Below are 56,753 nucleotides of genomic sequence, written 5' to 3' on the forward strand. Positions count from 1 at the left end.
GTGTCCGAGCCGCACACCGGCACCACGCTGACCGAGATCGTGTCGAGCGGGCTCGTGGACGAGCAGCAGGCTCGTGCCATCGTCGGCGAGGCGGCGTCGGCACTCGCCGTGGCCCACGCACGGGGTGTCCACCACACCGCCCTGCGCCCCGAGGCCGTACGGGTCGACGGTCACCGGGTCCGGGTCACGGGCCTGGGGATCGACGGCGGCCTCGCCTCGGGCGACACGCTGAACGGCCGGCCCGCGCAGCTCGACGCGCAGGGTCTGGTCGCGCTCCTCTACTACGCGATGACGGCACGCTGGCCCGGGCAGGACCTCGAGGCCGGCTGGATCGCGAAGGACACCCTGATCCCGCTGCCCGCGCAGCTCGACCCTTCCGGCGCCGTGGCGCCGCTGTCCACGCTGGTTCCCCACGTGGACGCCGACATCGACGCCCTCGTGAGCCGGACGTTCGACGCGTCCGGCGGCACCGGCGGGCCGATGAACCCCGACGACGTGACCGCGGCCCTGGCGCCGTGGGGAGAGGTTTCCGTAGTGGCATCGCTGCCTGGATTCGTTCAGCCTGAGCCGGAGGGTCCGCGACGCCAGTCCATCGCCGACGCTTTCAATGGCGAGGGTGCTCCGCCCGTGCGACGGCCGGTCTCCGGCCGGATCGCCCGCTCCGACGAGACCGCGGTCGCGGGTGCGGTGCCCGCCGGTTACACCGAGCCGCAGAGCGACTACACCTACGAGCCGCAGGCCTTCGGCCAGCAGCACGCCCCGGTGCCGCCGCCACCCCCGGAGGGCGCGACGCAGGCGTACGACCAGTACGGCCAGCCGGTCGCCCCCGTCCAGCCCGGGTACGAGCAGGCCCAGTACGCGGCAGGCGGGGCGCCGCAGCAGTACCCGCCGCAGTACGCGCCGGCCGGCTACGCCCCTGACGGCGGCGGCTACTACGAGCAGCAGGACGGCGGGTTCGCCACCCAGCCGGCGCCCAAGCGGCGTGGCGTGAACCCGACGCCGATCGTGCTGAGCCTGGTGGGCGTCGCCGTCGTCGCCGGACTGATCTGGGCGGTGAACGCAATGATGTCGCCGACGGGCGAGGCCATCGGCGAGGCGTCGCCGTCGGCGTCGGCCTCCGCCTCTGCCGGTGCCGGAGGTACCGACGAGGGCGAGAACAGCGCTGAGCCGTCCGCCCCGACCGAGACCGAGGCACGGCCCGTCATCGACTCGGCGGCCCTCCTGGGCACGCTGGAGTTCGAGGGTGCGACCATCGACCACCCCGAGGCGGTCGAGCGTGCCTACGACGCCGACCCGCAGTCGTTCTACTACACGACCACGTACCAGCGGGCGGAGTTCGGCGGGTTCAAGGACTCCCTGGGCATGGAGCTGAAGCTCCGGGAGCCGGCCTCGGTCTCCAAGATCGAGCTGCTCACCAACACGCCCGGTGGCAAGGTGCAGATCCTCAAGGGCGGCGCCGGCGGTGAGGTGCTCGCCGAGGGCGCGTTCGCGAACACCACCACGTTCGAGCTCACCGAGCCGGTGGTGAGCGACTCGTTCACGATCTGGATCACCGAGCTGCCGCAGGTGTCCGACGGGTTCCGGCTCGAGCTCAACGAGGTCGTCCTGAGCTGACCCCGGCGACTTCCGGCCGCGCCGAGAACGGCCCCGGGCAGTCCTTTCCCCGTCGGGAGAGACTGTCCGGGGCCGTTCTCCGTCCCCGAGTCCGTGACCGCGCCTTCTATCCATCGAAATCTGTCGATATTGTGTGGCGAGACTCACGTCCACGACCGAGCCGTGGACGACATCGGCTGGAACACTGGGACCCGCCCGCGTGTTGATGCGTGTGCCCATGGAACTCGAGGAGACCACCTTGACCGAACAGACCACCGCACCGGCTACCGAGACCACCGCGGCACCCGTGCTCGACGTCGTCATCGTGGGGTCCGGCCCCGCGGGGTACACCGCAGCGGTCTACGCGGCGCGTGCCGGCTTCGCACCTGTCGTCATCGCAGGTTCGGTCACCGCGGGTGGCGCCCTGATGAACACCACCGAGGTCGAGAACTTCCCCGGCTTCCCGGCCGGCATCCAGGGCCCGGACCTCATGGACGCCATGCGGGAGCAGGCGGAGAAGTTCGGCGCCCAGGTCATCTGGGACGACGCCGAGCAGGTCGAGCTCACCGGTGACGTCAAGACCATCGTGACCGGCGGCGGCGACACCTACCGCGCGCGTTCGGTCATCCTGGCGACCGGCTCCGCCTACCGCGAGCTGGGCCTGGCCGACGAGAAGCGGCTCTCCGGCCGAGGCGTCTCCTGGTGTGCGACCTGCGACGGGTTCTTCTTCCGCGACCAGGACATCGCGGTGGTGGGTGGCGGTGACTCCGCCATGGAGGAGGCCACGTTCCTGACCCGGTTCGCGTCCAAGGTGACCGTCGTGCACCGCCGCGACGACCTGCGCGCCTCGAAGATCATGGCCGAGCGTGCCGCCGCCGACCCGAAGATCGAGTTCGCCTGGAACAGCGAGGTCGCGGGGATCAACGGTGAGGACAAGGTCGCGGGGATCAGCCTGCGCGACACGGTCACGGGCGAGGTCCGGGACCTGAACGCCACCGGGCTGTTCGTCGCGATCGGCCACGAGCCGCGGACCGACCTGGTCAAGGGCCAGGTCGACCTGGACGAGAACGGTTACATCCTCGTCGAGGGCCGCAGCACGCGGACGAACCTCCCCGGCGTCTTCGCCTGCGGCGACGCCGTGGACCACACGTACCGCCAGGCGATCACGGCCGCCGGCTCGGGCTGCTCCGCGGCACTCGACGCCCAGGCGTTCCTCGACTCGCTGAACGACTGACAAAGGAGATTACGGATGAGCACCATCAAGGTCACCGACGACACCTTCAAGGCGGAGGTCCTCGACTCCGACATCCCCGTCTTCGTCGACTTCTGGGCCACCTGGTGTGGTCCGTGCCGCATGGTGGCACCGATCCTCGAGGAGCTCTCCGACGAGTACGAGGGCAAGATCAAGATCGTCAAGATCGACACCGACGAGAACCGTCAGACCGCCATGGACTACGGCATCGTCTCGATCCCGACGCTCAACGTCTACAAGGGCGGCGAGGTCGTGAAGTCGATCATCGGGGCTCGCCCGAAGCGCGCGCTGACGCAGGAGATCGACGAGGTCCTCGCGGGCTGACAGCTGTCACCACACCAGGAGCGCGCACCCGCCCGGGTGCGCGCTCCTGGCGTCTCCGGGCACCCTCGAGCCTGTCCGTCCGCGCGGAGTCTCACCGTTTCACCACGAACAGGCACTGGGAGGAGCACGCCACGCGTGCCAGACTGGCTTGCGTGAACGAGCTTCCCGAGACTGCCGGTAACCGCCTCGACCCGTGGTTCGGTTCGTACGCGGCGCGAGCGCACGGCATGCGCGCCTCGGAGATCCGGGCACTGTTCTCGGTCGCGAACCGCCCCGAGGTCGTGTCGCTCGCCGGTGGCATGCCGTATCTCGAGGGACTGCCGCTCGACGTCATCGCCGACACCATGCAGCGCCTCATCGTCACCAAGGGCACCACAGCGCTCCAGTACGGCTCCGGTCAGGGCGAGGAGTCGCTCCGGGAGCACATCACCCAGGTCGTCGCCCTGGAGGGCGTCTCCGCCCACCCTGACGACGTGGTCGTCACCACCGGCTCGCAGTCGGCCCTGGACCTGGTGACCCGCATCTTCGTGGACCCGGGCGACGTGATCATCGCCGAGGCGCCGTCGTACGTCGGGGCCCTGGGCGTCTTCCGCTCCTACCAGGCCGACGTGGTCCAGGTACCGCTCGACGCCGACGGCCTGGTCCCTGCCGAGCTCGACGCCGTGCTCACCCGCCTCGCGGCCGAGGGCCGGCGCGTGAAGTTCCTGTACACCGTCCCGACGTTCCAGAACCCCGCGGGCGTCTCCCTGTCCGCCGGACGGCGCCCCCAGATCCTGGAGATCTGCCGCCGCCACGGCGTCCTGGTCGTCGAGGACAACCCCTACGGCCTGCTCGGCTTCGACGACGAGCCGCTCCCGGCGCTGCGCTCGTACGACACCGACGGCGTGCTGTACCTGGGGTCGTTCTCCAAGACGTTCGCCCCCGGCTACCGCGTCGGCTTCGTGATCGCGCCGCACGCCGTGCGCGACAAGCTCGTGCTCGCGAGCGAGTCGGCGGTGCTGTCGCCGTCGAACGCGTCGCAGCTCGCGGTGGCGACGTACCTCGAGACGTGTGACTGGAAGGCCCAGATCAAGGACTACCGGGAGATGTACCGGGACCGGCGCGACGCCCTCGTGGGCGCACTGGGCGAGTACCTCCCGAGCGCGTCGTGGAACGTGCCGCGCGGTGGGTTCTTCGTCTGGGTCCGGCTGCCGGACGGGCTCGACTCCCGCGCCATGCTCCCCCGCGCCGTGACGGCGCGCGTCGCGTACGTGCCGGGCACCGCCTTCTACTACGACGGCAGCGGCTCGGACCACATGCGCCTGTCGTTCTGCTTCCCGACGCCGGAACGCATCCGCGAGGGCGTGCGCCGCCTCGCCGGTGTCGTGAACGGTGAGTCCGAGCTGGTGCAGATCTTCGGCACCTCCGCGCAGCCCGACCCCGACGTGGACGACGTCGAGGGCCCCGCACCCGACCTGGCCTGACTCCCCTGTGTCAGACGCACAGGTCACGTAGGTGACCTGTGCGTCTGACACGATGGCAGCCATCCCGTACACCCCGATCGAGTGAGCCGTCGATGACCAGTCCCGCCCCCGCCCAGAACGCGCCGGCACCCGGTACCGCGTCCACCTCGCCCGCACCCGACGACGCGGGACGCAGCCCGCTGGTGGTCGTCCTCGCCGGCGGTCTCTCGCACGAGCGCGACGTGTCGCTCCGGTCCGGTCGCCGGGTCGCCGAGTCCTTGCGCTCGACCGGCCTCGACGTGATCGTGCACGACGTCGACGCCGACCTCCTGGCATTCCTCCGCAGCACCCGCCCCGACGTCGTCTGGCCGCTGCTGCACGGCGCTTCGGGCGAGGACGGATCGGTGCGGGACGTGCTCGACATGGCAGGCCTGCCCTACGTGGGCTCCGACCCGCGCGCCAGCCGCGTGGTCTGGAACAAGCCCATCGCCAAGGCGGCCCTGCTCGAAGCGGGGCTCACCACCCCCGACTACGTGACGCTCCCCCAGAGCCTCTTCCGGGACCTCGGCGCGCAGCCCGTGCTCGACACGATCGTGGGACATCTTGGCCTCCCCCTCGTCGTCAAGCCCACCGAGGGCGGTTCCGCCCTCGGGGTCACGGTCGTCACGCGTGCGGAGGACCTGCCGCGCGCCATGGTCGAGTGCTTCGCGTACGGCGAGACCGCGCTGATCGAGCACGCGGTCGACGGCATCGAGCTGGCGGTGAGCGTGATCGACGGTCCCGACGGGCCCCAGGCACTGCCCGCCGTGGAGATCGTCGCGGAGAACGGCTACGACTACGCCGCGCGCTACGTCGCCGGCGAGACCGAGTTCTTCGCGCCGGCTCGACTCAGTGCGGAGCAGGCGACATACGTCGCGGACGTCGCCGTGCAGGCCCATGAGGCGCTCCACCTGCGACACCTGTCCCGCACCGATCTGATCCTCGACCGGTCCGGCGTGGCCCACATCCTGGAGGTCAACGTCGCACCCGGGATGACGGAGATGTCGCTTCTGCCGCAGGCTGCCGCCGCGGGTGGACACTCGCTCCCGGACCTGTACCGACGCATCGTCGACCTGGCTCTGCTGCCGGTGCGTCGGCCCTGACCGACCAAGGCATCAGGGCCGGCATCCCCGCGGGGATGCCGGCCCTGATGTTCTCCCGGAACGGCGTACGTCGCACCGACTCCGCGTACGGGGTGGTCAGTCCCCGGACGGTGGCTTCAGGAGACCTCGCTCGTCCGGGGCCATGACCTGCAGGATGCGGTTGAGGTCCTCGACCGACGCGAACTCCACGGTCATGCGGCCCTTGGTCTTGCCGAGCGCTACCTTGACCCGCGTCTCGAACCTGTCCGAGAGCCGCGTGGCCAGCTCGTCCACCGCCTCGCTCCGCGTGCCGGCCCGCGGAGCCTTGCGGGTCTTCCCCGAGCCACCCTCGGACTCCGTGAGCATCACGATCTCCTCGGTCGCCCGGACCGACAGACCTTCGGAGACGATGCGCTGCGCGAGCCGCTCGATCTCGGCGCCGTCGCTCAGGCCCAGCAATGCACGAGCGTGACCGGCCGACAGCACGCCGGCGGCGACGCGGCGCTGGACCAGTGGTGGCAGCCGCAGCAGGCGGAGGGTGTTCGAGATCTGCGGGCGGCTGCGGGCGATGCGAGTGGCAAGCTCCTCGTGCGTGCACCCGAAGTCGTCGAGGAGCTGGCGATACGCAGCGGCTTCTTCGAGCGGGTTCAGGTCCGATCGGTGCAGGTTCTCCAGCAGCGCGTCCCGGAGCATGTCGCCGTCCTCGGTATCGCGAACGATCGCCGGGATGGTCTCGAGCTCGGCCGCCTGCGTGGCGCGCCAGCGCCGCTCGCCCATGATGAGTTCGTACTCGCCGGGGTGCTCCTTGTCGGGGCGCACCACGATGGGCTGGAGCACGCCGATCTCCTTGATCGACTCCACCAGCTCATCCAGGTCGCCCTCGTCGAAGACCGTACGAGGCTGCCAGGTGTTCGGGCGGATCGCGCTGACCGGGAGCTCCGCGAACCGTGCACCAGGGACCGGCAGCAGGTCGGCCGTTTCACGTGAAACGACGTCCGCCTCACCCTGCTCACGGCTGAAGAACGTGTTGTCGAGCGCGGAGGCACTCCCGCCCTCCCCCGCCTCGTTCGCGACCGACAGCCGGCCGCTCGCGATCGCCGAGTCCCACTTGACGGTGCTCGGGCGCGGACCGGAGCTCTTCGCCGGCTTCTTCTCGACCGTGGGTGTGTCGTTCGGCGAGGGTGCCACATCGGTGTCCGCAGCCTCGTCGAGCGCCGACGGGCGTTCCTGCACCACGGTCGCGACCGTGCCGCCGATGCCGATTCCGTCGGACTCACCGGATCCCACGCCGGGTGCCTGTTCGTCCAGCTCAGGACCCGTCGGGATCAGGGCGCCCAGGCCCCGCCCGAGCCCGCGTCGCTTCGCACTCATCGTGTCTCCTCGTCCGTTCCGGTCCTGCGCCGGGCGCGGACTGGGGTCGTCTCCATCGTCATCGTCACGACGCGCAGCACGCGCCGATCATCACTGCAGACCATCAGTCCTGAGCTCCGACCGCTTCTGCCTTCATCGCGCGCCGGGGGCTCGACCCTCCCTGGCCGCGCTCGGCCAGCTCGCGAGACGCCTGCAGGTAAGCGAGCGCTCCCGTCGACGTCGCATCGTAGGTCATCACGGTCTGCCCGTAGCTCGGGGCCTCCGAGATCCGGACCGAGCGCGGGATCGTCGTCTTGAAGGTCTCCGCCGGGAAGTGAGACCGGACCTCGCCCGCCACCTGCTGCGCCAGGTTGGTTCGGCCGTCGTACATCGTGAGCAGGATCGAGGACACGCGCAGCTCGGGGTTGAGGTGCGAGCGGATCAGATCGATCGTCTTCAGGAGCTGGCTCAGACCCTCGAGCGCGTAGTACTCGCACTGGATGGGGATGAAGACCTCACGGCCCGCCACGAAGGCGTTCACGGTCAGAAGACCGAGACTCGGCGGGCAGTCGATGAGCACGTAGTCGATGCGCTCTTCACCTGCCGCGATGCGATCGTCGAGGTACTTCGCGATCGCCTTCCGGAGCCTTGTTTCACGTGAAACGAGAGAGACCAGCTCGATCTCGGATCCAGACAGGTCGATGGTGGCCGGAACGCCCCAGAGGTTGGGGATGTCGGGGCACTGCTGCACGGTGCTCGCGAGAGACTCGCCCTCGATGAGAATCTCGTACACGGACGGAGTGCCCGCTCGATGCTCGATGCCGAGTGCCGTCGAGGCGTTGCCCTGCGGGTCGTTGTCGATGACCAGCACGTTCAGGCCGGACTGCGCCAGGCCGGCCGCGATGTTCACCGTGGTGGTCGTCTTGCCGACCCCGCCCTTCTGGTTGGCCACCGTGATGATGCGCGTCTTGGGCGGACGAGGGAATCGCCGCCCCTGAAGTTCGATACGTCGGCGAGCGTCCATGGCGAGCTCGGCGGCGACCGGAGTCGTGTCGTCAACGGCAGGGACGGTTGCGATGAGGGCTGACCGACGCTCGTCATCGCCACCGTGCGGGCCGCCTGTGGGCTGCTGCGTGCCGTGGGCCGTCTGCGCGGGCCCGGCCGTTTCACGTGAAACGCCGGGAGCGGAGAGGCTCTGCACAGGAATCGGATCCGTCACGCGGACACTGTAATCGCTGGCCACGTCATCTGGCTTGGCCTCCAGCCCTGTTTCGTCGGCGGAATGTGTGAATTCGGCATCCACGACAGCGACTTCCTCCTCATCGTCGACATCCGCCGGGTGCCCGATCACAGCAGGAGCCGCGTTCACCGCCGCATCGAGGGCTTCACTGGCACGCTTGATCGCATCGGCCGGAATCGGTCGGGTCGAGGGGAGTTCGTCCATCTGGTCCGGATCGTGAGGGGGCTCGGCCTGCGTCTCTGCTTCCCGCTTCGTCGACGGACCGTCAGAATGCTCCGCCGGAGAGGTTCCATCCTGCTCCGGGCTCAGCTCATCGTCAGCCACCTGGAGGGCACTCTGCTCTTCCGGCTGCGATCCCTCGAGCCCTGGGGACGCTTCGTCCCTGGCGTCAGCCCGGAGGTCGCTCTCGTGCCTGGTGCCGATTGTTCCCGCGGAGTCCCCCGAGAGTTCCGACTCGGACCCCGAGCGAGGGCCAAGTGCCCCGTCAGTCGCGGTCGCGAGCGTTGCGGTGGCCACGACGTCGTTCACCCCTTCGCCCCCACGGGCTTCAGCTTCCTTGAGTTCATCCGCGCCGGCGCCGGGATCTGCCGTATCTTCCCCAGCCGCACCCTCCCCGGCCGGATGGGCCACGGATGGCTGCTCTCCGGCTGGGCTCTCGGGCACACCTCCGGCACCGACGACCGCGTCAAGTGCGCGATTGTCGTCCGGCGCACGCTGCTCCACAGGCTCCGCACCGCCGACATCGCCCGCCGAGCCTGCAGCGGGACGCTCGTCGCGGAGCAACCCGACCGCCGTGCTCAGCTCGTCCTCGGACGACACCGCATCACTTGGCGCCGGCATCGTCACCGACTCGATCAACTGGCTCAGCACCGCAGCACTCTTCTCGTCCGCACCGTCCTGGCCCCAGACCTCGTCCCGGGGTGCGCCCGGCACGACAGCCTGCCGAGGAGGCGCCATGTCCACCGAGGACGGCACCACGGCGGAGTCATCGGCGAGTGGCGTCTCGCGTCCCACCGGGGCATCGGCCGCGAGGTCGCTGGCGTCCGCGGTCTCAGCTGGCTTCTCCGCGATCAGGACAGCCGTGCTCTGCTCCACCGGAGCCAGGGCCAGCCCGGCCGCCGAACCGTCAACGATCGCAGCGGATGCCGCGTTGATCCTCTCGTCACGGCTAGGAGGCTCCCCCGCGTCGGCCGGCGGCTCCGATGCGGACGAGTCGGGCACTGCCGCCGTGGCAGCCTGCGCCGCTGCGGCCGCAGCCGCTGCCTTTCGCTTGGACTTTCGTCTGAAGAAGCACACGCGTGCAACGCTACGGTCGCCGACCTGCTCAGGCGTGCCGAAACGCCGCTCTCGGAGCGATCAGTTCACCAGCGATCCGGTCTTCCAGCTCACCCATGGCCCCGCGGTCGTTGTGCACATCGGATTGGGCTCGGCCGGTCCTCTCCTGGACTCTCGTTTCACGTGAAACGACCGAGCACGACGACGTGCCCGCAGCGCATCTGGGTTAGGCAGCGCATCTGGATCAGACCGCGTTCCGCCCTCTCGGCGCCCGCCCGGGTTTCACGTGAAACAGCACACCCACCATCCGTCGACGCCATGGCACGTCCGGTATGCCCGGCGACCGTCCCTGTCCTCGTGCGTGCCGGCGCACGTCCGAATCGGTGCTGGGCGCTCCTGGCTCAGATCAACGGCTCTCGTCACAACCGTCGCCGCCGCACTGGTCGCTGCCCTCGCGACCCTGGTCCGTGCGGCCGCGCTCCTGAGCCTTGACCACTCCCCGGGGCGTGGTCCACGAGCGAGCTCAGTGCAGCAGAGGCCGCAGCGAGCCGGGACCCGGCCAGTTCCGCGTCGTTCGAACAGGCCGGTCCGATCGTCATCGGCGACATGCCGACCTTGCACTCGGAGAGAGCGGCCCCGCCATCACCGGCAGTACCAAGATCGCCTACTCCAGTGGAACGTACAACCACCGTACTGGCTACCAGCTCGGCATCCGCCGGACCACCTGCATCACGACAGCTACCTCACCAGCGCCTTCGCCTGCGTCGGGTACAGGCCGGGCTGGGGCTACCCCTGCAAGTGCCCAGCGCCGGCATCGCCGACACCGAGGAGGACGACCACTGGCAACATCCTCTGCGGCACCTGCCGACGCATGCGCCGCGTCCCTGGGCACGACCCAGGAGCCGACGACGGGAGCGGTCACCGTGAGGACCGCTCCCGTTCCACGTGAAACAACCTCTGTCGAATGGTCCTACTTCCCCCGACGGATGCGCACGATAGTCGTCGACTCGACACCGGCGACTGTCGATCCCTCAAGGATCTCAGGGTCCCCCGCCCCGTACTTCCGCAGCACCTTCCGTGCAGGATCGACCTCCTGTGCCACGTTACGTCCCTTGAGAATCACCATTTCGCCGCCCACGCGAACCAGCGGAAGGCTCATCCGTGCCAGCTTGGACAGCGGAGCGACCGCCCGGGAGGTCACTGCGTCCACCTCGAACGCGTCGTGGTACTCCTCGGCCCGCCCGCGCTTCACCTGGACGTTGGTCAGGCCGAGCTCCATGGCAACCTCGACCAACCAGGTGGTCCGTCGCTCCATCGGCTCGACCAGGAGCACATCGAGCCCCGGTCGCATCGCCGCCACGATGATGCCCGGGAGCCCCGCACCCGATCCGATGTCCGCGATAGCGCCCGCCGTCGGCAGGTACTGCACGACCGCAGCCGAGTTCAGGACGTGCCGCTCCCAGATCCGCGGGACCTCGCGCGGCCCGATCAGCCCGCGCAGCTCGCCCTGCTCCCGGAGCAGGTCCGCGTATCGCGCCACCTGGTCGTAAGCCGTACCGAAGTACTGCTTGACCGGCTCACTCACGCCGAGGGTGTCGCCGTCGAACACCTCCGCAACGATGCCGGGCTCACCCTGTCCCGTCCCGTCCGTACCGCTCACGTCACGCCCTCCACTCGCTGTCGAAAGAAGCCAAGCACACAAAGGGCCGGTGCACGTCCTCGGACGTGCACCGGCCCTCGGCCGAAGCCGGTCACTCAGTCCGCGGTGACCGCCGGCGCGGGCTGCACCACGACATAGCGCTCAGGCTCGACACCGCGCGAGTCGCTCACCAGTCCTGCAGCCGCCACGGCGTCGTGCACCACCTTGCGCTCGAACGCATTCAGGGGGTCCAGCTCGACCTCCTCGCCGGAGGCGCGCACCTCCTCGACCGCCTTCTGTGCGATCCGCGTCAGCTCGACCCGACGGGCGGCCCGGAAGCCGCCGATGTCGAGCATCAGGCGGCTCCGCTCGCCCGTCCGAGTCTGCACGGCCAGCCGAGTGAGCTCCTGCATCGCGTCGAGCACCTCGCCCTCGCGACCGATCAGGTCCGCAAGCAGCTTCGGATCATCTGCCACCACCTCGACCGCCGCTCGGTCGTGCTTGATGTCGAGGTCGATGTCGCCATCCAGGTCAGCGATGTCGAGGAACTCCTCGAGGTAGTCCGCAGCGATCTCGCCCTCTTCCTCGAGGCGCTTGATCCGGTCCTCCGGATCGACCGCGGGAGCCGCGGAGTCCGATGCCGCCGTACCTGTGCTCGCGTTCATCGCGTCCACCTCCTACTTCTTCTGCTTGCTCTTGCCCGACGACGTCGAGGTGGTCCCCGGCGTCGCACCCGACGACTTCGGCTTCGGCTTCGACCCGGGCTGCTTGCCCGACGTCGTGCCGGAGGGCTTGGGCTTGGACCCGGTCTGCTTCCCGGACGTCGAGCTCGACGCATCCGGAGCCGCATCTACGGGCTGGTCCTGCGGCGCATCCTGCGGAGCGGACTGCGCGACCGCCGGCCGACCGGCGGTGGGCGTCGCACCCTTCTGGCGGTTCTTCCGCTTGGGCTGCACCCGCTGGCCGGTCTTGGGCTGCTCGACCACCGGCGTCTCGTCCTCGATGACCTCGCCCCGCTTCGCGGCACGCTTCGCAGCCTTGGCGGCCTGACGCTCCTTGAGCTGCTTCTCGGCGACAGATCCCGGGGTCGGCATCCGCTTGATCGTGTAGTACTGCTGCCCCATCGACCACAGGTTCGTGACCGTCCAGTAGATCAGCACACCCACCGGGAAGTTCACGCCGGAGATCGCGAACACGATCGGCAGCATGTAGAGCATCAGCTTCTGCGTCTGAGCCATCGGGCCCTCGAGCGCCGACGGCGGCATGTTCTTCATCGTCAGCTGGCGCTGCGTGGTGAAGGTCGTGACGCTCATCGCGACGATCAGCGCGATCACGACGATGCGCGAGGTCAGCGAGTCGGTCTGCAGGAAGACGTCGCTGAGCTGGGCGCCGAACAGCGTCGACGACTCGATGTCGCCCGCCACGTCACGGGTGATCGGGCCGATCGGGTCAGCAGTTCCCTCGGAGATCTGCTTGAGGCTGTTCAGCACGCGGAACAGCGCGAAGAAGATCGGCGACTGCAGCAGGATCGGCATGCAGGAGGCGAACGGGTTGGTCCCGTGCTTCCGGTACAGCTCCATGGTCTCGCGCGTCATGTTCTCGCGAGACGCGGGGTCCGTCTTGCCCTTGTACTTCTTCTGGATCGCCTGGAGCTCCGGCTGGATCATCTGCATCCCGCGCGAGGCCTTGATCTGCTTGAAGAAGAGCGGGATCAGCGCGACACGGATCACGATCACCAGTGCGACGATCGAGAGGACCCAGGCCGTACCCGGGCCGGCGGACATGCCCAGTGTCGTGAACAGCCAGTGCGATCCGTAGATGATCCAGGCGACCACCCATTCGATCGGCCAGAGGAATGCGAAGAAGTCCATCGGTCAAGAAGCTCCAGAGTCGGGACGCGAAGTCTGCGGGGTGCGGTGTCGTGCCGGCGGCGCACGCCAGGGGCAGGTCAGCCCTCGGCGTGGGTGTGCGCACTGCGCACGGGCGGCACGTCGTCGACGCCGCCGAGACTCCACGGGTTGCACCGCAGCAGGCGCCACAGCGCGAGACCCAGCCCACGCAGCGCGCCGTGGCGCCGGAGCGCGATCAAGGCGTACTGCGAGCAGGACGGGTAGTACTTACAGCTCGGAGGGCTCATCGGGCTGATGAACGCCTGGTAGAAACGGATCATCCCTACCAGAACGGTCACCGGGAGTCGCCCGATCACCGAAGGTTCGCGCGTCGGTGCCTCACCCTCAGGGGCGGGGATGGCAGTCATCTCGCCCCGTCTCCGGTCGCGCGGGCGACCGCGCGCCGCAGGCACGAGTCGAGATCGCGGTCGAGATCCGCGTAGGTGGCACCGGCCGACGGCGGGAGAGCGCGCACGACAGCGCGAGCGGTGGCCGGCAGCGTCGAGAGATGTCTCGCTGCTGACGCTCGGAGCCGCCGCTTCACGAGGTTGCGCTGCACGGAGTTACCCACAGCCTTGGAAACGACAAAACCGACCTGTGGAGTTCCCGATCCTGCGTCCGGGACGTTCTCGTCCGGAACCAGGAGGTGGACCACCACGGTCGATCGACCTGCACGCGTGCCGCGGCGCACCGTCCGCTCGAAGTCGACGGAACGGCGCAGACGGTGCGCCGCGGGCAACATGGCTCAGGCTGAGAGCTCGGCGCGACCCTTACGACGGCGGGCCGCGAGGATGGCGCGGCCGGCGCGGGTGCGCATGCGCAGCCGGAAGCCGTGGGTCTTGGCACGACGCCGGTTGTTCGGCTGGAAGGTCCGCTTGCTCACGAGGTACTCCAAGAACGTCGGGGTAGGCACACCGTCTGTCCTCGACGATGCAGTGAAAGATGGCCGCTCAGTACGACGATCGGCCTCGCCGACCCGGGGCCTGGCCCACTGGTCGCGGCCTACGTCGAAGAACGCGGCTCGCATCCCTGTGTGGGCGCGCAGAAGTACCTGGAACGGCTGTCTGACGTTACGCCGCCGGAGCCCCCCGGGTCAAACCAGAACCGCGGGATCCTGCGTGTCGGGCGCGCCACACCGGACGCGCCGAGAGGGTCCCGACGGGCGCCGGCCAGGGGCCCGTGTACCACTGATTCCGGGGTGATCCGCGCAATCCACAACCTGTGGACAACTGTGTGGACGGTGCCTCATCATGGCAGACTCCAAGACACCCCCAGCGCGCGCACCACCCCACGCACGAGACGAAGGAAAGCCAGTGGCCAACCCGGACGAGAACATCGGCGACGTCTGGGCACAGACCCTGACGGCGCTCGAGGCCCGGCCCGACATGAGCCCGCGCCAGCTCGCCTTCATCCGACTGGCCAAGCCGATGGCAGTGCTTGACGACATGGTGTTCATCGCTGTCCCGCACGAGCAGACCCGTACCTACCTGGAGACCGCCGTCCGTGACGACCTCGTCTCCGCGATGTCCTCGGTGCTCGGCCGCGACGTGCGTTTCGGCATCACGGTAGACCCCGAGCTCAGCAGCAGCACGCTGGCTGGGCCGTCGCAGATCTCGGGCCCGGCCACGCTGTCCCTGGAGCAGGAGCCGCCGGAGCCCGAGCAGGCGCAGATGCCCATCGCCCCTCAGCCGGCGCCCAAGCCGTCCGCGGAGCCGACCCGGCTGAACCCGAAGTACATCTTCGAGACGTTCGTCATCGGGTCGTCCAACAGGTTCGCGCACGCGGCCGCGGTCGCGGTCGCCGAAGCGCCGGCGAAGGCCTACAACCCGCTGTTCATCTACGGGGACTCGGGACTGGGCAAGACCCACCTGCTGCACGCCATCGGGCACTATGTCCACAACCTTTATCCACACATCCGGGTGCGGTACGTGAACTCGGAGGAGTTCACGAACGACTTCATCAACAGCATCGGTGAGGGCAAGGCCGGTGCGTTCCAGCGCCGGTACCGCGACGTCGACGTGCTCCTCATCGACGACATCCAGTTCCTGCAGGGCAAGGAACAGACGATGGAGGAGTTCTTCCACACCTTCAACGCACTCCACAACGCCAACAAGCAGGTCGTGATCACCTCCGACGTGCCGCCCAAGCAGCTCAACGGTTTCGAGGACCGGCTGCGCTCCCGCTTCGAGTGGGGCCTGATCACCGACGTCCAGCCGCCCGACCTCGAGACCCGCATCGCGATCATGCGCAAGAAGGCCGCGAGCGAGCACCTCGACGTACCGGCCGAGGTGCTCTCCTACATCGGATCGCGGATCTCCACGAACATCCGTGAGCTCGAGGGCGCGCTGATCCGCGTCACCGCGTTCGCGAACCTCAACCGCCAGCAGGTCGACCTGGCCCTCGCCGAGATAGTCCTCAAGGACCTCATCACCGACGACGACGACACGGCCGAGATCACGCCGGCGGTCGTCATCGCGCAGACCGCCGCGTACTTCGGGCTGACCATCGACGACCTGTGTGGCTCGTCACGCTCGCGTGTGCTCGTCACGGCCCGGCAGATCGCCATGTACCTGTGCCGGGAGCTCACCGACCTGTCGTTGCCCAAGATCGGGCAGCAGTTCGGCGGCCGGGACCACACGACGGTCATGCATGCCAACAAGAAGATCGCGGGACAGATGGCCGAACGGCGCTCGACCTACAACCAGGTCACCGAGCTCACGAGCCGGATCAAGCAGCAGCAGCGCGGCTGACAGCGGGTTGGCCGGCCGCCCCTGAAACGGGGCGATACGCCCGCTCCCCCACGAATCCACACCCCTGTGCACAGCTGGACCGGTGCGCAGGGGTGTTGCACATCTGCACCTCCACAGGCCTGTCCACACAGAGATCCCCCTGTTCACGTAGATCTCCCGGCCTTGTCCCCAGCACTGTGGACGCGGACTGTGCAGAACTTGGTGTGCGGAGCCGGACCACCGTTCCACGCCTGGGGACGGAGCTGTGGACGGGTGTGGACGACGCCCCAATATCTGTGGGTGAACACACCCCGATCGGTGGACGGCCTGTGTGTACAGAACCGGCTTCCACAGGAGCCCCTAGTTCTTGCACAGTCGGACCCACAACTCCTCCACAGCGAAAAACCGACCCTGACCTGCGAGAACACCTGATATCCCCAGTTTCCACAACACCGACTACTACTACGACATCTATCTATCAGGGGGAATCCACACGCCTTCATCAGGCGATCCGAGCGCTCGCCGACACTCTTCGAACACTAGTACGACACACGCCGTGGAGTCCATCCACAAGCCCTTGGTCTCGAGTGCCACCAGGTCGTCAACTCGCGTAGGGTTTCCTTCGACAGCCCAGGAACAAGAGGAGATGCAACGGCATGAAGTTCAGGGTCGAGCGCGACGTCCTCGCTGATGCCGTGACATGGACCGCTCGCACGCTCCCCACGCGTCCCCCGGCTCCTGTGCTCGCGGGTGTGCGCATCGAGGCGGACGCGCAGGGCGTGATCAACCTCGCCAGCTTCGACTACGAGACCTCGGCGCGGTCCGAGATCCCTGCGGAGGTCGCGGAGCCCGGCACGGTCCTGGTGTCGGGACGCCTGCTCGCGGAGATCTCACGTGCGCTGCCCAACAAGCCGGTGGACGTGGCACTCGAGGGCAGCAAGGTCATCGTCACCTGCGGCGCCAGCCGCTTCACTCTCCTCACCATGCCTGTGGACGAGTACCCCGCTCTCCCGGGCCTCCCGGAAGTCAGCGGCACGGTTTCCGGCGACGCGTTCACCCACGCCGTCGCACAGGTGACCGTCGCCGCCAGCCGTGACGACACGCTCCCGCTGCTCACCGGCGTCCGGGTCGAGATCGAGGGCGAGCGCATCACGCTGCTGTCCACGGACCGGTACCGCCTCGCCCTCCGGGAGCTCACCTGGACGCCGGCCACGCCCGGCTTCTCCGCGGTGGCCCTGGTCCGCGCGCGCACGCTCAACGACGTCGCCAAGTCCCTCGGGTCCGGCGGCGGTCTCGTCAACGTCGGTCTGTCCACAGGCCAGGGTCTGGATCTGGTCGGATTCGAGGCAGGCGGCCGCCAGACCACGTCGCAACTTGTCGAGGGCGACTACCCCGCCGTTCGCCGGTTGTTCCCGGACAGCACACCCATTCACGCCGTCGTCGCGACGGCGCCGCTGATCGAGGCGGCGAAGCGCGTGAGCCTGGTCGCGGAGCGCAACACCCCGATCCGTCTGTCGTTCAGCGAGGGGCAGGTGGTGCTCGACGCCGGTCACGGCGACGACGCACAGGCCTCCGAGGCTCTCGAAGCCGTCCTGGTCGGCGAGGACATCGCGGTGGCGTTCAACCCGCAGTTCCTGCTCGACGGGCTCGGCGCCCTGGGCACGGACTTCGTCAGGCTCTCGTTCACGCACCCCAACAAGCCGGTGGAGTTCACCGGGCAGGGCAGCCTGGACGGTGAGGACGACTCGTCGTACCGGTACCTGTTGGTGCCGATCCGCTTCACGGGCTGATGTCGCGGGCCCGCCGCTGACGAGCCCGATATCCACAGCCTGTGAGTTCCCGGTCCGGGCAGAGGCCCGGACACTCAGCCTGCACCAATGGCGGCCGCCACGAGCGAGCCCGTCGTTCGACCTGGAGGAAGCACGCACATGGTCACCCACATCGGCCTGGTCGGCCTGGGGAAGATGGGCAACAACATGCGGTCCCGCCTGCGCAAGGGCGGGATCGAGGTCACCGGGTTCGACCCCCGGCCGGAGGTGTCCGACGTGCCGACGCTCGCCGAGCTCGCCGCCGCGCTCCCGGCTGAGAAGCGGGTCGTGTGGGTCATGGTGCCCGCCGGCGACGCGACGCGCGGGGTGCTCGACCAGCTCGGTGAGATCCTCACCGAGGGCGACATCGTGATCGAGGGCGGCAACTCGCACTACGTCGAGGACCAGGAGCGCGCCGCGGAGCTCGCGGCGAAGGGCATCGGTTACCTCGATGTCGGTGTGAGCGGTGGTGTCTGGGGCCTGGAGAACGGCTACGGGCTCATGGTCGGCGGCTCGGCTGCCGACGTGGAGAGTGTCATGCCGGTCTTCGACGCGCTGCGCCCCGAGGGCCCCCGCGAGGAGGGCTTCGTGCACGCCGGCGGCGTCGGTGCGGGGCACTACGCCAAGATGGTCCACAACGGCATCGAGTACGGCCTCATGCAGGCCTACGCCGAGGGCTACGAGCTGCTCGCCGCGAAGTCGGACCTCATCGAGGACGTGCACGGCACGGTGCGGGCGTGGAGCCGCGGAACCGTCGTTCGCTCGTGGCTGCTGGACCTCATGGTCAAGGCTCTCGAGGAGGACCCGAAGCTGGCCCTGCTCGACGACTGGGTCGACGACTCGGGCGAGGGTCGCTGGACCGTGGACGAGGGCATCGACCTCGCGGTCCCGCTCCCCGTGATCTCCGCCGCACTGTTCGCGCGGTTCGCCTCCCGCCAGGAGCAGTCGCCGGCGATGAAGGCCGTCGCCGCCCTGCGTCAGCAGTTCGGTGGCCACGCGGTGAAGAAGGCGGACTAGCGGCCGGGACACGTACCATCACCTGTTGATGTACGTCTCCCACCTCTCCCTGCTGGACTTCCGGTCCTACGCGTCGGCCGACCTGGAGCTCGAACCGGGCGTCAACGCGTTCGTCGGGCGGAACGGCCGGGGCAAGACCAACCTCGTCGAGGCGATCGGCTACGTGGCCACGCTCGGATCGCACCGGGTCGCCACTGACGCCCCGCTGATCCGCTCGGGAGCGGAACGTGCGGTGGTCCGGACCCGGATCGTGCGCGGTGACCGCGCCAGCACCGTCGAGCTGGAGATCACGCAGGGCAAGGCAAACCGCGCCCGGATCAATCGTGGCCAGCAGGTCCGGGCGCGGGACGTGCTGGGGATCCTGCGGACCGTGCTCTTCGCACCGGAGGACCTCGCTCTCGTCAAGGGTGAGCCCGACGGCCGACGGCGGTTCATGGACCAGCTCCTGGTCCTGATGATGCCGCGCCTGTCCGCAGTGCTCTCCGACTACGAGCGGGTCCTCCGCCAACGGTCGGCGCTGCTGAAGTCGGCGAGGTCCGCGCGTCGGACGGGAGGGCCGGCGCGGACCGAGAGCTCGGCGGCGGCCGAGCTCGCGACGCTCGACGTCTGGGACGCGCGGCTCGCGGAGCTGGGGGCAGAGATCCTGTCTCTGCGGCTCCAGCTCGTCGACGCGCTGCGGCCCGCGGTCGCCGCCGCGTACGAGCAGGTGAGCGATGCCGACGGCGCCGCGGAGATCACCTACCGGTCGTCGCTGCCGGCTCTGGAGACCGGTCGTCCACCGATCTTGTCCACAGGCTCTGGGGATAACTCTGCGCACGTCGGACAGCTTCGTGACCTGCTGATGGAGGCCCTGGCGGCGGCCCGCCCGCAGGAGCTCGACCGCGGTGTGAGTCTCGTCGGACCGCATCGTGACGACCTGGTCCTGACGCTCGGCGGACTGCCGGCCAAGGGCTACGCGAGCCACGGCGAATCGTGGTCGTTCGCGCTCGCGCTGCGGCTCGCGTCATACCGGCTCCTTGGCGGAGATCCGCAGAATTCAGCGGATTCACCTGCCTTCTGGGACCCTGATCTCGGAACGGACGCCGATCCGGTGCTGATCCTCGACGACGTGTTCGCCGAGCTGGACGTCCGGCGCCGCGAGCGGCTCGCGGACCTGGTGCTGCCCGCCCGACAGGTGCTGGTCACGGCAGCCGTGACTGAGGACGTCCCGGTGGTTCTCGACGGAGTACGGTTTCACGTGGAACCCGGGACGGTGACACGTGACTGACGACTCTCCACAGCCCCCTGTGGATAACTCGGAGCCCGAGCTGACCCCGGCGTCGGAGGTGGCGCGGGCCGCTCTCAACCGGGCCAAGGCGGCCGCCCGAGCGCGGGGTCTCCGGCCCGGCTCCCCGGCAAGGCGCTCCCCGCTCGCCGAGCCGAGGACGAGCGGTCCGGGGCCGGGAGCACGTGATCCGCAGCTGCTCGGTGCGGTCGTGGGCCGGTTTCTGCGCGAGAAGGGCTGGACCGAGGACGTCTCGGTCGGCGGGGTCATGGGCCGATGGCGTGAGGTCGTCGGCGCGGAGATCGCCGACCACTGCGCGCCGGAGACGTTCGAGGACAAGGTGCTCGTCGTCCGCGCTGACTCGACAGCGTGGGCCACGCAGCTTCGCCTGTTGGTGCCCGCACTCCTGAGGCGGATGTCGGAGGAGATCGGCGAGGGTGTGGTCGAGGAGGTCACGGTGCTCGGGCCGGCCGGTCCCGGGTTCCGCAGGGGGCCGAGGTCGGTACGCGGTCCGGGGCCTCGGGACACCTGGGGCTGAACGGCTCGCGACCGGCCGCCGATCCCGATGCCAACCACGGACGGGGCCGCTCGACGACCGCACGCGTATCGGCGGGCCTCCCCCGGTGCGCCCGTACGGAACGACCGATCGCGAGAACGACGAAGGGCTCCCCGGCCGAAGCCGGGGAGCCCTTGTCAGCGACGCGAGTGCGTCAGCCGGTCATGCTCAGGCGCCCTGCTGCATCCGCTTGCGGGCCCAGACCAGAGCCACGCCACCCACGGCGAGGAGCGCGGCGAACGCGACGGCACCGCCGACGGTCGCACCGGTCGCGGCGAGCACCGGCGGCTCCTCAGCAGCGGGGCTGGGGGACGCGGAGGGCTCGGCCGGAGCCGGGGGCACGGCCTCTTCCGACGGCGCCTCGGACGGCTCAGGCGTCGGCTCGACGACCGGCTCGCTCGGCTCCTCCGAGGGCTCGGGGGCCGGCTCGCTCGGGGTCGGCTCAGGCGTGGGCGCAGCCTCGACACACGGCTCGATGGCGCCCTCGTAGTCCTTGACACCCTGGCCGTCCGGGGAATCGAACGAGACGGTCCACGTGTGCGCGACTGTCGGGTCCAGGGCGTCGAACGTCTTCTCGTAGCTGTACTCGTACTGGGACTCCTGCTGGCCCGACTTGAAACCGAGGTCGGCGAACGTGCCCGCCTCAACCTCGGCGCCGTCGATCACGACATTGACGGTCGCGTCCGCCGGATACATCTTCGCCTTGGCGTTCACCCAGGAGAAGTTGGACTCGGCGTTGCAGCCACTGGTCGCCTCGGGAATGTGCGCGGAGGCAGGTGCGGCGCCGGCGAGCATGCCACCGAAAGCCAGGACGGCGAGGGTTCCGCCGGCAAGAAGCTTCTTCACTCTGTTGCCCTTCGAAGAGAGAGGATGCGCCGGAGGGCGCATGTGACCGGTCGGCGCTATTAGAGCAGAAAACGACAAATCAACGAAATGTCTCCTTCTGCGTGCAAATTGCCTGACCTTCGACAGGTCCGGGCATGGCTCTTCGCTGACGAACTGCACCGGCCCGCCGCGCACTCCGAACGCGTGTACGACTCGCCGTCCGGACCGTGCCGACCGAGCTGCCGACGCCCTTGACGAAGCCCGTGCGCGAGGGCCGTCCGGACGGGTTCCGAGAGCCCCAGGAACCCCTCCCAGACCCCAGAAATCACCCTGTGGAGAAAGGTTGTGGAGGAGTGGCCACAAACACCCCAGGATCCCGGGTTTTCGCCGCTCAGAAGGTAGTATGAGGGGGTCAACCGCGCCGGGTTCCCAGGATCGTCCTGAGGACCCGGAACGCTGAGCACCGACGAGCCGTCGGACCGTACGTCAGCACCCGAGCACGGCATGGATCCCAGGGGTCCGAGCCGCTCCCGCAACCGCTGGTACGTCCGTCGTCGTGCACATCGTGTGCCTGAAAGACGAGGAGCAACCCCGCCCGTGACAGAGCGAATCGACGGCGGCTACGACGCCGGGAACATCACCGTCCTGGAAGGTCTCGAGGCCGTTCGTAAGCGACCGGGCATGTATATCGGATCGACCGGTGAGCGTGGGCTCCACCACCTTGTGTACGAGATTGTGGATAACGCTGTGGACGAGGCTCTCGCGGGCCACGCCACCGAGATCGACGTGCGCCTCCTGCCCGACGGCGGCGTGCGCGTCACGGACGACGGCCGAGGCATCCCGGTCGCGATGCACCCGACCGAGGGCAAGCCCACCCTCGAGGTCGTCATGACGATCCTGCACGCCGGTGGCAAGTTCGGTGGTGGCGGCTACGCCGTCTCCGGCGGTCTGCACGGCGTCGGCATGTCCGTGGTGAACGCGCTGAGCACGCGCTTCGTCTCGGAGGTGCGCCGCGACGGGTACCACTGGCGCCAGGAGTACACCGAGGGCGGCAACCCGATCACCGAGGTCGAGCGCCTCGAGCCGCTCGCGGCGGACGAGCACACCGGAACCACCCAGACGTTCTGGGCCGACGGCTCGATCTTCGAGACCACGGAGTACGACTTCGAGACGCTCCGCGCCCGGTTCCAGCAGTACGCGTTCCTGAACAAGGGCCTGCAGATCACGCTCACCGACGAGCGCGCCGGCCACTCGTCCGCCACGGACGAGGTCGCCGGTGCCGAGCCGGAGACGCCGGCGGACGGCGTCGAGGGAGCCGAGGACGCTGACGGCCAGCCGGAGGGCGCGCGCACCGTCACGTACAAGTACGACGACGGCCTCATGGACTACGTGCACCACCTCAACTCGGCGAAGCGGGTGGAGCTCATCCACCCCGACGTCATCTCGTTCGAGAGCGAGGACCCGGAGCGCAAGATCGCCGTCGAGATCGCGCTCCAGTGGACCAGCGCCTACAGCGAGTCGGTGCACACCTTCGCGAACACCATCTCGACCACCGAGGGCGGTACGCACGAGGAGGGCTTCCGTGCGGCGATGACCACGCTGGTCAACAGCTACGCGCGCGACAAGGGCATCATCAAGGAGAAGGACGAGAACCTCACGGGTGACGACATCCGCGAGGGCCTCACCGCCGTCATCTCCGTGAAGCTCGGCGAGCCGCAGTTCGAGGGGCAGACCAAGACGAAGCTGGGCAACACGGAGGCGAAGACCTTCGTGCAGCGCGTCGTGCGCGAGCAGCTCACGGACTGGTTCGACGCGCACCCGAACGAGGCGCGCGACGTCATCCGCAAGGCGATCCAGGCCTCGCAGGCCCGCATCGCCGCCCGCAAGGCGCGCGAGGCGACCCGCCGCAAGGGCGTTCTCAACGGCGCCGCCATGCCGGGCAAGCTCAAGGACTGCCAGTCGCGGTTCCCGGACGAGTGCGAGATCTACGTGGTCGAGGGCGACTCGGCCGGCGGCTCGGCGGTGCGTGGGCGCAACCCGCACAACCAGGCGATCCTGCCGCTGCGCGGCAAGATCCTGAACGTCGAGCGGGCCCGCCTCGACAAGGCGCTCTCGAACGCCGAGGTCCAGGCGCTCATCACCGCCTTCGGCACGGGCATCGGCGAGGACTTCGACATCTCGAAGCTCCGGTACCACAAGATCGTGCTCATGGCCGATGCCGACGTCGACGGCCAGCACATCTGCACCCTGCTGCTCACGCTGCTGTTCCGGTACATGCGACCGCTCATCGAGCACGGGCACGTGTACCTGGCGCAGCCGCCGCTGTACCGGATCAAGTGGAGCAACGCCCCGCACGACTACGTGTACTCCGACCGGGAGCGCGACGCGTTCCTCGAGGCCGGTGCCGCGCAGGGCAAGCGCATCCCGAAGGACAACGGCATCCAGCGTTACAAGGGTCTCGGCGAGATGGACTACTCCGAGCTCTGGGACACCACCATGGACCCGGACCACCGGACGCTGCTGCAGGTCACCATGGACGACGCGGCCGCTGCCGACGAGATCTTCTCCGTCCTCATGGGCGAGGACGTCGAGTCCCGGCGCACCTTCATCCAGCGCAACGCCAAGGACGTGCGGTTCCTCGATATCTGAGGAGCGAGCTTGCGGGCCCGGCAGATATCGACGTGAGACGAAGTGACACGCCCACCGGCGTGGAAAGGAAGTACGAACGGTGACGGACGAGACCCCCGGCGTGGAGAACCCCGACGACGGCATGCCCACCGAGGACGCACGCGTCGCGGTGCACCACGGCCGCGTCGAGCAGGTGGACCTGCAGCTCGAGATGCAGCGGTCGTACCTCGACTACGCGATGAGCGTGATCGTGGGCCGTGCACTGCCCGACGTGCGGGACGGCCTCAAGCCGGTGCACCGCCGCGTCATCTACGCCATGTACGACGGCGGGTACCGGCCGGACCGCGCGTTCTCCAAGTGCTCGCGCGTCGTCGGCGACGTCATGGGCAAGTACCACCCGCACGGTGACACCGCGATCTACGACACCCTGGTGCGGCTGGTGCAGGACTGGGTGCTGCGCTACCCGCTGGTCGCGGGCCAGGGTAACTTCGGCTCGCCGGGCAACGACCCGGCCGCCGCCCCGCGGTACACCGAGTGCAAGATGGCGCCGCTCGCCCTGGAGATGGTGCGTGACATCGAGAAGGGCACCGTCGACTTCCGGCCGAACTACGACGGCCGCACGCAGGAGCCGGTGGTGCTCCCCGCGCGCATCCCGAACCTGCTGGTCAACGGCTCGGCCGGTATCGCCGTCGGCATGGCCACGAACATCCCGCCGCACAACCTGCGGGAGGTGGCGGACGGCGTCCGCTGGTACCTCGCCAACCCCGAGGCGTCGCGCGAGGAGCTCCTGGAGGCGCTGCTGCAGCGCATCAAGGGGCCGGACTTCCCGACCGGCGCGCAGATCCTGGGTCACAAGGGCATCGAGGACGCCTACCGCACCGGCCGCGGCTCCATCACGATGCGCGCCGTCGTGAACGTCGAGGAGATCCAGAACCGGATCTGCCTGGTCGTCACCGAGCTGCCGTACATGGTCAACCCGGACAACCTGGCCTCCAAGATCGCGGACCTCGTCAACGACAACCGCATCCAGGGCATCGCTGACATCCGCGACGAGACGTCGGGCCGTACCGGTCAGCGCCTCGTGATCGTGCTCAAGCGCGACGCCGTCGCGAAGGTCGTGCTGAACAACCTCTACAAGCACACCCAGCTCCAGGAGAACTTCAGCGCGAACATGCTCGCGCTGGTCGACGAGGTGCCCCGCACCCTCAGCATCGACGCCTTCGTGCGGCACTGGACCACGCACCAGATCGAGGTCGTGCGCCGGCGCACCGAGTACCTCCTGAAGGAGGCGCAGGACCAGATCCACATCTACGAGGGCTACCTCAAGGCCCTCGACGCGCTGGACGAGGTCATCGCCCTGATCCGCCGCTCCCCCGATGCCGACCAGGCACGGGCCGGCCTGATGGACCTGCTGACGATCGACGAGCAGCAGGCCAACGCGATCCTGGCGCTGCAGCTCCGCCGGCTGGCGGCCCTCGAGCGGCAGAGGATCCTGGACGACCACGCGAAGCTCCAGGCCGAGATCGACGACTACCAGGACATCCTCGCCAAGCCCGAGCGTCAGCGCTCCATCGTGGGCGAGGAGCTCGACGAGGTCACCGACCGCTGGGGCGACGAGCGCCGCACCACGATCCTTCCTTACGACGGCGACATGTCCATGGAGGACCTGATCCCCGAGGAGGACGTGGTCGTCACGATCACGCGCGGCGGATACGCCAAGCGGACGCGGACCGACAACTACCGCTCGCAGAAGCGTGGCGGCAAGGGTGTGCGCGGCGCGCAGCTGCGCGAGGACGACATCGTGGACCACTTCTTCACGACGACGACCCACCACTGGATGCTGTTCTTCACCAACCTCGGCCGCGTCTACCGGGCCAAGGGCTACGAGCTCCCCGAGGGCGGCCGGGACGCGAAGGGGCAGCACGTCGCGAACCTGCTGGCCTTCCAGCCCGGCGAGAAGATCGCCCAGGTGCTCGACATCCCCGACTACGAGGCGGCGGACTACCTGGTCCTGGCGACCCGGCGAGGACTCGTGAAGAAGACCCGCCTCGGCGAGTACAACTCGCCCCGCTCGGGCGGTCTCATCGCGATCAACCTGCGCGAGGACGCCGACGGCGCCGCGGACGAGCTGGTCTCGGCCCGCCTGGTGAATGCGGACGACGACCTCATCCTGGTGTCGCGCAAGGGGCAGTCCATCCGCTTCCACGCCGACGACGAGTCGATCCGCCCGCTGGGCCGCGCCACCTCGGGCGTCACCGGCATGAAGTTCCGCGAGGACGACGAGCTGCTCGCCGCCGACGTCGTGGTCGAGGGTGCGGATCTGTTCGTGGTCACGGAGGGCGGCTTCGCCAAGCGCACGCGCATCTCCGAGTACCGGATCCAGGGACGCGGCGGCCTCGGCATCAAGGTGGCCAACCTGGTGGAGGCACGGGGTGATCTTGTGGGGGCTCTCGTCACGCATGCGGACGACGAAGTCCTTGTGATCATGGAGCGCGGCAAGATCGTGCGGTCCGCGGTGGCCGAGGTCAACCTCACCGGGCGGAACACTCAGGGGGTAACCTTCGCGAAGCCGGACAAGGGGGACAGGATCATCGCCGTCGCGCGCAACGCGGAGCGTGAAGACGCGGGCGATGTGCCGAACGCGACGGAGGACATCTCCGACGCCGAGTCCGCCGAGCGGGTTACGGTGGAAGAGATCCCGACCCCCGACGAAGTTCCGAGCACCCCTGAGCAGGACAGCACCGGACGCGAGGACAGCTGATGACGAGTGACAAGAGCGGGCCCGTGCGTACGGCGTCGCCCGAGCTCGACGAGGACCTGGACGACACCAGGGTCCGCAAGGACGTGACCCGGGAGGCGGCCTCGGCCGAGACCCCGGAGACGGAGCCGGCAGGGGCCGGCTCGGGCAAGAGCTCCGCGTCGACCTCGTCCGACGGATCCGATGCCGAGACGACCGGTGACGGCGCCCCGAAGAGCGACCTGACGGCAGAGCCGATCACGGTAGCGGCTCCTGCGACCGGGACGCCGGCGCCCGCCGACAGCACGCCTCCGGCCCCCGGATCGGCGTCGGCCGCGTCGGCCAAGCCCGCGTCGTCGGCCAAGCCGGAGCCCGCGAAGCCCGGGCCCGCCAAGCCCGGTCCGGCAGCCAAGCCCGCGGCCACCTCGTCCGCGCCCGCAGCGGCGGCCGAGCCGCCCGTGCCGCCCGCTCCCGAGGAGCCCGGCACGGCCGTGCCCACCACCGGTGGGATCTGGCGTTCCGCCTACGAGGCCGGGCGTTCCGAGAAGGAGTCCCGGCCCTCGGGCGCGTCGGGTCCGCGCGACGCGAAGGCTCCGGCCGGGCTCGTCTCCGCGATCGGGCGGGCGTCAGCGAACGCCGATGCCGCGACCGGGTCATCCTCGGACGCCGCGGGGACCACGTCCGATGCGCCGCGCGAGACCGGTACCAACCCGAAGTCCTGGAACCGGGTCCCCGCTCCCGACGCCCCGCCCGCTCCCCCGGCACCCGCCAGCGAGGGGACGGACGGCGTCCGGGCAGGTGCGATGAAGGCTGCGCAGGCCGCCCTCGACGCTGCCCGCAGCGCCGCCAAGAAGGTGTCGTCGATCATGCCGGACGAGGACGAGCGGCCGACGGCCGCGCCGAGCACCGCCAACGCCCGGCCCGAGATGCACTACACGGCGGCGGGCGTGCGGGGCACCGCGACGCCGGCCGCCGCGGGTGCGGCCGGCGCGCAGCAGCGGCCGGCATCCGTACCCACGCCCGAGGTGCCGCGTCCGGCTCCGGCGGGCCCGCGCCGCGTCCGGCTCGCGATCTCGCGGGTCGACCCGTGGTCGGTCATGAAGCTGGCGTTCCTGCTGGCCGTCGCGATCGCGATCATGACCGTGGTGGCCACGGCGGTGTTCTGGTCCGTGCTGGACGGCTTCGGTGTGTTCACCACGGTGCAGAGCTTCGTCGAGGACGCCGTGGGGCCGCAGAGCAACGTGAACCTCACGCAGTTCGTGGAGTTCCCCCGCGTCATCTCGCTCGCGACCCTGGTCAGCATCTGCAACATCGTGCTGCTCACGGCCATCGCGACGATCATGGCGTTCCTGTACAACATCACCGCAGCGCTGGTGGGCGGCGTCCACCTCACGCTGACGGACGACTGACCAGCACTACTCCGAGCGTTCCTGTGCGCCGCAGCGCACGGCTCGACGCACGTCACACCGCAGACCACCATTTCGGTTTGGGACATCGTCCCGACCTGGGGTAATCTCCAGTGTCGCGACAGCGTGCCGAACGCTCGCACGGGGCTATAGCTCAGACGGTTAGAGCGCTTCCCTGATAAGGAAGAGGTCGGAGGTTCAAGTCCTCCTAGCCCCACTCCCCGGACCCGCCGAGGCTCCTCAGGAGGAACTCGTGAAGAAGCTGCTGATCGTGCTGCTCGCCGCTGGCGCCGGTTATGTCCTCTGGCGCAAGCTCAACGAGGACGCGTCCGGTCGCGACCTCTGGTCCGAGGTCACCGACTCGATCGACTGAGTGCCCTCAGCGGGGCCATGGCGCAATTGGTAGCGCACCTGCTTTGCAAGCAGGGGGTTGCGGGTTCGAGTCCCGCTGGCTCCACACCCACAGAAGCCCGGACACGTCCGGGCTTCTGTCGTTTCCGGGGTCGGCTCCTCATCCGTAGGAACACGTAGGCCGGACCTGTGGGATACCCCTATGTTTGCCCGTTCCGGGCCTTTTTCACCCCCGATCGGGCGTCGGCTACTGACAAGGCAGGACTCCTTCCATAACCTCGAACGCGAGGGGCACGCACCATCCAACTGACCGGCCCCTCGCAATTCGAGGAGGACCGAGTGACCCTGACCAGGAAACTCATCGGCACTGCCGCCGCACTGGCCGCAGCCCTGTCGGCCGCCGTGGTCGCCACCCCGTCCGCCACCGCAGTTCCTGACACCATCCCGCTGACGATCACGAACGACTCGGGTCGCAGCGACGAGGTGTTCGTCTACGTTCTCGGGGAGCAGGGCGGCCAGCTCGGCTACGCCGACGCCGCCGGAACCTTCCACGCGTGGCCGGACGCCGGAAGCGTCCCTGAGCCGGCGCCCGACGCGTCGATCGCGGGCCCGGCCGACGGCCAGGACATCACGATCCAGATGCCCAAGCTCTCGGGCCGGGTCTACTTCTCGTACGGCACCAAGCTGGACTTCAAGATCGTCAACGACGGTCAGCTCGTCCAGCCCGCCGTGCAGAACCCGAGCGACCCCAACCGCAACACGCTGTTCAACTGGACCGAGTACACGCTCAACGACTCCGGCCTGTGGATCAACAGCACACAGGTCGACTTCTTCTCCGCGCCGTACCAGACGGGCCTACGGTCCTCGAGCGGGGAGCTCATGCACACGGGGATGCTCAAGCCGGACGGGTGGGACAACGTCGTCTCGGCGCTCTCCCAGCAGGACGGCTGGGACGGGCTCGCCCAGACCGGACCCGACGGCTCGGTCCTGCGTGTCCTCTCCCCCGGGCACGGTGTCGGCACGGGCCAGATCGACGCGAACGTCCTGTCGGACTACGTCGACCGTGTCTGGAGCAAGTACTCGGGCGAGACCCTGACGGTGGTGCCCTACGGCGACCAGCCGGAGAAGAAGTTCCTCGGCACGGTGTCGGGCGACACGATGACCTTCACCGACACGTCGGGCGCGGTGATCACCACGTTCCCGAAGCCCTCCGGTGAGTCGATCTTCGGCTGCGCCGGGGACCTCGCGGCGCCGAACGACGACATCGGTGCCATCGCCCGCACCCTGTGCGCCGGCTTCAACCGGTCCTCGCTGCTCGACAGCACGACGCAGCCCACCCAGGATCCGGCCGGCTTCTACCAGGACTCGGTGACCAACTACTACGCCAAGCACATCCACGAGCAGATGGCGGACGGCAAGGCTTACGCCTTCGCGTTCGACGACGTCGTCAACCAGGAGTCGCTCGTCCACGACGGCGACCCGACCGAAGCGTTCATCCAGCTCGACCCCTTCGCCGGGGCGGCCACCCCCATCGGCGGGTGATCCCGGGGGGCGGAGCTCGCCCCGCACGACACAAGGGCGCCTGCCCGGCCACGCACAAGGTGCGTGGCCGGGCAGGCGCCCTGCTCTGTTCCCCCGAGGAGGATCAGCTCTCCTTCTTGCTGTTCCCCGACTCGGCCGGCGTCTCGACCGGAGGGACCTCGTCCACGAGCGGCTGCTCCGTGGGAGCGCCCGGCTCGGCGGGCAGCCCGGGCTCGGTCGGCTCGGGTGTGGTCTCCGGCGGAGCCGCGGCGGTGTCGCTGCCGTGCCGGCCGCTCTTCTGCGTGGCGTCGGCCACTGCGGCGCCCGCCTTCTGCGCGGTCGCCTTCGCCGCGTCGACGACGGGAGCCGCCTTCTCCTTGGCCGCGTCGAGAACGGGTGCCGCCTTCTCCAGCACAGGCCCGGCCTTCTCCTTGGCGGCCTCGAACGCAGGGCTCGCCGCCGAGTAGGCACGCGCACCCAGGTCCTTGGCCGTCTGCGCCGCCTTGGCCCCGGCCTCCCGGCCCTTCGCGACGGCGGAGCCCGCCGCCGCGCCGATCCCGGAGGAGGTCCGTGTGCTGTCGGAGTAGTCGGCTCCCGCCGCCTGCTCCCACGGCTCGGCCCACGGGTCGGTCTGCGGCTGGGCACGCTTCCAGAACACGTACCCCGCGACGGCTGCCCCACCGGCGACCAGCGCGATCACCCAGCCCTTCCGCGAGCTCTTCCTGCCGGCCTTGTCCGCCGCCTCGGTGACGGTCTCGGCCAGCGACGCCTTGCCCTGCGCCGCGGCGGCACTGGACGCCGCGGCGTTGAACGAGGCGACCATCTTGGGCAGCAGGTCGTCCACGAGCTTGTCGTGCGCCGAGTCGATGAGCGGCGCCGCCTTGCTCGCGGCCTTCTCGACCTGGGGTGCGGCTGCCTGGACGCTGTCCTGCCACGCCTTCTCGGCGCGCGGGGTCAACCAGGCGATGAAGTCGTTCACCCGGGGCTGCGCCCAGTCCTTGGCGTGCACGGCGCGGTCCTTGGCCTGTGCCGCGAACGAGCCGGCCTGGACGGCGGCCTTGGAGCTGACGTCGGAGAGCAGGGCGGTGGCTTCCGCGGCCTTCTCCTTGACCTTCTCGGTGTCGATCTTGTTCGTGTCCACGTAGTCGGTCACCTTCTTGCGGGTCATGAAGCTTCCCCCGAACTGTTCAAATACTCCTCAAGGTGCCACTCTGCCATCGTCACGGCCTCCTTGCGAGGGCGAGCGTCGTGGATGCAGCACCAGCGGGCCGCTCCGTGGGAGGATTGATACATGTTCGCAATCCTGCACACCACCTCCGGTGACATCCGCATCGAGCTCTTCCCGAACCACGCGCCCAAGACCGTCGAGAACTTCGTCGGCCTCGCGACGGGCGAGAAGGCCTGGACGGACCCGCGGACGGGTGAGGAGCGCAAGGACCCGTTCTACGACGGCCTCATCTTCCACCGCGTCATCGACGACTTCATGATCCAGGGCGGCTGCCCGCTCGGGACGGGAACCGGCGGACCTGGGTACACGTTCAACGACGAGATCCACCCGGAGCTCCAGTTCACCGAGAAGTACCTCCTCGCGATGGCCAACGCCGGCAAGCGCCGCAACCCGGTCACCGGCGAGATCGAGGGCACCAACGGCTCGCAGTTCTTCCTCACCACGGCCGAGACGCCATGGCTGAACGGCAAGCACACCATCTTCGGCAAGGTGGCCGACGACGCGTCGCGCGAGGTCGTCGACACGATCGGCAAGACGCGGACGCGTCCTGGCGACCGCCCCGTCGAGGACATCACGATCACGTCGGTCACCATCGAGCCCTGAGCGACGGGGGTGGACGGCGGAGCCCGCGTGGCTCCGCCGGACCAGCACGGCCCGGGGCACCTGACCACCTGAGGACCGAGGGGACTGAGGACGTATCGCGATGAACGACCCGGCCGCCGAGGAGCCGGCCGAGGCCGCGGCTCCCGTCTGCCCGCGCCATCCTGACCGCGTCGCCTACGTGCGCTGCCAGCGCTGCGGCCGGCCCGCCTGCCCGGAGTGCCAGCGGCCGGCGGCCGTCGGCGTGCAGTGCGTCGACTGCGTCCGCGAGTCGCGGCGTACCGCGCCTCGTGTGCGGACGATGTTCGGTGGTGCCGCGACCACCTCGGGTGCGGGCGGTCGTCCGGTCGTGACGTTCACCATCATCGGGCTCTGCGTGGCGAGCTGGCTGCTGCAGCTCGTGACGGGCGGCGAGTGGACGCACCTGCTGTGGTTCTGGCCGTGGGGTGGCGCCGTCGAGCCGTACCGCTTCCTGACGGCCTCGTTCCTGCACTCGACGTCGCCGCTGCACATCCTGTTCAACATGTACGCCCTGTGGATAACCGGCCAGTTCCTCGAGCCGCTGCTCGGCCGGCTGCGCTTCACGGTGCTGTGCCTGCTGTCCGCCATCGGTGGGTCGGTCGGCGTGCTGCTCCTGGCCGGTGATCCGTTCGGGTCCAGCGCGTGGGTGACGCGCGTCGTGGGTGCGTCCGGCATGGTGTTCGGCCTGTTCGGGGCGATGCTCCCGGTGCTGCGCCGGCTGGGCCGCAGCCTGGGTCAGGTGCTCGTGCTGCTGGCGATCAACGGGGCGATCGGCTTCTTTGTGCCGAACATCTCGTGGCAGGCGCACCTGGGTGGCCTCGTCACCGGAGCGCTCGTCGCGACGGCGTACGCGTACGCGCCGAAGGAGCGTCGCGCCGCCGTCGCATGGCTGGTCGCGGTGGGCGGGCTCGCGCTCCTGGCGGGGCTGGCGACGTGGCGTTACGCCTCACTGGGCGTGCTGGGGATCTAGCGCCGTCCTCTTTTCCCCAGCTTTACCCACAGCTGTGGATAAATGGGGATACAGCTCCGCGGCCGCCTCGACGCGGCCGCGGAGCCGCTACTTCCAGCGGGTCGTGAGCCCGAAACCGACGATGATCAGGCCGAAGCCCACCGCCAGGTTCCACTGCCCGATCTGCGGGATCGGCAGCCGGAGGTCCGCGCTCGTCAGGTAGAACGTCACGATCCAGGCCAGGCCGAGGATCATGAGGCCGAGCATGACCGGGGCCAGCCAGCGCGGGTTGACGGCCTCACCGGGCAGCGCGACCTTGGCCTCGGACTTCTCCGCCTTGGGTGCGGCCTTCTTCTTGTTGCGGGACTTCGACTCGGGCACGAGACGCGCTCCTGTCCTGGGTGATGGCCCCGCCGGGTGTGCCGGGCCGACGTCTGCTTTCTCGTGGACTAGCGTAGTGGTCCACAGGCCTTGAGCGTGACCAGACGTGTCCGCGGGTTTGACGATCGTTGCAGGAGGGGCGCGTGACCGGAGCTGAGCCGACGCCCGCGCCGTCAGCGCGGGGCGCGGGGGGTTTCCTCCGTGCCTCCGCCGGCGCGGGCTGGCGGTCGTGGCTCAGCGTGGGCGGGGTTGCCGTACTGGCCGGCCTCATGTTCAGCGCAAGTGCCCGGCTCGCCGACGGCGGCGGTGCGGACACCCGCGATCCACAGGACCTCGCACAGCTGGTGGACGCCGAGACGGCGCGCGTCGCCGAGCTGACCGACCGGTCTGGCGCGCTGGACCGCGAGATCGAGGCGCTCACCGCGCGGACGGGAGCCACGGTGCCGACGCCGCCCGCCGGGCTGGTGCGGCGCGAGGGCGTCGTGTCCGGGTCGGAGCCGGTGAGCGGTCCGGGTCTGACGGTCACGCTCGACGACGCGCCGTCGACCGCGGTGGGCGCGGGCCCCGGCGGCGTGGAGCCGCAGCCCGACGACCTGGTGGTGCACCAGCAGGACCTCCAGCACGTGATCAACGCGCTGTGGAGCGGCGGCGCCGAGGCCATGACCCTGCAGGGCGAGCGCGTGACGTCGACGTCCGCGTTCCGGTGCTCGGGCAACATCCTGCTGCTGCACGGCAAGGTCTTTTCACCCCCCTACGAGGTGACGGCCGTCGGCGACCCGGAGAAGATGGAGGCGTCGCTCGACCGGTCCGAGGGTGTGCAGACGTACCTGGAGTACGTCCAGTGGGTGCACCTGGGCTGGGACGTGCGGCACAGCGATCACCTGGACCTCCCCGCGTACGACGGCGGCGGTCTGCAGTATGCGACGGTTCCCGAGGGTACGGAGGTCTTTGGATGACCCACGCGCAGGCCGGTCACAACGTACCCCTGCCCCAGGAGGTGTTCCCGATCGCGTACCAGAGAGGCCCGTCCGGGATGGGTCCGCGCAACGCGCGCCGTCCCCAGGGCTCGTCCGGCCAGATGCGGCCGGTGGCCTGGCTGATCGGTGTGCTGGGTGAGCTCCTCGTGACGGCCGGCCTGGTGCTCGGACTGTTCGTGGTCTGGCAGCTCTGGTGGACTGATGTCGAGGGCGCGCGGGCGCAGAACGAGATCATCGCCCAGATGGACTGGGAGAGCGCCCCGTCCGGGCCGGCAACCGTCACCGAGCGGCGTGACGCGCCCCCGGTCATGAAGGAGCCGCCCGCCGAGGGCACGCTCTTCGCGCAGATGTACATCCCGCGGTTCGGCGACGACTACGTCAAGCCCGTCGCAGAGGGCACCGAGAAGGCGACGGTGCTCGACACCATCGGCATCGGGCACTACGTCGGCACGGCCATGCCGGGCGACCTCGGCAACTTCGCCGTCGCCGCGCACCGCACCACGTACGGCAAGCCGTTCAACAAGATCGCGGACCTCAAGACCGGTGACGCCGTCGTGGTCCGCACCGAGAAGACCTGGTACGTCTACAAGGTCACCGAGTCGAAGATCGTCTACCCGCAGAACGTCGAGGTGATCGCCCCGGTGCCCGGCGTGACGGCCGACCAGCCGATGCCCGAGCTGACCAAGCGGTTCATCACACTCACGTCGTGCCACCCGATGTTCTCCGCGACCGAGCGGTACATCGTGCACGGCGAGCTCGACTACTGGGCCCCGGTGGGCGAGGGCATGCCGAAGGAGCTGGTGAGCTGATGTACGGGCTGCTGTGGCGGGCCATCCCTGGCCCGGGATGGTTCAAGTTCCTGGTGTGCCTCGTGCTGGTGTTCGGCGTGGTCGCGGTGTGCTTCACGGAGTTCTTCCCGTGGCTCAGCGAGTACATGCCGTTCAACGACACGACCGTCGGCGCGTAGCATGCCCGCATGACGCGCATCCTCGTCGTCGACAACTACGACTCGTTCGTCTACACGATCGTCGGCTACCTCGACCAGATCGGCGCCCGGACCGTGGTGGTCCGGAACGACGCCGTGCCCGCCCCTGACGCCGACGGCCGCTACTGGTACGACGACGGCGACGGCTCCCCCACGCCCTACGACGGCGTGCTCGTGTCACCCGGCCCGGGGACCCCCGCGGAGGCCGGAGCCTCCGAGGACGTGATCCGGGCCTGCGCGCGGTCGCGCACCCCGATGCTCGGCGTCTGCCTGGGTCATCAGGCGCTCGCCGAGGTGTACGGCGGCACGGTCACCCATGCGCCGGAGCTCATGCACGGCAAGACCAGCCTCGTCGAGCACCAGGGCCAGGGCGTGCTCGCCGGGCTGCCGACGCCGTTCACCGCCACGCGGTACCACTCGCTGGCCGTGACGCCCGAGAGCGTTCCGGCCGAGCTCACGGTGACGTGCGCGACGGCGTCGGGCGTGGTGATGGGGTTGCAGCACCGCGAGCTGCCGCTGCACGGCGTGCAGTTCCACCCGGAATCGGTGCTCACGGAGGGTGGTCACCGGCTGCTCGCGAACTGGCTGGAGATGTGCGGCCTGGCGGGTGCGGTCGAGCGGGCACAAGGAATGGCGCCGCTGGTCACCTCGTGACCTGCGACGCCATTCCGTTCAGATCACTAGCAGTCAGTCGGGATTGAGCCGTACCAGGACGGGTACGCAACGCCGTACTTGCCCGTCTGCTGCTTGAAGCCGAAACGCCACGTTGATCCGCTGACGGACGCCGGGAAGTACAGCTTCCTGGCTCCCGAACCTGCGTGGTAGTACTTGGAGGTTCCCCCGCCTTCGGTACTTTCGAAGGTCAGGTAGTCATCGGCTCGGCCGAAGGTGGCGGCTCCAACAACTCCATCATCCGAGAGACCGTTGGCCGCCTGAAAGTTCGCCGTGGCGGTCGCTGTGTTCGGCCCGAACTGGCAGTCGATGTCGGAAAGTGAGACCAGATAGCCCTGCGTGTAGAGGAAGGCCTGCCACAGTCCGGTGGCACCCGAATTGCGGTGGTAGTTCTGCCCCAGAACCCCCTCGTTGGCCCATTGGTTCGCAGTGCCTCCATTGCCATCGACCCATCCAGAGCTCGGTGACATGATCGTGACGTCAGGTGTGTCCGCGGGTGCGGCTGCTGCGGTCACACCTCCAGTCAGGGTGAGCGCAAGGGCGAGCACTGTGGTCCATGCATGCTTTCGGGCCATCATGCGACTACTCCTCATCTCGGCGTGGCGGCGACGGCGCAAAGCCATCGCCAGGCTGTGCCATTTTTATCCCTTAAGACCGCTATGTCTAGGATGAAAACTGCATGATCTGCGCCGTGACGAGCGAGTTCGGGCTGCTGAAAGTATTCAGTGGATTGACTGCCGGTCAAGCCCCAACCTAGGGCAGGATCTCCTCGCCGTCCCCGCCGCCTTCTCCCTCGCCACCGTCCTCCGGCGGACCGGACGAGACGACGAGGTTGACGTAGTCGCCCACATTGACGGTGGACCCAGGCGCCGGATCCGATCGGATGACCGTGCCAGGCTCAGGGAAGATTGCGGAAGGCTCCTCGGCGACCTGATCACAGGTGATCTGCACACCCGTGCAGGCCAGCTGAGCATCCTCCAGCGACTTGCCTACGAGATCGACGGGAACGGTGGCCTCCTGCGGGGCCGGCGCGGTCGCGACGTACACGGTGACCGACTGACCCAGCGGAACGTCGCCGGGCTCGGGGTCGGTGCGGACGACCGAGCCCTCCGCGACCTCGTCGCTCTCCTCGGTGTCCCACTGGATGGTGCCGAGCCCGAGGTTGGCGAGCTGCGCCTCGGCCGCTTCACGCGTCTGTCCTGCGACGTTCGGGAGCGTGGTGTTGCCGGTCGCGAGGTAGAGGCTGACGTCCGAGCCCTCCTGGACGATCTGACCGCTCCCGGGCTCGGTCTTGGTGACCATGCCCTGTTGCACGGTCGGGCTGTTCTCCGTCTGGCTCTCGCCCACGGTGAGGTTGAGCCCCTCGAGCGTGGCCCGCGCGGACTCCTCGCTCTGGCCGCTCAGGTCGGGGATGGTGACCTGGCCCGGCGCACCGGCCACGTACACCGTCACGGTCGAGTTCGGCTCCACCTCTGTGCCGGCGGTCGGGTCGGTCGTCCCGGTCGTCTGACCCTCCTCGAGCTCGGACTCCTTGTCGATGGCCTGCTCGAACGTCAGGCCGGCGGCCTCGATCTGCGCCCGCGCCTCCTCGGCGGAGATGCCCTCCGCGATGGTGGGCACGGGCGTCGTCGTCGGCTCGTCGTTGCCGCCGCCGTTCACGATCATGGCGATCACGATCGCCGCGACCGCGGCCAGGGCGATGCCGAGCAGCCACCACATGAGAGCGCGGCTCTTCTTCTCCGGCTCCTGGTTGGCGCGGGTCGGCCCGGGGTAGCCGCCGCCGGGCGTGATGGGGCTCTGCTGCGCGGTGGCCGGACCCCAGTTGCCCTGCCCCGGCGTCATGACCTGCGTGGCGCCGTACGCGGGCGGGCCTGCCACCTGGGTGGCACCCATCATGGCGCCGGCACCGACCATGGGCGCGGTGACCTGGCCGCCGCGCATCGCGGCCTCCAGGTCGCGCCGGAACTCGGCGGCCGTGCTGTAGCGCTGGTCGCGGTCCTTGGTCAGGGCCTTGAGGGTGATGCGGTCCAGCACCTCGGGCACGTCGGTGGCCACCTCGGACGGCCGCTGCGGCTCCTGCCCCACGTGCTGGTAGGCGACGGCAACCGGGGAGTCGCCCTGGAACGGCGGACGTCCCGTGAGCAGCTCGAACAGCATGCAGCCGGTGGAGTACAGGTCGGACCGGGTGTCCACCTGCTCGCCGCGCGCCTGCTCCGGGGACAGGTACTGGGCGGTACCGATGACGGCGTGCGTCTGCGTCATCGTTGCAGCGGAGTCGGCCATGGCGCGGGCGATGCCGAAGTCCATCACCTTGACCGCGCCGGTAGGCGTGATCATCACGTTCGCGGGCTTGATGTCGCGGTGCACGATGCCGGCGTGGTGCGAGTACTCCAGCGCGCTGAGCACGCCGACGGTGATCTCGACGGCCTCCTCGATCGGCACCGCGGCGCCGTCGGTCAGGATGTCGCGGACCGTGTGACCCTCCACGTACTCCATCACGATGAAGGGCACGTGCACGTCTTCGCCCGCGGCGTTCTGGTGGATGTCCTCCCCCGTGTCGTACACGGCGACCACCGCGGGGTGGTTCAGGGCGGCCGCGGACTGCGCCTCGCGCCGGAACCGGGTCAGGAAGGACGGGTCACGAGCGAGGTCGGAGCGCAGCACCTTGATCGCCACCGTGCGGCCGAGGCGGGTGTCGTGGCCGATGTGAACCTCGGCCATACCGCCGCGGCCGACCAGCTCACCGACCTCGTAGCGGCCGGCGAGTACGCGGGGCGTGTTGTCCACCACTCATACGTCCTTTGATGTCATGGCCGTCTGCCCCGGGGCATACGGCTCGTTGAGGAGCATCATCCCAGAAGCGGCGAGTGCGGCCGCTGCCGGGGAATTCAGTGTTTCGGCATTGATTTCGGAGGAACCCCACGGCTCCTGAAGAGCGCTGTCGTCGCCACCCCCGGTGACCAGCGTGATGATGAGGACCACGAGCAGCAGCGCGACCAGTGCGACGAGCGGCCAGGACACGCGGACCCCGAACCGGTCCTCGAGCCCGCCCACCCACCGTTGGATGTCGGACGACAGATTTCGCCCTTTCCCAGGGTGCCCTCCCGAACGCCCCTGCTGGGGGACCCGCCGTCCGTCCTGGCGTGTCGAGTGCAGGTCGCGGCGCGAGGGATAGGACCGCGCGCCGTTGCCGGCCCCGCCCGCCGACGGCGGCGGTGCGTACCCCGAGCCGTGCGGCTGACCGTAGGCGTCGGACCCGTAGGCGCCCGACGTCGTGCCGTAGCCGGCGGAGTCCGACCCGTACCCGGCGGAGTCCGTGCCGTATCCGGCCGAGTCGGTGCCATAGCCGGCCGAGTCCGTGCCGAACGGCCCGGAGACCGGGCTGCCTGCTGGCGTCCCGGGCGGCGGCGAGTACGGCCGCCCGTAGGCATCCGTCCCGTAGGTGCCGGAGGTCGTGCCGTATCCAGCGGAGTCGGTGCCGTAGGCCCCCGATCCGTGCTGTCCCGATCCGTAGTCGCCCGCCGGGGTGCCGGGACCGGCCGCCGGTGCACCGGGTCCGTAGGTGCCGGCCGAAGGGCCCTGCTGGGGTGCGGGAGGCGCGGACTGCGCGTTGGCCACCGTGGTGTGCCGTCCGGCGCCGAACGGGCTCTGCCGCCGGGCGTGCGACGGTCCGGGCTGCGGGGCGCCACCGCGGCCGTTGCCCGCGCGCTGGGCGGAGGACTGACCCTCACGGCGCGACCGGCGGGCGTAGCGCGAGCTGCCGAACGGGTCCTCCGCGATCTCCGCGGCGAGCATGTCGAGGTGGCGGGCGAGCTGGTCGGCCGACGAGATGCGCTGTGCCGGGTCCTTCTCCAGCATCTTGGTGATCGTCTCCGCCAGGCCCGGGTGCACCGACGTCGGCAGCAGCGGAACCGGGGCGTTGACGTGCGCGATCGCGATGTCGACCGGCGTCCGGCCGGTGAACGGGCGACGTCCGGCCGTGGCCTCGTAGGCCACGACACCGAGGGCGTAGATGTCGGAGGCACCCGTCGCCGACTGCCCGACCGCCTGCTCGGGCGACAGGTACTGGGCGGTGCCCATGACCATGCCCGTGGCCGTCATGGGCACCTGGTTCTGCGCGACCGAGACGCCGAAGTCCGTGATCTTCACGGTGCCGGAGTGCTCCAGCAGGATGTTGCCCGGCTTCACGTCGCGGTGCACCACGCCGGCGAGGTGAGCGGCGTGCAGGCCGCGGGCGGTCTGGGCGAGGATCGGCAGCAGCCGGGCGGGCTGGAGCACCGGCTCCCGTTCGAGCAGGTCGGCGAGAGGCTCGCCCAGGACCAGCTCCATGACCAGGTACCCGGCGCCGCGCTCCTCGCCGTAGTCGAACATCTGCGCGATGTTGGGGTGGACGAGGGCCGACGAGTTCCGGGCCTCCGTGCGCAGGCGACGGAGGAAGTCCTCGTTGCCCGTGTACTCCTCGCGGAGCACCTTCACGGCGATCTCGCGCGCGAGCTTCTCGTCGCGCGCGACCCAGACCTCGCCCATGCCGCCCATGGCGATGCGCCGCACCAGCGTGTAGCGCCCGCCGAGCGTCAGGCCCTCGACCGGTCTCATTGCTGGATCGCCGCCTGCATGATCTGCGCGGCGATCGGGCTGGCGAGCGCGCCACCGGTCGTCTCGTTCGTGGACTGGCCCTCGTTCTCGAGGACCACGGCGACCGCGACCTGCGGGTCGTCGGCCGGTGCGAACGAGGTGAACCACAGCGTGGGCGACCGCGGGTCGTCCTCGGCGGTACCGGTCTTGCCGGCCACCTGGACGCCGGGAATCTGGGCGCCGGAACCGGTGCCGGTGTCGCCGTTGACGACCTCGAGCATCATGTCGGTGAGTGCCTCGGCCGTGGACGACGAGAACGGGCTCTTGTAGCGGCTCGGCTTCGTCTGGCTGACGAGCTCGAGGTCGCTGTCCCGGACGCTCTGGATCAGGTAGGGCTCCATGAGGTCGCCGTCGTTCGCGATGGCCGCGGAGATCATGGCCACCTGGAGCGGCGTCATGCGCACGCTGCCCTGCCCCATGCCGGACAGCGCGATGCGCGCGTCGGAGTCGTCGTCGTTCTCGCCGCCGATCAGGCCCGGGTAGGCACCGACCGACGTCGTCATCGGGATCTCCAGGGACTCGGTGAAGCCGAAGTCCTGGAACATCTGCTGCATCCCGTCCTTGCCGACCTGGTTCGCCAGGTCGAGGAAGGCGGTGTTGCAGGACATGGCCAGGGCCGCCTTGAGCGTCATCTCGCCGGTGCTCGAGCAGCTCTCGCCGCCGAAGTTCTGCACCGGCGTCGACGTCCCCGGGAGCGTGTAGCTGTCGGGGGCGGGGATCGAGGTGTCCGGGGTCACGCCGTCGTACTCGATCGCCGCGGCGGAGGTCAGCAGCTTGAACGTGGACCCCGGCGGGAACGTGGCGTTGATGGTGCGGTTGATGGTCGGCCCGTAGACGCTGCGGCGCTCCTCGCCGTCGACGCTGCCGATCACCGGCTTGTCGTTGATCAGCGCCTCCGAGGCAGCCGTGGCCTCGCCTGCGTCGTGCACCGCGAGCGTGTTGGGGTCGTAGGACGGCTTGGAGACCATCGCCAGGATCGCCCCGGTCTTGGGGTCGAGCGCGACGGCGGCCCCGTTGCGGTCACCGAGGGCGTCCCAGGCGGCCTTCTGCACCTCGGGGTCGATCGTGAGCTCGACGGAGGAACCCTGCGCCTCCTCGCCCGTGATCAGGTTCTGCAGGCGGTCGAGCCACAGGGAGTCGTCCTCGCCCGCGAGGTAGCTGTTGGCGTAGCGCTCCATCCCGGTGACGGTGCCGTTGACCGAGAAGTAGCCGGTCACCGGTGCGTACACGGCGGCGGCGCCGCCGTCGCCCTCCGAGTAGGTGCGCTGGTACTTGTAGTTGTCGTCGACGGGCACGGACGTGACGATCGCCTTGCCGTCACTCACGACGATGGGCCCGCGGTCCCGCGCGAGCGCGCTGTAGATGCCGCGCACGTTGCGCCCGTCGCTGTTGAGCGACTCCGCGGACACGAACTGGATCCAGGTGGTCGACACCATGAGGGCCAGGAACATGACCATCACGACGCCCGACAGCCGGCGGAGGGTGGCGTTCACCGGTCCACCCCCCGGACGATCTGGGTCGCGTCGTCGGGCGTGCCGCCGTGTCCGGCGCCCGCCTCGGTCTCGGCCTGCACCGGCCTGCCGCCCCCGACCTCGATGGCACCGCCGCCGACGACGGCGGGCGCCGGGTCGGCGAGGGCACCGCGGGTGGGCAGCGCCGACGGGCGCCGTGCGGCGTCGGAGATACGGAGCATGAGGGCGATGACGATCCAGTTCGCGAGCAGTGACGATCCACCCTGCGCCATGAACGGCAGGGTCAGGCCGGTGAGCGGGATGATGCGGGTGATGCCGCCCACCACGACGAAGAGCTGCAGCGCCATCACGAACGCGAGCCCGCCGGCGAGCAGCTTGCCGAAGCCGTCGCGCACGCCGACCGCGTGGCGCAGGCCGCGCTGCACGATCACCAGGTAGACCAGCAGGATCGCGAGCAGGCCGGTGAGGCCGAGCTCCTCGCCGAGGGCGGCGTAGATGAAGTCGGAGAACGCGAACGGCACGTACTGCGGGTACCCCTCGCCCCAGCCGGCGCCGAACATGCCGCCGTACGCCATCGCGAACAGGCCCTGCACGAGCTGGTAGGACGGACCGTCCGACAGCTCGGGGTTGAGCGCGTCCAGCCAGATGTTCACGCGGAGCTGCACGTGGCTGAAGATCGACCAGGCCACCACGGCGCCGACCGCGAACATGAGCAGGCCGATGGCGATCCAGCCCACGCGGTCGGTGGCGAGGTAGAGCATGCCGACGAACAGGCCGAAGAACAGCAGCGACGTTCCCAGGTCCTTCTCGCCGATGAGGACGGCCAGCGACACGGCCCAGACGATGAGGATCGGACCCAGGTCGCGCAGGCGCGGCAGCTGCAGGCCCAGGAACTTCTTGCCGGCCAGGGCGAGGGTGTCGCGGTTGGCGACCAGGTAGCCCGCGAAGAACACGGCGAACGCGATCTTGGCGAACTCGGCCGGCTGCAGCGAGAAGCTGCCGATGTAGATCCAGATGCGCGCGCCGTTGACCTCTCGGCCGAGGCCGGGGATCAGCGGCAGGATCACCAGCACGATGCCGACGATCATCGCCGTGTAGGTCAGGCGGCGCAGACTGCGGTGGTCGCGGATGACGAACAGGGTGACGCAGGCGACCACGATGCCGAGCGCGGTCCACATGAGGTGGCGCGACGCGTTCGCGCCGTCGATGTCGACGAGGTCCTGACGCAGGATGGTCGCCATGCTGATGCTGTTCAGCAGCACCACGGCGGGCAGGATCACCTGATCGGCGTAGGGCGCGCGCAGCCGCAGCACGATGTGCGCGGTGAAGGCGAGTGCGGCCAGCACGATCGTGTAGGTCCAGAACCCCTCGGGCAGGCCGTCCTCGAGCGAGTAACCGACCATCCACATGCCGCCCATGCCGAGCGCCAGCGCGACGACGAGCAGGATCGCCTCGGCGATGCGCGCTGGGGCACCCTCCTCGGGCCGGAGCGCCGTCACCCGTTCTTCTCCTGGCCGGCGTCGTCCGCGGTGTTCTCAGCAGTGTTCTCAGCCGTGCTCTCCGGCTGGGACGACGTGTCGTTGCGCGGTTCGTCGCTCGGGGTCGGCGTGGACGACGGTGTCGGGGTCGACGACGGCGTGGGCGACGGCGAGGGGTCGGTCTCCGCGGCGGCGTCCGCGATGAGGCGGTCCGCCCGCCCGCGGGCGTCCTCCAGCGAGGTGGCCCGGATGGTCTCGTGCACCCGGTCGGCGACGAAGTCGGGCAGCTCGTCGACCCGGGTGCCGGTGAGCTCGACGGGCGTCGAGAAGCTCAGGGGTCCCGCCGTGGCGGGGATGCCGCGGAACACCGCGACCTGGCCGTCCGACTCGCCCACGTAGTACTGGGTCTGGGTCCAGCGGTAACCGGCCCAGCCGGCCACGCCGAGCCCGACGACGAGCAGCAGCGCACCGACCACGGTCAGCCAGGCGCGCTTCTTCGGAGTGGCGGACTCCTCGTCGGTCTCGTCGTCCGTCTCGTCGTCCGGCTGGATGTCGGGCTGGTACTGCTCCTCCTCGGAGCCGCTCGCGATCACGGCGTGCTCGAGGGTGTCGGCGAGCCCGTCCTGCGCCACCGCCCCGGACAGCACGCTCACGGCGGCGGGGGCCGCGGCAGCCTGCTCGCCCCCGGGCGCGGGCGCCCGGACGAACCCGGTCACGGTGTCGCCGTCGATCCCGGAACCGGGACCAGGGCCGGGCAGGCTGGTGGGTGCCTGCTGGTCGCCGCCGGCCGCGGTCACGCCGGCGAGCGCGGCCGAGCCGACGATCTCGGGAACGACGGTCGCGGTGGTGCCGGCTGCGGCGGCCTCGTCGAGGACGTCCGCCACGACGACGGTGATGTTGTCGGTGCTGCCCGCGCGCATGGACATCGAGACGAGCCGCTCGACGGCGTCCTGCGGGGACGCGACCGAGGCGAGGACCTCGGCGATCTCGTGCTCCGGCACGAACCCGGACAGGCCGTCGGAGCAGAGCATCCAGCGGTCGCCGGGCACGGCCTCACGGATCGACAGGTCGGGCGTGAGGTCCAGGTCGAAGTCGCCCAGCACGCGCATGACGACGTTGCGCTGCGGGTGGGTCTCCGCCTCGTCGGGCGTGATCCGGCCGGTGTCGACCAGGTGCTGCACGAAGGTGTGGTCCACCGTGACCTGCGCCAGGACGCCGTCCCGCAGCAGGTACGCGCGCGAGTCGCCCAGGTGGGCCATGGCGAGCGTGTTGCCCGACTTCAGCAGCGCGGTCACGGTGGTGCCCATCCCGGCCAGATCCGGGTCGGCCGTGGTGGCGTCGACGAGGTCCTGCCGGGCGCGGTCGATGGTCCGTTCCAGCTCGGACATCGACTGGTCGGAGCTGTGGTCGGGCCGGTCGAGGCCCACGAGGGCCGCGATGGTCAGCGCGGATGCGACGTCGCCGCCCGCGTGCCCGCCCATGCCGTCGGCCACGACGAGGAGGTTGGGACCCGCGTACGCGGAGTCCTGGTTGTTGGAGCGGACGAGGCCGACGTCGGAACGCGCGGCATACCGCAAGGTCACGGTCACGTGGTGGTCATCCCTGGAGCTCGACGACGGACTGTCCGATCTGTACGCCCACACCCGGGGCGAGCGGGACGATGCCCTGGACCCGCTCCTCACCGATGTAGGTGCCGTTCGTGGAGCCGAGGTCCTCCACGAACCACTGTCCGCCCTGGGGGAAGATCCGTGCGTGACGGGACGACGAGTAGTCGTCGTCCAGCACGAGGGTGCAGCTGGGTGCCCGGCCGATCAGCACGCCGGACGAGGTGAGCGGGATGGTGGTACCCGTGAGCGGGCCGGCCACCACGACGAGCCGGGACGGGCCACCCCGCTGCGGGGCGCGGGGCGCCCCGCCACCCGGGGCCGGCGACGGGGCCGGGCCCGCGAGCTCGGGCCGGCGCCGCCTGCTGCTCGCGGTGCGTGGCCCGGCCAGGTCGCGCCGCAGCACGGCCACGGCCGAGAGCACGAACACCCACAGCAGCACCAGGTAGCCCAGCCGGAGCAGGGTGAACGTCAGCTCGCTCATGTCGGGTCAGTCACCAGTCCTCGTTGTCCGCACCGGAGGCACTGCCGGTCCAGAACATGATGCGGGTACGGCCGATGGTCATCGTGTTGCCGTCGAGCAGGGTCGCGGCCGGGACCTGGTGGCCCTCCACGTACAGGCCGTTGGTGGAGCCCATGTCGGTCGCGACGACACCGTCGGGTGTCACGCGGATCTCCAGGTGGCGGCGGGAGACACCCGGGTCGTCCACCACGATGTCCGCCTCGGCGTCGCGGCCGATGACGGTGACGGGCCCGGTCAGCAGGTACCGCTGACCGTCGATGTCGATCAGGGGGTGCCGTCCGGTCGGCGCGCCGGACGTCGCCGGGGCGACGCTCCCCTGCACGCTGCGCGACCGCACGGTGAAGCGGCCGGGCACCAGCTCGTACTGCTCGTCGAACGTGACGCTCACGGGGCCGACGAACGCGTAGTGCTGCGTCGCGGCGTACGCCGTGATGTTGGACGCGAGCTCGTCGGCAAGGGTCTGTGCACCCCATGCCTCGATCTGGGCGAAGTCGTCTGGGGCGAGCTCGATGGTGAACTCGTTCGGTGCGACGGTACGGTCACGTCCGACGACCGCGGCACGGTCGTCCAGCTCGCGCCGCAGCCTGCTCGCCAGTTCGACTGGCTTCACCTCGCCACGTCCCACCTTGGCGAACGCGTTGTTCATCATGCGCTCCACGCTCTTCTCGAAGCGGTCCAGGGCGCCCATGCCACCTCCTTCCAGGGTCTGCGCCGGGCAGACTACCTAGATCGTATAGACCGGTAGCTGCCCGCAGACTCCAATACTGTGGATGTCCTGCGGATCTTCTCCGATCTTCCCTCAGGTGGCGCGATGAGGAGAGGCGTGGGCGGATCCGCACGCTACTAGACCTGCGGCGGGACGTGAACCACTTCACCGGATTTGGATTCGGAGGTGGGGTCCGGGACGTGCTAGCGTTCATCCAGCAGCGCGCGAGTGGCGGAATAGGCAGACGCGCACGGTTCAGGTCCGTGTGCCCGAAAGGGCGTGGGGGTTCAACTCCCCCCTCGCGCACGTTGTGACGAAGGCCCCGGCTCTTTGAGTCGGGGCCTTCGTCATGTCCGGGGCGGCCTTTCAAAGACGTCATGGGTACTTCTCCCCGGCTGTCCCCTTCCCGGTGGACGGGGTGCCGGTCAGCCACCACGCGCGATCTCCAGTCGTCCCGGCCGCCTCACCCCACTGCTCGCACCGGGTGGAAACCCTCCGCCGGCCCCCGGCGTCACCGACCCCAGCACGCTCGCCCGCCGCGCCCCCGTCGCCCCTGGCAGCACCCCGGGCAGTCCGTGCCAGGTGTGCCAGCCCAGCACCGCGAACGCCAGCGCCTCCTTGGCCTGGCTCGGCACGCCCAGCTCGTCCGAGGTCCGGACCGCCACCCCGGGCAGCTCCTCCCGCAGCGCCGCCATGAGCACGGGGTTGCGCGTGCCGCCGCCCGACGCGACGACCTCGGTGGCACCGTCCCGGATCGTGTCCGCGACCGTGCGGGCGGTCAGTGCCACCAGGGTCGCGAGCAGGTCCTCGGCCGACGGCGGCGTCGGCCCCAGGCGATGGAGCAGGTAGTCGAGGTGGAACAGCTCCTTGCCGGTCGACTTCGGGGCCGCCCGCGCGTAGTACGGCTCGTCGAGCAGGCGTGCCAGCAGCTCGGGGAGCACGTGGCCGCGGGCGGCGAGCGCGCCGTCGGCGTCGAAGGCGAGCCGGCCGCCGGTGACGTGCCGCGTGGCGGCGTCGAGCAGGGCGCACGCGGGACCCGTGTCGAAGGCGAGCGCTCCCCCGCCCGGCGTCCGTGCCGTCACGTTCGCGATCCCGCCGAGGTTGAGCGCGACGGCCGAGCCGGGCCGTCCCGCGAGCCACAGTGCGTCGAACAGACCGACCAGCGGTGCGCCCTGTCCGCCGGCGGCGACGTCGCGGGTGCGCAAGCCGGAGACGACGGGTAGTCCTGTCGCCTCGGCGATCCAGGCCGCCTCGCCGATCTGCAGCGTGCCGCGCACGGCGGTGTCCTGCACCCAGTGGAAGACGGTCTGCCCGTGCGAGACCACCAGCTCGGCCCGCCCGCCGCACAGCTCGGCCACGGCACGCACCGCGACGTCCGCGAACGCCTGCCCGATCCCGGTGTCGAGCCGGCACACCGCCTCGAGCGTGGTCGGCGCCGGAGGCAGTGCCGCCACGAGCTCGGACCGGAGCGCCCGGGGATACGGCACGGAGAGATGGCCCAGCGGCGTCAGCACCAGCGTGCCGTCGTCGAGCCGGAGGTCGCACGCCGCGGCGTCGACGGCGTCGTGCGACGTGCCGGACATCAGGCCGACCACCCGGAGAGAATCCGGTCTCTTCGCAGGTGAGAGCCCTGTTCCGGGCAACGGTTCCGCCATCACATCGACTCCTCCGGTCGTGATTGCACCAGTGTTAGCCCGTTGCTCCGAGTTTGCGCCACAATCTCCCCCATGCTTGACGTCTCGATCGCCCCAGCTCCGGCGCCGGACGCGCCGTTCGAGGATCACATCGAATGGGCGCGCAACGCTCCCGCGACCCCGTCGAACCCCGCGGCGCTGTTCACCGGCGGTCTCGACGAGACCCCCGTCGGCGACCGGCTCACGGTCGACACCCCCGGCTGGGACTACCCCGCCCTCGCCCGCGACCTCGTGCTCCGTTCCCGGGGTGCCGTGCTGGACATCGGCACGGGCAGCGGGGACTTCTTCGCGGGCCTGGGCCCGCTGCCCAAGGGTTCGGCCGCCACGGAGTCCGGGCCCGCCTTCCTCACGGCCCGGCGCCGCCTGGAGCCGCTCGGCGTGGACGTGCGCCGTGCCGAGCCCTCCTGGACGGGGGACGTGCTGCTGCCGTTCTTCGACGGTCAGTACAGCGCGGTCCTCAGCCGGTTCAGCACCATCGACCCCGCGGAGGTGGGCCGGGTGCTGGAGCCGGGCGGGACCTTCCTCACCGAGCAGGTGGACACGCGCGACGGCATCGCCCTCAACAAGGCCCTCGGTGTGCCGCTGGGTTGGGACCCGGACGCCGTCACCGTCGACGTCGTCTCCGACGGGCTCGTCGCCTCCGGCCTGGAGATCGTCGATGCCCAGGAGTACGCGGGCACGCGCACGTTCACCGACCTGTCGTCCGTGCTCTGGTACCTGCGCACCGCGGCGTGGCAGGTGCCCGGGCTCGCCGAGCTCACCCCGGCGGCCGTCGCCCGGCACGAGGCAGGGCTGCGCGCGCTGCACATGCACTTCGCCACGGGCAACGCGCTCGTCGACGAGGCCCCGCGCATCCTGGTCACGGCACGCCGGCCCTTCTGAGCAGGCTCGACACCGCCTCCGCCAGCGCCGTCGGAGGCACGTCGGCGCCGTGCCCCGGCAGCGTCACCCGGTGTGCCGCCGGCAGCACACCCGCGAGCGAGTCCGCCGCCGTGGTCACCGCGGCGGCGCTCGCGGTGCCGTCCACCACGAGAGCCGGCTGGCCGATCTCACGCCAGCGGCACATCAGCGCCCGGCGGCCGAGCGCGATGCCGGCGAGCACCCGGCCGTCATAGGCGATGGTCGGTGCGATCGCCTCCAGGTCCGCCCACGACGCCGAGGCCCGCATGCGCGGTACGAGCTGACAGGGCATGCCCACGACGTCGAGGAACAGCTCGACGGCGCTGCCGCGGTCCCCCGCCTCGACGCAGGCCTCGACGCCGGCGATCATCCGCGGGTCGACGGGCGCCGCACCGCTCGCGACGTCGTACGGGGGTTCGTGGCAGAGCACCGCGGTGACGCCGGCGCCCAGGTCGGCGGCGGCGCGCAGCGCGAGGAACCCACCCGACGCGATGCCCACGAGCGCCGCCGGGCCCGTGACCTCCAGCAGGGCGGCGATGTCGTCGACCTCCCGGTCCACGCTGTACGGGGGCGTGTCCCCGCTCGCGCCCCGGCCCCTCCGGTCGTACCGCAGCGTGGTGACCCTGTCCTCGAGCTCGGCCGCCACCGCGCGCATGACGGGCAGGCGGTGCGCGAGCACGCCGTCGACCACCACGACCGCGGGCGCCGCACCGGGCACGGGGCCGGTCAGGTCGTACGCGATCCGGGTGCCGTCGGCCGACGTCGTGAAGGCGTCGACGGTGAGGGTCGTCATGCAGGGCAGACGGTTCGGCCGGCCGAAAGTCGTCGCCGGAGCCGGTGCTCGGGGCTACCGATTTCGCCGCGAGGAAAAAACCTGTGCGAGCGCCCGCGCGGGGCGTAGGTTCGTGGGCACATGAGAAGGGAGGTGATCCGAGCAGTGATTTCACATCGGACCCATGAGGTGGTCGCGCGCTAGTCGCGTGACGCGCAAGCGTTTCGCGCCGACACCGGTCCGGGGGCTCAGCACGGGGCTTTCCTGATCGGTCAGGCGCAACGGGACATGGTGGCGAAACTCTCGCGACCACCGGAGCCCGCGGGTGCCGTGCCCTCGTCCAGCACGGCTGACAGATGTCGCCCCGCGGGCTTTCCCGTGCCTCCGCGCCACCGGCCCGGCGCGGTGTGACCGGCACGGCCCGCGTCAGGGAGAATCCCCGGGTGACCGCCTACCGCGTGATGACCGTCTGCACGGGCAACATCTGCCGCTCCCCCATGGCTGAGATCGTGCTCCGCGACCGCTTCGAGGCCGCCGGCCTGGGCGACGCCGTCGAGGTCGACTCCTCCGGTGTGAGCGACGAGGAGCACGGCAACCCGGTCGACCCGCGGGCCCGCGCCGTCCTGGCCGAGCACGGCTACCCGACGGGCGACGGCCATCGTGCCCGGCAGGTGACCTCGGCCGACGTCGGCTCGCGAGACCTGGTGCTCGCCATGACCACCCGGCACGCGCGCGTGCTGCGTGACCTGCAACGGGGGGACGGCGCCGTGGTCCGCATGTACCGGTCGTTCGACCCGGCCGTCGCGGGGCTGCCGGAGAACCGGCTGGACATCGCCGACCCCTGGTACGGCGGTCCCGACGACTTCGAGGAGTGCCTGGCCGAGATCGAGGCGGCGGCGGACGGCGTCGTCGCCTTCGTGCGGGCGGAGCTCGGAGTACGGTCGGACGCCTGACCGCGACCGGTTCACCCGGCCGACGTGGCGGGGGCCGATTACCGTGAGGGGATGACGCCCGCGTCTCCCGACCGGCTCGTCGTGCTCACCGGGGCCGACGGCCGCCTCGGATCCAGGCTGGCCTTCCGCGTGGCCGCGGCGGGCGGTCAGCAGCGTCTGCTCGTCACGGGCCGGGGCGTCACACCCCGCCTGCCCGACGGCGCGCCGCTGCCGGAGGCAGAGGTCGTGGCACTCCCGGCCGACCTCTCGCCCGGGACCGCCCCCGAGGCCGCCTCCAGGATTCTGACCGGCGCGTTCGAGGGTGCGCACGCCGTGTTCCTCGTGCCGAGCCAGGTGCGGCACGGGCGGCTCGCCAAGCATCGCGCCGCGATCGACGCCGCGGTGCTGGCGGGTGTGCGGCACGTGGTCTACGTGTCGTCGGTGGGTGCTGCGGCCGACGCCGTGTCGTCCGCCGCGCGCGACGACTGGCTCACCGAGGAGTACCTGCGCGGCACGGACCTGCGCTGGACGCTGCTGCGGACCTCGATGTTCCACCGCACCCTGACGTTCGCCGCCCACGACGAGTCGTACGGTGCGCCGGGTGGCACCGTGCTCCGCGCACCCGCGGGCGAAGGCCGCGTCGCCTCCGTCTCGCACGAGGACGTGGCCGACGTCGCGACCGCCGTGCTGCTCGACGAGGACCCCGGCCGGCACGCCGGGCGTACATATCACCTGACCGGACCCGAGGCGATGAGCTTCGCCGAGATCGCCGCGACGCTCTCGGCGGCCATCGGGCGGCCCGTCCGGTATGTGCCGCAGACCGTCGAGCAGGCCCGTTCCTTCTTCTCGCGGTCCACCAGTGCCGAGGTCGAGGACTGGATCACCCAGTGCCAGGCGATCGAGGCGGGTGTGCTGGCGCGGGTCAGCCCCGACGTCGGGCACCTGGCGGGGCGCGGCGCGCGGTCGCTGGCGGACTGGCTCGACGACTACCCGGCGGAGTGGGCGCACCTGCGGTTACCGTCAGTCAGATGACGAGCCTCTCCCCCGGTCCCGACGACGGGACGACGACGCAGCCGGCGTGGGAGCCCGACGTGCTGCCGGGCTTCGAACGCCGCACGCTGCCGCTGTCGCCCGACGAGGACGAGCCAGAGGTGGTGGCGACCCTGGTCCGCCGCGTGCGGCCGGAGCCCGACCAGGCTGGCGACGCCGGGTCGCGCCGCTCGCGCCACGTGGGCGCCGACAACCCCCAGGTGGCGCGCCTCTGGGAGGAGCTGTCGGAGCTCGGTCGGCGGCTCGGGCTGCGGGGCGGCGGACGGGCGCACCCCGACGGCTCGCCCGAACCGTCGGGCGACGGGGCGCCGCGGGCCGAGGTGCCTGACGCCGGCGTCGACGTGCTGTACGTGCACGGCTGGCTCGACTACTTCTTCCAGGTGCACCTGGCGGACTTCTGGGAGTCGCTCGGTGTGCGGTTCCACGCCCTCGACCTGCGGCGCTACGGGCGCAGCATCCGGGAGGGCCAGACCCCGGGCTACATCCGCAGCCTGGCGACGTACGACGAGGACATCGAGGCGGCGCTCGACGTCATGGGCCATGGACGGGCCGACGAGCCCGAGCGCAAGCTCGTGCTCATGGGGCACTCCACCGGCGGACTGACGGTCAGCCTGTGGACGGCCCGCAACCAGGAGCGGGTCGCGGGCCTGGTGCTGAACTCGCCCTGGCTGGAGTTCCAGCCGCGCGAGACGGTGCGCAAGCTCATGGAGCCCGGTATCCGGGTGCAGTCCGCGCTGGTGCCCCGGAGCCAGCTCGTCAACCTGGATCGGGGGCTGTACGCGCGGTCCATCTCGGCGCGGTTCGACGGCGAGTGGGACTACGACGTGGCCTGGCGCCCCGACGCCGGGTGGGCGCCGACGCCGGCCTGGCTCGCCGCGATCTTCCGCGGGCAGGATCAGGTGGCCCGCGGCCTCGGCATCGAGGTGCCGGTGCTCGTGCTGCTCAGCGCACGGAGCTCGATGCCCACGCGGTGGAGCGAGGACATGCGGAGCACCGACTCCGTGCTGGACGTCATCGGCATCGCGCGGCGGGTGCCCGACGTCGGTTCGCTCGTGACGCTGGTGCGGATCGACGGCGCGCTGCACGACGTGACCCTGTCGGCCGCACCAGTGCGTGAGCAGGTGTGGCGCCAGACGCGACGCTGGTTCGACGGGTACGTGCTCGCCGGGCGCTGACGCCCAGGTTCCCGCGGCCCTGGCGGCCTGACGGCCCCGGTGCGATCCTGGAACGGAGGTGCCCGCACCGAAGCAGGGCACGAGGGGCGATGCGCAATGACAACGCACCAGGAGACGCACCACCGGGCCCGCCGGGGCGGCCCGTTCCTCGCCCGCGGCGAGGTCGTCGTCGGGATCGTCGCGGCCGTCCTCGGGATGCTGATCTCGCAGGGAGCGGCGGAGGGCGTGACGATCGTCGGCTGTCTCGCCATGGCCGCCGGTGCGGTGTCCGGCAGGTTCGGGGCGACGTGGGGCCGGATGGCCGTGGCCGCGGGGCTCGGGTTCGCGCTCGGTTCCGTGCCCTACTGGCTGGCGACCACGGTGGTCATCGTGACCACGTACGGGTTCTGACGGTCCTCACCAGAACTTCCACCACGGCCTGTCGCCCGACGTCGGGTCACGTGGCGGCGCCGCAGTCGCTTCCGTGCGCGCCGCCCGCCGTGCCGCGCGCCGCTCCGCCCACTTCCGGACCTCCTCGTCGACGTCGCGGGTGGGCGTGACGACGGGCGGACCGCCCTGGAGCTGGCGGCGGGCGTCGACGACGCGGGCGTTGAAGTCGGCGACGATCTCCCGGACGCGCTGCTCCATCACCTCCAGGTCCAGCCTGTTCTCCAGCTCGGCGCTCTCCGTGCGGAGCTGCGCCGCCGGCAGTACGCCGGTGATGTTCTCCCGCTCGATCAGGCCCTTCACCCACCAGTCCGGGTCGTGGGTCCCGGTCAGGCCCGGGATCGGCTTGCCCTGCAGGGGCAGGTTGTCGAACTCGCCGCGCCGCATCGCCTGGTCGACGACCACGTCGACGTAACGGGCGCGCTCCTCGGGTGTCATGCTGCCGGGCCGCTGGGCCTCGTTCTCCGGTGCGTCCCCAGCGGAGCCGTCCGGTTCGGGCGCGCCGCGTTCCGCGGCCGTCTCCCGGTCCACGCGGTACTGCGCGGCCCGGCGGACGGGGTCGTTGTCTGCGTCGTCGCGCGATCCCGGCGCCATGGCGTCATGTTACAACTTTCACAAGCGGCCCGGGAAGGTGTCGATCCGGCTCAGGCGAGGTGGATGTCCATCGCGTCGACCAAGGCGCGGGAACTCCTGATCATGCTCAGGGTCTCCGCGCTGCTCAGATAGGTCGTTCCGTAGTGCGCGTTCGACTTCTCTGCAAGGACGCGGGCGAGTCGTTTCGCGAGCTCCTGGCCGCCCGGATTGACCGTGGCGAGAAGAACCTCCGCCTGCCCGTGATCCTGACCGATCGCGCACCGCCCGGTCCGGGCGCCGCAGATCGCATCGGACGCGGCGATGGCGGCAAGGGCAGCCAGTCCGGCGGCGACCTGACGCTCGTCCGGTGCCTCGCCGAGGACCATCTCACCGACCTCCTGGTACTTGCGTGCGGTCGCGGCGCGCACACGGATGTCGCCGAGGGTCATGGTCCGTGTGCGGGGCTGCTGACGAGGGGTTACGGGTGCTCCTGGAGGTACGTGCGGAGGTCCGGTCCGGACACGGCACGAGTGTCCGATCGGAAGGAGTCGACGATCGGGTCCCCCAGGCGTACGGCATCGTGAAGTCGTGCGGGTGTGGTCAGGTAGATCTGGACCGCCTGTCCGGTGGCCGCGCCGAGTGCGCTGCGAAGCTCGTCCGCGAGGCTCTGAGTACTGTCATCCACCTCGTCGACGACCACCACCAGGTCGACGTCCGAGTCGAGCCGTGCCTCACCGCGCGCGACGGAGCCGAAGACGGCGACCGTGACGGATAGAGGATCGTCGGGACCATGTTCCGCCATCACCTCGCTGACGCGCGACCGGAACTGGTTCCAGGGATCCAGTGCCCGGAACGCGGCGTCAACTGCTGGGAAGCCGAGATGCTCCTGGTTCAGGGCGTGTGTCAACGCCGGTCCGACACGCGTCGAGACGACGATTCCCTGCCGGGCGAGCCGTGACAGTGCCTCGCGGACGCCCCTGACGGAGCCCTTCCGTGCGACCCGGTGAACCTCGGCTCCCGTCATCGGACCACCTGCACGCCACAGCGTGCGGAGCACGACGGGTTCGAGCCCGGAGCCGAAGAGATGCTCCGGGTGGTTCCAGTCCATGACGCCTCCTTACTGCATAGCAGCACTATATTGCCGATATCGGCAATATAGTGCCGATGATGCCCGGTCGGAAAGTGCTGTCGCACGGCGGACGCCGGGATGATGGGCGGGTGAAGCACGCAGTCGAGTCCCAGGGCAAGGCAACCTCGGCGGCGTCTCGCCCGTGGTGGACGGTATGAACGTGGAGACCGCCGAGCAGCCCGTCGTCGACCCGGCGCGCGCCCGGGTGCTGGTGGCACCCGACCGCGACGGCGAGTTCGTGGAGTTCGTGACGTCGGCGGGACCGTACCTGTACCGGACTGCATACCTGTTGTCCGGCGACGCCCACCGGGCCGAGGAGCTGGTCCAGGCCACCTTCGAGCGCACCTACCGCGCGTGGTCCAAGGCACGCACCGGGGAACCCCGGGCGTATGCGCGGCGCATCCTGCTCAACCTCCGGGTCGACGACTGGCGCAAGGACCGGCGCTCCGGCGTCACGGACGACGGCGTCGTGCCGCTCGATCCCGCACCCGACCACGCGCACGGCGTGGCGGTCCGGGACGAGCTGGCCCGTGCGCTGCGTGCGCTGCCGCCCGGGCAGCGGCGGGTCGTGGTGCTACGGCACCTGCTCGATCTGTCCGAGGCTCAGGTCGCTGACGAGCTCGGCATCTCGGTGGGCTCGGTGAAGTCCGCGAACGCCCGTGGACTGGGGCGTCTGCGCTCGCTGCTCACGGTGTCGGCGCTCGACGCGATCCCCGGGTACCAGGTCGACGCGCACGACGTGCTGTCGACCGCCCGGTCCGCCGTCCGCCGTCGGCGGACGGTGCGCGGCGTCGCCGCCGGGGGGCTCGCGGTGGTGCTCGGGCTGCTGCTCCTCGGACCGGTGCAGATTCCTGGGGTCGGGCCGGTGGCGCTCCCCGGCAGCGAGTGGCTGCGGCACGTGCTCGGGCTCGACCGGGGAGGCCTGTCGGACCTGCCGTTCCCCGAGCCGGTGGACGGCGCGGTCTGCGACGGGCCGCTCGACGGGGCCGCGCGTGCCACACCGGTCGACGAGATGTCGGCGCAGTGGGGATCGATCACGGTGGCCGGGGTGATCCGGGTCGCGGACGCGCACGAGGTCACTCCGTGCGTCGACGTGGCGGTGGACCACGAGATCGCGGGGGACCGGATGGCCGCGGACGCCGCCACGCTGGGTGACGGCACCGTGGTCGGCTGGTCCGACTCCGCAGCGGTGTTCGACGGCGATCAGCTCACCGGACCGCTGGCGCTGCGTGCGATCGCTCCTGTCGGGGAGGGGTTGCGGACCTCGGACGTCGCCACCACTGGTCAGGTCGACGGCCGCTGGCCCCAGGGAGTCGGCCTCGTCCGGCAGGAGGATCGCGCCGCCTGGTTCGAGACACCGAACACGCAGATCGCCGGAACCCTCCCGTGGGCGCTGCGGTTGCTCGACGAGGACGGTGACATCGTGACCGTCAGCGACTCGACCGCGCTGGAGGTCGCCGAGGCTGATGCCGTCGCGTTGTCGAGCGAGGCGGTCTGGTGGACCACCGCACTGGCGAACCCGGCCCCGGGCTGCCGCAAGACGCTGCACGGGGCCGCCGTCACCGACCTCTCACACCTGCTGGCAGGCGTCCGCGACCGAGTCTGCGCGGTCGGTTCCGCGCCGGACGGCGCCGTGGTCGCGTACGCCGAGGGCTCGGGTGGCCCGGCTCTCGGCGCGGGGAGCGGCACCAGCACGGTCTTCGAGCTGATCTCCCGGCCCGGCGAGCCGGGTGCGGTGACGCCGCTCCTCTCGATCGAGAACGGGTTGCTCGACGAGGGGTCCGTGTCCGCTGTCGGGTACGACGACGGGCGGCTGGCGTTCGCCTCGGGCGACGTCGTCTACGTCGTCGACGTGGCGGAGCGCACTGGCTACCAGGTGCGCGGTGGCGCACCGGCGGACGCGG

Annotated in this window: 51 protein-coding genes and 3 tRNA genes (2 of these 54 only partly in view); 30 read left to right on the plus strand and 24 right to left on the minus strand. The window is 70.2% G+C overall.

Annotation, left to right across the window (positions count from 1 at the left end):
* The 5 genes from ACIBBF_RS07715 to ACIBBF_RS07735 form a co-directional block, all read left to right on the plus strand.
* Positions 1 to 1,614 carry the 3' portion of a hypothetical protein gene (locus ACIBBF_RS07715; RefSeq protein WP_397412167.1) on the plus strand. Its footprint begins 255 nt before the window's first position, so only the last 1,614 of its 1,869 coding nucleotides appear in the window; the start codon falls outside the window, past its left edge; the stop codon is at positions 1,612 to 1,614.
* Between the two features lie 238 nt (positions 1,615 to 1,852).
* Positions 1,853 to 2,827, plus strand: a complete 975-nt coding sequence (trxB, locus tag ACIBBF_RS07720) for a thioredoxin-disulfide reductase (RefSeq protein WP_397412169.1) — start codon at positions 1,853 to 1,855, stop codon at positions 2,825 to 2,827.
* A gap of 15 nt (positions 2,828 to 2,842) precedes the next feature.
* Positions 2,843 to 3,169 carry a thioredoxin gene (trxA, locus tag ACIBBF_RS07725; protein WP_119141134.1) on the plus strand — a complete coding sequence of 109 codons (327 nt, stop codon included), beginning with the start codon at positions 2,843 to 2,845 and terminating at the stop codon, positions 3,167 to 3,169.
* Positions 3,170 to 3,396: 227 nt separating this feature from the next.
* Positions 3,397 to 4,632: a PLP-dependent aminotransferase family protein gene (locus ACIBBF_RS07730; protein WP_397412685.1), complete on the plus strand. Its 1,236-nt coding sequence runs from the start codon at positions 3,397 to 3,399 to the stop codon at positions 4,630 to 4,632.
* A 92-nt stretch (positions 4,633 to 4,724) separates the two neighbouring features.
* Positions 4,725 to 5,753, plus strand: a complete 1,029-nt coding sequence (locus tag ACIBBF_RS07735) for a D-alanine--D-alanine ligase (RefSeq protein WP_397412171.1) — start codon at positions 4,725 to 4,727, stop codon at positions 5,751 to 5,753.
* 96 nt (positions 5,754 to 5,849) lie between these two features.
* Here ACIBBF_RS07735 and ACIBBF_RS07740 read toward each other — a convergent pair whose 3' ends face one another.
* The 8 genes from ACIBBF_RS07740 to rpmH all read right to left on the minus strand — a co-directional run bounded on the left by ACIBBF_RS07740 (position 5,850) and on the right by rpmH (position 14,008).
* Positions 5,850 to 7,103, minus strand: a complete 1,254-nt coding sequence (locus ACIBBF_RS07740) for a ParB/RepB/Spo0J family partition protein (RefSeq protein ID WP_397412173.1) — start codon at positions 7,101 to 7,103, stop codon at positions 5,850 to 5,852.
* 103 nt (positions 7,104 to 7,206) lie between these two features.
* Complete coding sequence (locus tag ACIBBF_RS07745) at positions 7,207 to 9,618, minus strand: AAA family ATPase (protein ID WP_397412175.1); 2,412 nt, start codon at positions 9,616 to 9,618, stop codon at positions 7,207 to 7,209.
* 949 nt (positions 9,619 to 10,567) lie between these two features.
* Positions 10,568 to 11,257: a 16S rRNA (guanine(527)-N(7))-methyltransferase RsmG gene (rsmG, locus tag ACIBBF_RS07750; RefSeq protein ID WP_397412177.1), complete on the minus strand. Its 690-nt coding sequence runs from the start codon at positions 11,255 to 11,257 to the stop codon at positions 10,568 to 10,570.
* A gap of 95 nt (positions 11,258 to 11,352) precedes the next feature.
* Complete coding sequence (locus ACIBBF_RS07755; RefSeq protein WP_397412687.1) at positions 11,353 to 11,901, minus strand: protein jag; 549 nt, start codon at positions 11,899 to 11,901, stop codon at positions 11,353 to 11,355.
* Positions 11,902 to 11,913: 12 nt separating this feature from the next.
* Positions 11,914 to 13,107, minus strand: coding sequence for a membrane protein insertase YidC (gene yidC / locus ACIBBF_RS07760; RefSeq protein ID WP_397412179.1), 1,194 nt, complete (start codon positions 13,105 to 13,107; stop codon positions 11,914 to 11,916).
* A gap of 77 nt (positions 13,108 to 13,184) precedes the next feature.
* Positions 13,185 to 13,424 (minus strand): membrane protein insertion efficiency factor YidD, encoded by a 240-nt coding sequence (gene yidD / locus ACIBBF_RS07765; protein ID WP_397412181.1) that lies wholly within the window; start codon positions 13,422 to 13,424, stop codon positions 13,185 to 13,187.
* A 65-nt stretch (positions 13,425 to 13,489) separates the two neighbouring features.
* Positions 13,490 to 13,867: a ribonuclease P protein component gene (rnpA, locus tag ACIBBF_RS07770; protein ID WP_397412183.1), complete on the minus strand. Its 378-nt coding sequence runs from the start codon at positions 13,865 to 13,867 to the stop codon at positions 13,490 to 13,492.
* Positions 13,868 to 13,870: 3 nt separating this feature from the next.
* Entirely contained in the window at positions 13,871 to 14,008 is a 138-nt protein-coding gene (gene rpmH / locus ACIBBF_RS07775; RefSeq protein WP_010849920.1) for a 50S ribosomal protein L34, read from the minus strand.
* 430 nt (positions 14,009 to 14,438) lie between these two features.
* Between rpmH and dnaA the strand changes: the two genes are divergently transcribed.
* The 5 genes from dnaA (at position 14,439) to ACIBBF_RS07800 (ending at position 20,481) form a co-directional block, all read left to right on the plus strand.
* Positions 14,439 to 15,875 carry a chromosomal replication initiator protein DnaA gene (dnaA, locus tag ACIBBF_RS07780; protein ID WP_397412185.1) on the plus strand — a complete coding sequence of 479 codons (1,437 nt, stop codon included), beginning with the start codon at positions 14,439 to 14,441 and terminating at the stop codon, positions 15,873 to 15,875.
* Positions 15,876 to 16,510: 635 nt separating this feature from the next.
* Positions 16,511 to 17,644, plus strand: coding sequence for a DNA polymerase III subunit beta (gene dnaN / locus ACIBBF_RS07785; RefSeq protein WP_397412187.1), 1,134 nt, complete (start codon positions 16,511 to 16,513; stop codon positions 17,642 to 17,644).
* A gap of 138 nt (positions 17,645 to 17,782) precedes the next feature.
* Complete coding sequence (gnd, locus tag ACIBBF_RS07790; RefSeq protein ID WP_397412189.1) at positions 17,783 to 18,679, plus strand: phosphogluconate dehydrogenase (NAD(+)-dependent, decarboxylating); 897 nt, start codon at positions 17,783 to 17,785, stop codon at positions 18,677 to 18,679.
* A 28-nt stretch (positions 18,680 to 18,707) separates the two neighbouring features.
* Entirely contained in the window at positions 18,708 to 19,946 is a 1,239-nt protein-coding gene (gene recF, locus ACIBBF_RS07795; protein ID WP_397412689.1) for a DNA replication/repair protein RecF, read from the plus strand.
* 208 nt (positions 19,947 to 20,154) lie between these two features.
* Positions 20,155 to 20,481 (plus strand): DUF721 domain-containing protein, encoded by a 327-nt coding sequence (locus tag ACIBBF_RS07800; protein WP_397412191.1) that lies wholly within the window; start codon positions 20,155 to 20,157, stop codon positions 20,479 to 20,481.
* Positions 20,482 to 20,667: 186 nt separating this feature from the next.
* Here the strand turns inward: ACIBBF_RS07800 and ACIBBF_RS07805 are convergent, their stop codons facing one another.
* Positions 20,668 to 21,345: a hypothetical protein gene (locus tag ACIBBF_RS07805; protein ID WP_397412193.1), complete on the minus strand. Its 678-nt coding sequence runs from the start codon at positions 21,343 to 21,345 to the stop codon at positions 20,668 to 20,670.
* 483 nt (positions 21,346 to 21,828) lie between these two features.
* On the opposite strand from ACIBBF_RS07805, the gene gyrB reads away from it, so the two are divergent.
* From gyrB to ACIBBF_RS07840, 7 genes are all read left to right on the plus strand, one after another.
* Entirely contained in the window at positions 21,829 to 23,973 is a 2,145-nt protein-coding gene (gyrB, locus tag ACIBBF_RS07810) for a DNA topoisomerase (ATP-hydrolyzing) subunit B (RefSeq protein ID WP_397412195.1), read from the plus strand.
* A 79-nt stretch (positions 23,974 to 24,052) separates the two neighbouring features.
* Positions 24,053 to 26,713: a DNA gyrase subunit A gene (gene gyrA / locus ACIBBF_RS07815; RefSeq protein WP_397412197.1), complete on the plus strand. Its 2,661-nt coding sequence runs from the start codon at positions 24,053 to 24,055 to the stop codon at positions 26,711 to 26,713.
* Positions 26,713 to 28,098 carry a DUF3566 domain-containing protein gene (locus ACIBBF_RS07820; protein WP_397412199.1) on the plus strand — a complete coding sequence of 462 codons (1,386 nt, stop codon included), beginning with the start codon at positions 26,713 to 26,715 and terminating at the stop codon, positions 28,096 to 28,098. The genes gyrA and ACIBBF_RS07820 overlap by 1 nt, the downstream gene beginning before the upstream one ends.
* Positions 28,099 to 28,238: 140 nt before the next feature.
* A tRNA-Ile gene (locus ACIBBF_RS07825) sits at positions 28,239 to 28,312 on the plus strand.
* Positions 28,313 to 28,348: 36 nt separating this feature from the next.
* Positions 28,349 to 28,468 (plus strand): DLW-39 family protein, encoded by a 120-nt coding sequence (locus ACIBBF_RS07830; RefSeq protein ID WP_253836205.1) that lies wholly within the window; start codon positions 28,349 to 28,351, stop codon positions 28,466 to 28,468.
* Between the two features lie 11 nt (positions 28,469 to 28,479).
* Positions 28,480 to 28,552 (plus strand) — tRNA-Ala (locus ACIBBF_RS07835).
* Between the two features lie 233 nt (positions 28,553 to 28,785).
* Positions 28,786 to 29,988, plus strand: coding sequence for a beta-1,3-glucanase family protein (locus ACIBBF_RS07840; protein WP_397412201.1), 1,203 nt, complete (start codon positions 28,786 to 28,788; stop codon positions 29,986 to 29,988).
* 103 nt (positions 29,989 to 30,091) lie between these two features.
* Here the strand turns inward: ACIBBF_RS07840 and ACIBBF_RS07845 are convergent, their stop codons facing one another.
* Entirely contained in the window at positions 30,092 to 31,135 is a 1,044-nt protein-coding gene (locus tag ACIBBF_RS07845) for a hypothetical protein (RefSeq protein ID WP_397412203.1), read from the minus strand.
* 123 nt (positions 31,136 to 31,258) lie between these two features.
* Here ACIBBF_RS07845 and ACIBBF_RS07850 point away from each other — a divergent pair, with 123 nt between their 5' ends.
* Together ACIBBF_RS07850 and ACIBBF_RS07855 are read left to right on the plus strand one after the other, a co-directional pair.
* Complete coding sequence (locus ACIBBF_RS07850; RefSeq protein WP_253836220.1) at positions 31,259 to 31,798, plus strand: peptidylprolyl isomerase; 540 nt, start codon at positions 31,259 to 31,261, stop codon at positions 31,796 to 31,798.
* A 100-nt stretch (positions 31,799 to 31,898) separates the two neighbouring features.
* Positions 31,899 to 32,786, plus strand: coding sequence for a rhomboid family intramembrane serine protease (locus ACIBBF_RS07855; RefSeq protein WP_397412205.1), 888 nt, complete (start codon positions 31,899 to 31,901; stop codon positions 32,784 to 32,786).
* An 87-nt stretch (positions 32,787 to 32,873) separates the two neighbouring features.
* Here the strand turns inward: ACIBBF_RS07855 and ACIBBF_RS07860 are convergent, their stop codons facing one another.
* The gene (locus ACIBBF_RS07860) at positions 32,874 to 33,146 is read right to left on the minus strand and encodes a cell division protein CrgA (RefSeq protein WP_397412207.1); all 273 of its coding nucleotides are present in this window, start codon (positions 33,144 to 33,146) and stop codon (positions 32,874 to 32,876) included.
* Between the two features lie 143 nt (positions 33,147 to 33,289).
* Here ACIBBF_RS07860 and ACIBBF_RS07865 point away from each other — a divergent pair, with 143 nt between their 5' ends.
* Genes ACIBBF_RS07865 through ACIBBF_RS07880 form a run of 4 tightly spaced genes read left to right on the plus strand, consistent with a single transcriptional unit; the run spans position 33,290 to position 35,762 of the window.
* Positions 33,290 to 34,102: a DUF881 domain-containing protein gene (locus ACIBBF_RS07865; RefSeq protein ID WP_397412209.1), complete on the plus strand. Its 813-nt coding sequence runs from the start codon at positions 33,290 to 33,292 to the stop codon at positions 34,100 to 34,102.
* Positions 34,099 to 34,932 (plus strand): class E sortase, encoded by an 834-nt coding sequence (locus tag ACIBBF_RS07870; protein WP_397412211.1) that lies wholly within the window; start codon positions 34,099 to 34,101, stop codon positions 34,930 to 34,932. The genes ACIBBF_RS07865 and ACIBBF_RS07870 overlap by 4 nt, the downstream gene beginning before the upstream one ends.
* Positions 34,932 to 35,090, plus strand: coding sequence for a hypothetical protein (locus ACIBBF_RS07875; protein ID WP_397412212.1), 159 nt, complete (start codon positions 34,932 to 34,934; stop codon positions 35,088 to 35,090). Before ACIBBF_RS07870 ends, ACIBBF_RS07875 begins: the two co-directional genes overlap by 1 nt.
* 9 nt (positions 35,091 to 35,099) lie before the next feature.
* Entirely contained in the window at positions 35,100 to 35,762 is a 663-nt protein-coding gene (locus tag ACIBBF_RS07880) for an aminodeoxychorismate/anthranilate synthase component II (protein ID WP_397412214.1), read from the plus strand.
* Between the two features lie 26 nt (positions 35,763 to 35,788).
* Here ACIBBF_RS07880 and ACIBBF_RS07885 read toward each other — a convergent pair whose 3' ends face one another.
* The 8 genes from ACIBBF_RS07885 to ACIBBF_RS07920 form a co-directional block, all read right to left on the minus strand.
* Complete coding sequence (locus ACIBBF_RS07885) at positions 35,789 to 36,358, minus strand: peptidoglycan-binding protein (RefSeq protein ID WP_397412216.1); 570 nt, start codon at positions 36,356 to 36,358, stop codon at positions 35,789 to 35,791.
* A 175-nt stretch (positions 36,359 to 36,533) separates the two neighbouring features.
* Positions 36,534 to 38,570 (minus strand): Stk1 family PASTA domain-containing Ser/Thr kinase, encoded by a 2,037-nt coding sequence (pknB, locus tag ACIBBF_RS07890; protein ID WP_397412218.1) that lies wholly within the window; start codon positions 38,568 to 38,570, stop codon positions 36,534 to 36,536.
* Positions 38,571 to 40,376: a protein kinase gene (locus tag ACIBBF_RS07895; RefSeq protein ID WP_397412220.1), complete on the minus strand. Its 1,806-nt coding sequence runs from the start codon at positions 40,374 to 40,376 to the stop codon at positions 38,571 to 38,573.
* The gene (locus tag ACIBBF_RS07900) at positions 40,373 to 41,908 is read right to left on the minus strand and encodes a peptidoglycan D,D-transpeptidase FtsI family protein (protein WP_397412222.1); all 1,536 of its coding nucleotides are present in this window, start codon (positions 41,906 to 41,908) and stop codon (positions 40,373 to 40,375) included. Before ACIBBF_RS07900 ends, ACIBBF_RS07895 begins: the two co-directional genes overlap by 4 nt.
* Positions 41,905 to 43,386 (minus strand): FtsW/RodA/SpoVE family cell cycle protein, encoded by a 1,482-nt coding sequence (locus ACIBBF_RS07905; RefSeq protein WP_397412224.1) that lies wholly within the window; start codon positions 43,384 to 43,386, stop codon positions 41,905 to 41,907. The genes ACIBBF_RS07900 and ACIBBF_RS07905 overlap by 4 nt, the downstream gene beginning before the upstream one ends.
* On the minus strand, positions 43,383 to 44,954 hold the full coding sequence (locus ACIBBF_RS07910) for a PP2C family protein-serine/threonine phosphatase (RefSeq protein WP_397412226.1): 1,572 nt from the start codon (positions 44,952 to 44,954) through the stop codon (positions 43,383 to 43,385). Before ACIBBF_RS07910 ends, ACIBBF_RS07905 begins: the two co-directional genes overlap by 4 nt.
* Before the next feature lie 7 nt (positions 44,955 to 44,961).
* Positions 44,962 to 45,453, minus strand: a complete 492-nt coding sequence (locus ACIBBF_RS07915; protein WP_397412228.1) for an FHA domain-containing protein — start codon at positions 45,451 to 45,453, stop codon at positions 44,962 to 44,964.
* A 10-nt stretch (positions 45,454 to 45,463) separates the two neighbouring features.
* Positions 45,464 to 46,180, minus strand: a complete 717-nt coding sequence (locus ACIBBF_RS07920; RefSeq protein ID WP_020017306.1) for a DUF3662 and FHA domain-containing protein — start codon at positions 46,178 to 46,180, stop codon at positions 45,464 to 45,466.
* A gap of 240 nt (positions 46,181 to 46,420) precedes the next feature.
* Between ACIBBF_RS07920 and ACIBBF_RS07925 the strand changes: the two genes are divergently transcribed.
* A tRNA-Leu gene (locus ACIBBF_RS07925) sits at positions 46,421 to 46,504 on the plus strand.
* Positions 46,505 to 46,623: 119 nt separating this feature from the next.
* Here the strand turns inward: ACIBBF_RS07925 and ACIBBF_RS07930 are convergent.
* Positions 46,624 to 47,793 (minus strand): anhydro-N-acetylmuramic acid kinase, encoded by a 1,170-nt coding sequence (locus ACIBBF_RS07930; protein ID WP_397412230.1) that lies wholly within the window; start codon positions 47,791 to 47,793, stop codon positions 46,624 to 46,626.
* Positions 47,794 to 47,925: 132 nt separating this feature from the next.
* Here ACIBBF_RS07930 and ACIBBF_RS07935 point away from each other — a divergent pair, with 132 nt between their 5' ends.
* Complete coding sequence (locus ACIBBF_RS07935) at positions 47,926 to 48,774, plus strand: class I SAM-dependent methyltransferase (RefSeq protein WP_397412232.1); 849 nt, start codon at positions 47,926 to 47,928, stop codon at positions 48,772 to 48,774.
* Here the strand turns inward: ACIBBF_RS07935 and ACIBBF_RS07940 are convergent.
* Positions 48,752 to 49,585 carry an alpha/beta fold hydrolase gene (locus ACIBBF_RS07940; protein WP_397412234.1) on the minus strand — a complete coding sequence of 278 codons (834 nt, stop codon included), beginning with the start codon at positions 49,583 to 49,585 and terminating at the stop codon, positions 48,752 to 48,754. The two genes, ACIBBF_RS07935 and ACIBBF_RS07940, sit on opposite strands and share 23 nt — an antisense overlap.
* 440 nt (positions 49,586 to 50,025) lie before the next feature.
* Here ACIBBF_RS07940 and ACIBBF_RS07945 point away from each other — a divergent pair, with 440 nt between their 5' ends.
* The 4 genes from ACIBBF_RS07945 (at position 50,026) to ACIBBF_RS07960 (ending at position 53,111) form a co-directional block, all read left to right on the plus strand.
* Positions 50,026 to 50,517 (plus strand): low molecular weight protein-tyrosine-phosphatase, encoded by a 492-nt coding sequence (locus tag ACIBBF_RS07945; protein ID WP_397412690.1) that lies wholly within the window; start codon positions 50,026 to 50,028, stop codon positions 50,515 to 50,517.
* 51 nt (positions 50,518 to 50,568) lie between these two features.
* A complete protein-coding gene (locus ACIBBF_RS07950; RefSeq protein ID WP_397412235.1) occupies positions 50,569 to 51,528 on the plus strand; it encodes an NmrA family NAD(P)-binding protein in 960 nt (319 codons plus the stop codon).
* On the plus strand, positions 51,525 to 52,721 hold the full coding sequence (locus ACIBBF_RS07955; RefSeq protein ID WP_397412237.1) for an alpha/beta hydrolase: 1,197 nt from the start codon (positions 51,525 to 51,527) through the stop codon (positions 52,719 to 52,721). Before ACIBBF_RS07950 ends, ACIBBF_RS07955 begins: the two co-directional genes overlap by 4 nt.
* Before the next feature lie 96 nt (positions 52,722 to 52,817).
* Positions 52,818 to 53,111 carry a hypothetical protein gene (locus ACIBBF_RS07960; RefSeq protein WP_397412239.1) on the plus strand — a complete coding sequence of 98 codons (294 nt, stop codon included), beginning with the start codon at positions 52,818 to 52,820 and terminating at the stop codon, positions 53,109 to 53,111.
* Positions 53,112 to 53,117: 6 nt separating this feature from the next.
* Here ACIBBF_RS07960 and ACIBBF_RS07965 read toward each other — a convergent pair whose 3' ends face one another.
* The 3 genes from ACIBBF_RS07965 to ACIBBF_RS07975 are packed head-to-tail and all read right to left on the minus strand — an operon-like array spanning position 53,118 to position 54,828.
* Positions 53,118 to 53,741: a DnaJ family domain-containing protein gene (locus ACIBBF_RS07965; protein ID WP_397412241.1), complete on the minus strand. Its 624-nt coding sequence runs from the start codon at positions 53,739 to 53,741 to the stop codon at positions 53,118 to 53,120.
* A 50-nt stretch (positions 53,742 to 53,791) separates the two neighbouring features.
* Positions 53,792 to 54,169, minus strand: a complete 378-nt coding sequence (locus tag ACIBBF_RS07970) for a hypothetical protein (protein ID WP_397412243.1) — start codon at positions 54,167 to 54,169, stop codon at positions 53,792 to 53,794.
* A 29-nt stretch (positions 54,170 to 54,198) separates the two neighbouring features.
* Complete coding sequence (locus ACIBBF_RS07975) at positions 54,199 to 54,828, minus strand: nucleotidyltransferase domain-containing protein (protein ID WP_397412245.1); 630 nt, start codon at positions 54,826 to 54,828, stop codon at positions 54,199 to 54,201.
* 175 nt (positions 54,829 to 55,003) lie between these two features.
* Between ACIBBF_RS07975 and ACIBBF_RS07980 the strand changes: the two genes are divergently transcribed.
* Positions 55,004 to 56,753: the 5' portion of a SigE family RNA polymerase sigma factor gene (locus ACIBBF_RS07980; RefSeq protein ID WP_397412247.1), read on the plus strand. It continues 197 nt past the right edge of the window; only the first 1,750 of its 1,947 coding nucleotides appear in the window; the start codon lies at positions 55,004 to 55,006; the stop codon falls past the right edge of the window.

Origin of the sequence: Promicromonospora sp. NPDC050880 (assembly GCF_044456525.1) — a bacterium.
Lineage (GTDB): Bacteria > Actinomycetota > Actinomycetes > Actinomycetales > Cellulomonadaceae > Promicromonospora.

What these genes read in the sequence shown, in the direction of transcription:
- trxA (WP_119141134.1), top strand. Translation starts at nt 2,843, where the DNA reads ATGAGCACCATCAAGGTCACCGACGACACCTTCAAGGCGGAGGTCCTC.
- ACIBBF_RS07730 (WP_397412685.1), top strand. Translation starts at nt 3,397, where the DNA reads ATGCGCGCCTCGGAGATCCGGGCACTGTTCTCGGTCGCGAACCGCCCC.
- ACIBBF_RS07735 (WP_397412171.1), top strand. Translation starts at nt 4,725, where the DNA reads ATGACCAGTCCCGCCCCCGCCCAGAACGCGCCGGCACCCGGTACCGCG.
- ACIBBF_RS07740 (WP_397412173.1), bottom strand. Translation starts at nt 7,103, where the DNA reads ATGAGTGCGAAGCGACGCGGGCTCGGGCGGGGCCTGGGCGCCCTGATC.
- ACIBBF_RS07755 (WP_397412687.1), bottom strand. Translation starts at nt 11,901, where the DNA reads ATGAACGCGAGCACAGGTACGGCGGCATCGGACTCCGCGGCTCCCGCG.
- yidC (WP_397412179.1), bottom strand. Translation starts at nt 13,107, where the DNA reads ATGGACTTCTTCGCATTCCTCTGGCCGATCGAATGGGTGGTCGCCTGG.
- rnpA (WP_397412183.1), bottom strand. Translation starts at nt 13,867, where the DNA reads ATGTTGCCCGCGGCGCACCGTCTGCGCCGTTCCGTCGACTTCGAGCGG.
- dnaN (WP_397412187.1), top strand. Translation starts at nt 16,511, where the DNA reads ATGAAGTTCAGGGTCGAGCGCGACGTCCTCGCTGATGCCGTGACATGG.
- gnd (WP_397412189.1), top strand. Translation starts at nt 17,783, where the DNA reads ATGGTCACCCACATCGGCCTGGTCGGCCTGGGGAAGATGGGCAACAAC.
- recF (WP_397412689.1), top strand. Translation starts at nt 18,708, where the DNA reads ATGTACGTCTCCCACCTCTCCCTGCTGGACTTCCGGTCCTACGCGTCG.
- gyrB (WP_397412195.1), top strand. Translation starts at nt 21,829, where the DNA reads ATGGATCCCAGGGGTCCGAGCCGCTCCCGCAACCGCTGGTACGTCCGT.
- ACIBBF_RS07820 (WP_397412199.1), top strand. Translation starts at nt 26,713, where the DNA reads ATGACGAGTGACAAGAGCGGGCCCGTGCGTACGGCGTCGCCCGAGCTC.
- ACIBBF_RS07845 (WP_397412203.1), bottom strand. Translation starts at nt 31,135, where the DNA reads ATGACCCGCAAGAAGGTGACCGACTACGTGGACACGAACAAGATCGAC.
- ACIBBF_RS07850 (WP_253836220.1), top strand. Translation starts at nt 31,259, where the DNA reads ATGTTCGCAATCCTGCACACCACCTCCGGTGACATCCGCATCGAGCTC.
- ACIBBF_RS07855 (WP_397412205.1), top strand. Translation starts at nt 31,899, where the DNA reads ATGAACGACCCGGCCGCCGAGGAGCCGGCCGAGGCCGCGGCTCCCGTC.
- ACIBBF_RS07870 (WP_397412211.1), top strand. Translation starts at nt 34,099, where the DNA reads ATGACCCACGCGCAGGCCGGTCACAACGTACCCCTGCCCCAGGAGGTG.
- ACIBBF_RS07875 (WP_397412212.1), top strand. Translation starts at nt 34,932, where the DNA reads ATGTACGGGCTGCTGTGGCGGGCCATCCCTGGCCCGGGATGGTTCAAG.
- ACIBBF_RS07880 (WP_397412214.1), top strand. Translation starts at nt 35,100, where the DNA reads ATGACGCGCATCCTCGTCGTCGACAACTACGACTCGTTCGTCTACACG.
- ACIBBF_RS07885 (WP_397412216.1), bottom strand. Translation starts at nt 36,358, where the DNA reads ATGATGGCCCGAAAGCATGCATGGACCACAGTGCTCGCCCTTGCGCTC.
- ACIBBF_RS07895 (WP_397412220.1), bottom strand. Translation starts at nt 40,376, where the DNA reads ATGAGACCGGTCGAGGGCCTGACGCTCGGCGGGCGCTACACGCTGGTG.
- ACIBBF_RS07915 (WP_397412228.1), bottom strand. Translation starts at nt 45,453, where the DNA reads ATGAGCGAGCTGACGTTCACCCTGCTCCGGCTGGGCTACCTGGTGCTG.
- ACIBBF_RS07920 (WP_020017306.1), bottom strand. Translation starts at nt 46,180, where the DNA reads ATGGGCGCCCTGGACCGCTTCGAGAAGAGCGTGGAGCGCATGATGAAC.
- ACIBBF_RS07935 (WP_397412232.1), top strand. Translation starts at nt 47,926, where the DNA reads ATGCTTGACGTCTCGATCGCCCCAGCTCCGGCGCCGGACGCGCCGTTC.
- ACIBBF_RS07940 (WP_397412234.1), bottom strand. Translation starts at nt 49,585, where the DNA reads ATGACGACCCTCACCGTCGACGCCTTCACGACGTCGGCCGACGGCACC.
- ACIBBF_RS07945 (WP_397412690.1), top strand. Translation starts at nt 50,026, where the DNA reads ATGACCGTCTGCACGGGCAACATCTGCCGCTCCCCCATGGCTGAGATC.
- ACIBBF_RS07950 (WP_397412235.1), top strand. Translation starts at nt 50,569, where the DNA reads ATGACGCCCGCGTCTCCCGACCGGCTCGTCGTGCTCACCGGGGCCGAC.
- ACIBBF_RS07955 (WP_397412237.1), top strand. Translation starts at nt 51,525, where the DNA reads ATGACGAGCCTCTCCCCCGGTCCCGACGACGGGACGACGACGCAGCCG.
- ACIBBF_RS07960 (WP_397412239.1), top strand. Translation starts at nt 52,818, where the DNA reads ATGACAACGCACCAGGAGACGCACCACCGGGCCCGCCGGGGCGGCCCG.
- ACIBBF_RS07965 (WP_397412241.1), bottom strand. Translation starts at nt 53,741, where the DNA reads ATGGCGCCGGGATCGCGCGACGACGCAGACAACGACCCCGTCCGCCGG.
- ACIBBF_RS07970 (WP_397412243.1), bottom strand. Translation starts at nt 54,169, where the DNA reads ATGACCCTCGGCGACATCCGTGTGCGCGCCGCGACCGCACGCAAGTAC.
- ACIBBF_RS07975 (WP_397412245.1), bottom strand. Translation starts at nt 54,828, where the DNA reads ATGGACTGGAACCACCCGGAGCATCTCTTCGGCTCCGGGCTCGAACCC.